The sequence below is a fragment of the Mesorhizobium sp. M0243 genome (assembly GCF_040321775.1).
Classification (GTDB): Bacteria; Pseudomonadota; Alphaproteobacteria; order Rhizobiales; family Rhizobiaceae; genus Mesorhizobium.
Genome location: NZ_JAMYSF010000003.1, coordinates 277,679 through 335,216, shown reverse-complemented (window position 1 = coordinate 335,216; position 57,538 = coordinate 277,679). Strand labels below are relative to the sequence as shown.

At 62.2% G+C, this 57,538-nt stretch carries 53 protein-coding genes (1 of these 53 only partly in view); 18 read left to right on the top strand and 35 right to left on the bottom strand.

Features of this window, described 5'->3' with window-relative positions; translation table 11 throughout:
* Positions 1-43: 43 nt before the first annotated feature.
* Positions 44-901 (top strand): LysR substrate-binding domain-containing protein, encoded by an 858-nt coding sequence (locus tag NKJ11_RS05830; protein WP_352609781.1) that lies wholly within the window; start codon positions 44-46, stop codon positions 899-901.
* 164 nt (positions 902-1,065) lie between these two features.
* Here NKJ11_RS05830 and NKJ11_RS05825 read toward each other — a convergent pair whose 3' ends face one another.
* The 3 genes from NKJ11_RS05825 to NKJ11_RS05815 all read right to left on the bottom strand — a co-directional run bounded on the left by NKJ11_RS05825 (position 1,066) and on the right by NKJ11_RS05815 (position 4,618).
* Complete coding sequence (locus NKJ11_RS05825) at positions 1,066-1,974, bottom strand: DMT family transporter (RefSeq protein WP_128303057.1); 909 nt, start codon at positions 1,972-1,974, stop codon at positions 1,066-1,068.
* Positions 1,975-2,034: 60 nt separating this feature from the next.
* Positions 2,035-2,922 (bottom strand): DMT family transporter, encoded by an 888-nt coding sequence (locus NKJ11_RS05820; RefSeq protein ID WP_352792886.1) that lies wholly within the window; start codon positions 2,920-2,922, stop codon positions 2,035-2,037.
* A 178-nt stretch (positions 2,923-3,100) separates the two neighbouring features.
* The gene (locus tag NKJ11_RS05815; protein WP_352792884.1) at positions 3,101-4,618 is read right to left on the bottom strand and encodes a S10 family peptidase; all 1,518 of its coding nucleotides are present in this window, start codon (positions 4,616-4,618) and stop codon (positions 3,101-3,103) included.
* Positions 4,619-4,771: 153 nt separating this feature from the next.
* On the opposite strand from NKJ11_RS05815, the gene NKJ11_RS05810 reads away from it, so the two are divergent.
* Complete coding sequence (locus tag NKJ11_RS05810) at positions 4,772-5,479, top strand: helix-turn-helix transcriptional regulator (protein ID WP_352442163.1); 708 nt, start codon at positions 4,772-4,774, stop codon at positions 5,477-5,479.
* 74 nt (positions 5,480-5,553) lie between these two features.
* On the opposite strand, the gene NKJ11_RS05805 is transcribed toward NKJ11_RS05810, so the two are convergent.
* Both NKJ11_RS05805 and aguA read right to left on the bottom strand, forming a co-directional pair.
* Complete coding sequence (locus NKJ11_RS05805; RefSeq protein WP_352792883.1) at positions 5,554-6,648, bottom strand: polyamine ABC transporter substrate-binding protein; 1,095 nt, start codon at positions 6,646-6,648, stop codon at positions 5,554-5,556.
* A gap of 44 nt (positions 6,649-6,692) precedes the next feature.
* A complete protein-coding gene (gene aguA, locus NKJ11_RS05800; protein ID WP_352792881.1) occupies positions 6,693-7,799 on the bottom strand; it encodes an agmatine deiminase in 1,107 nt (368 codons plus the stop codon).
* 202 nt (positions 7,800-8,001) lie between these two features.
* Here aguA and NKJ11_RS05795 point away from each other — a divergent pair, with 202 nt between their 5' ends.
* Positions 8,002-8,508, top strand: coding sequence for an OsmC family protein (locus NKJ11_RS05795; RefSeq protein WP_183453887.1), 507 nt, complete (start codon positions 8,002-8,004; stop codon positions 8,506-8,508).
* 3 nt (positions 8,509-8,511) lie between these two features.
* Here NKJ11_RS05795 and NKJ11_RS05790 read toward each other — a convergent pair whose 3' ends face one another.
* The 16 genes from NKJ11_RS05790 to rpsF all read right to left on the bottom strand — a co-directional run bounded on the left by NKJ11_RS05790 (position 8,512) and on the right by rpsF (position 23,068).
* Positions 8,512-8,733, bottom strand: coding sequence for a hypothetical protein (locus NKJ11_RS05790; protein WP_013532531.1), 222 nt, complete (start codon positions 8,731-8,733; stop codon positions 8,512-8,514).
* 167 nt (positions 8,734-8,900) lie between these two features.
* The gene (locus NKJ11_RS05785) at positions 8,901-9,542 is read right to left on the bottom strand and encodes a hypothetical protein (protein WP_352550556.1); all 642 of its coding nucleotides are present in this window, start codon (positions 9,540-9,542) and stop codon (positions 8,901-8,903) included.
* Between the two features lie 77 nt (positions 9,543-9,619).
* Positions 9,620-10,360 (bottom strand): SDR family NAD(P)-dependent oxidoreductase, encoded by a 741-nt coding sequence (locus tag NKJ11_RS05780; RefSeq protein ID WP_352550555.1) that lies wholly within the window; start codon positions 10,358-10,360, stop codon positions 9,620-9,622.
* 44 nt (positions 10,361-10,404) lie between these two features.
* Positions 10,405-11,874 (bottom strand): amidophosphoribosyltransferase, encoded by a 1,470-nt coding sequence (purF, locus tag NKJ11_RS05775; RefSeq protein WP_013532528.1) that lies wholly within the window; start codon positions 11,872-11,874, stop codon positions 10,405-10,407.
* 105 nt (positions 11,875-11,979) lie between these two features.
* Entirely contained in the window at positions 11,980-12,639 is a 660-nt protein-coding gene (locus tag NKJ11_RS05770) for a CvpA family protein (protein WP_127289277.1), read from the bottom strand.
* 63 nt (positions 12,640-12,702) lie between these two features.
* Positions 12,703-14,106 (bottom strand): DNA repair protein RadA, encoded by a 1,404-nt coding sequence (gene radA, locus NKJ11_RS05765; RefSeq protein WP_023813748.1) that lies wholly within the window; start codon positions 14,104-14,106, stop codon positions 12,703-12,705.
* Positions 14,107-14,337: 231 nt separating this feature from the next.
* Positions 14,338-15,828: a replicative DNA helicase gene (locus NKJ11_RS05760; protein WP_127261333.1), complete on the bottom strand. Its 1,491-nt coding sequence runs from the start codon at positions 15,826-15,828 to the stop codon at positions 14,338-14,340.
* 226 nt (positions 15,829-16,054) lie between these two features.
* Complete coding sequence (locus tag NKJ11_RS05755) at positions 16,055-17,284, bottom strand: RNA polymerase sigma factor (RefSeq protein ID WP_352792880.1); 1,230 nt, start codon at positions 17,282-17,284, stop codon at positions 16,055-16,057.
* The gene (locus NKJ11_RS05750) at positions 17,281-17,646 is read right to left on the bottom strand and encodes a YciI family protein (RefSeq protein WP_128303068.1); all 366 of its coding nucleotides are present in this window, start codon (positions 17,644-17,646) and stop codon (positions 17,281-17,283) included. Before NKJ11_RS05750 ends, NKJ11_RS05755 begins: the two co-directional genes overlap by 4 nt.
* Before the next feature lie 45 nt (positions 17,647-17,691).
* Positions 17,692-18,321, bottom strand: coding sequence for a DUF1428 domain-containing protein (locus tag NKJ11_RS05745; protein ID WP_352792879.1), 630 nt, complete (start codon positions 18,319-18,321; stop codon positions 17,692-17,694).
* A gap of 223 nt (positions 18,322-18,544) precedes the next feature.
* Complete coding sequence (locus NKJ11_RS05735) at positions 18,545-19,516, bottom strand: small ribosomal subunit Rsm22 family protein (protein WP_352792875.1); 972 nt, start codon at positions 19,514-19,516, stop codon at positions 18,545-18,547.
* 1 nt (position 19,517) lies between these two features.
* Positions 19,518-19,841 (bottom strand): YnfA family protein, encoded by a 324-nt coding sequence (locus NKJ11_RS05730; RefSeq protein WP_023813755.1) that lies wholly within the window; start codon positions 19,839-19,841, stop codon positions 19,518-19,520.
* A gap of 67 nt (positions 19,842-19,908) precedes the next feature.
* Positions 19,909-21,213, bottom strand: coding sequence for a cyclopropane fatty acid synthase (locus NKJ11_RS05725; RefSeq protein WP_128305695.1), 1,305 nt, complete (start codon positions 21,211-21,213; stop codon positions 19,909-19,911).
* Positions 21,214-21,514: 301 nt separating this feature from the next.
* Complete coding sequence (gene rplI / locus NKJ11_RS05720) at positions 21,515-22,099, bottom strand: 50S ribosomal protein L9 (RefSeq protein WP_127289263.1); 585 nt, start codon at positions 22,097-22,099, stop codon at positions 21,515-21,517.
* A gap of 220 nt (positions 22,100-22,319) precedes the next feature.
* The gene (gene rpsR / locus NKJ11_RS05715) at positions 22,320-22,568 is read right to left on the bottom strand and encodes a 30S ribosomal protein S18 (protein ID WP_006203718.1); all 249 of its coding nucleotides are present in this window, start codon (positions 22,566-22,568) and stop codon (positions 22,320-22,322) included.
* Positions 22,568-23,068: a 30S ribosomal protein S6 gene (rpsF, locus tag NKJ11_RS05710; protein ID WP_352792874.1), complete on the bottom strand. Its 501-nt coding sequence runs from the start codon at positions 23,066-23,068 to the stop codon at positions 22,568-22,570. Before rpsF ends, rpsR begins: the two co-directional genes overlap by 1 nt.
* 455 nt (positions 23,069-23,523) lie before the next feature.
* Between rpsF and NKJ11_RS05705 the strand changes: the two genes are divergently transcribed.
* Positions 23,524-25,182, top strand: a complete 1,659-nt coding sequence (locus NKJ11_RS05705; protein ID WP_352631900.1) for a pilus assembly protein TadG-related protein — start codon at positions 23,524-23,526, stop codon at positions 25,180-25,182.
* A gap of 47 nt (positions 25,183-25,229) precedes the next feature.
* Here the strand turns inward: NKJ11_RS05705 and NKJ11_RS05700 are convergent, their stop codons facing one another.
* Positions 25,230-27,161, bottom strand: coding sequence for an LTA synthase family protein (locus NKJ11_RS05700; protein WP_352773955.1), 1,932 nt, complete (start codon positions 27,159-27,161; stop codon positions 25,230-25,232).
* A 277-nt stretch (positions 27,162-27,438) separates the two neighbouring features.
* On the opposite strand from NKJ11_RS05700, the gene fabD reads away from it, so the two are divergent.
* The 8 genes from fabD to gmk all read left to right on the top strand — a co-directional run bounded on the left by fabD (position 27,439) and on the right by gmk (position 34,201).
* Positions 27,439-28,380 carry an ACP S-malonyltransferase gene (gene fabD, locus NKJ11_RS05695; RefSeq protein ID WP_352792872.1) on the top strand — a complete coding sequence of 314 codons (942 nt, stop codon included), beginning with the start codon at positions 27,439-27,441 and terminating at the stop codon, positions 28,378-28,380.
* 65 nt (positions 28,381-28,445) lie between these two features.
* Positions 28,446-28,670, top strand: coding sequence for a type II toxin-antitoxin system RelB family antitoxin (relB, locus tag NKJ11_RS05690; protein WP_352792870.1), 225 nt, complete (start codon positions 28,446-28,448; stop codon positions 28,668-28,670).
* Between the two features lie 30 nt (positions 28,671-28,700).
* On the top strand, positions 28,701-29,438 hold the full coding sequence (gene fabG / locus NKJ11_RS05685; RefSeq protein ID WP_023813762.1) for a 3-oxoacyl-[acyl-carrier-protein] reductase: 738 nt from the start codon (positions 28,701-28,703) through the stop codon (positions 29,436-29,438).
* 210 nt (positions 29,439-29,648) lie between these two features.
* Positions 29,649-29,885 carry an acyl carrier protein gene (locus tag NKJ11_RS05680; RefSeq protein ID WP_006203723.1) on the top strand — a complete coding sequence of 79 codons (237 nt, stop codon included), beginning with the start codon at positions 29,649-29,651 and terminating at the stop codon, positions 29,883-29,885.
* Positions 29,886-29,919: 34 nt separating this feature from the next.
* A complete protein-coding gene (gene fabF / locus NKJ11_RS05675; protein WP_127273339.1) occupies positions 29,920-31,182 on the top strand; it encodes a beta-ketoacyl-ACP synthase II in 1,263 nt (420 codons plus the stop codon).
* A 102-nt stretch (positions 31,183-31,284) separates the two neighbouring features.
* Positions 31,285-32,493 (top strand): endolytic transglycosylase MltG, encoded by a 1,209-nt coding sequence (mltG, locus tag NKJ11_RS05670; protein ID WP_023813764.1) that lies wholly within the window; start codon positions 31,285-31,287, stop codon positions 32,491-32,493.
* A gap of 157 nt (positions 32,494-32,650) precedes the next feature.
* Positions 32,651-33,541, top strand: a complete 891-nt coding sequence (locus tag NKJ11_RS05665) for a YicC/YloC family endoribonuclease (protein ID WP_352442178.1) — start codon at positions 32,651-32,653, stop codon at positions 33,539-33,541.
* A gap of 3 nt (positions 33,542-33,544) precedes the next feature.
* Positions 33,545-34,201 (top strand): guanylate kinase, encoded by a 657-nt coding sequence (gene gmk / locus NKJ11_RS05660; protein WP_013532512.1) that lies wholly within the window; start codon positions 33,545-33,547, stop codon positions 34,199-34,201.
* A gap of 47 nt (positions 34,202-34,248) precedes the next feature.
* Here gmk and rsmA read toward each other — a convergent pair whose 3' ends face one another.
* The 7 genes from rsmA to NKJ11_RS05625 form a co-directional block, all read right to left on the bottom strand.
* Positions 34,249-35,082, bottom strand: a complete 834-nt coding sequence (rsmA, locus tag NKJ11_RS05655; protein ID WP_352550536.1) for a 16S rRNA (adenine(1518)-N(6)/adenine(1519)-N(6))-dimethyltransferase RsmA — start codon at positions 35,080-35,082, stop codon at positions 34,249-34,251.
* Between the two features lie 10 nt (positions 35,083-35,092).
* Positions 35,093-36,109, bottom strand: coding sequence for a 4-hydroxythreonine-4-phosphate dehydrogenase PdxA (pdxA, locus tag NKJ11_RS05650; RefSeq protein ID WP_502905784.1), 1,017 nt, complete (start codon positions 36,107-36,109; stop codon positions 35,093-35,095).
* Between the two features lie 13 nt (positions 36,110-36,122).
* Positions 36,123-37,052, bottom strand: a complete 930-nt coding sequence (locus tag NKJ11_RS05645) for a peptidylprolyl isomerase (RefSeq protein WP_352792866.1) — start codon at positions 37,050-37,052, stop codon at positions 36,123-36,125.
* A 99-nt stretch (positions 37,053-37,151) separates the two neighbouring features.
* A complete protein-coding gene (locus NKJ11_RS05640) occupies positions 37,152-39,590 on the bottom strand; it encodes an LPS-assembly protein LptD (protein ID WP_352792864.1) in 2,439 nt (812 codons plus the stop codon).
* Complete coding sequence (gene lptG / locus NKJ11_RS05635) at positions 39,590-40,675, bottom strand: LPS export ABC transporter permease LptG (protein WP_352792902.1); 1,086 nt, start codon at positions 40,673-40,675, stop codon at positions 39,590-39,592. The genes NKJ11_RS05640 and lptG overlap by 1 nt, the downstream gene beginning before the upstream one ends.
* Positions 40,672-41,874, bottom strand: coding sequence for an LPS export ABC transporter permease LptF (lptF, locus tag NKJ11_RS05630; protein WP_128305684.1), 1,203 nt, complete (start codon positions 41,872-41,874; stop codon positions 40,672-40,674). The genes lptG and lptF overlap by 4 nt, the downstream gene beginning before the upstream one ends.
* A gap of 111 nt (positions 41,875-41,985) precedes the next feature.
* On the bottom strand, positions 41,986-42,174 hold the full coding sequence (locus NKJ11_RS05625) for a hypothetical protein (protein WP_127289235.1): 189 nt from the start codon (positions 42,172-42,174) through the stop codon (positions 41,986-41,988).
* A 51-nt stretch (positions 42,175-42,225) separates the two neighbouring features.
* Between NKJ11_RS05625 and NKJ11_RS05620 the strand changes: the two genes are divergently transcribed.
* Both NKJ11_RS05620 and NKJ11_RS05615 read left to right on the top strand, forming a co-directional pair.
* Positions 42,226-43,737, top strand: coding sequence for a leucyl aminopeptidase (locus NKJ11_RS05620; RefSeq protein ID WP_352792901.1), 1,512 nt, complete (start codon positions 42,226-42,228; stop codon positions 43,735-43,737).
* Positions 43,738-43,765: 28 nt separating this feature from the next.
* Positions 43,766-44,215 (top strand): DNA polymerase III subunit chi, encoded by a 450-nt coding sequence (locus NKJ11_RS05615; RefSeq protein ID WP_352792862.1) that lies wholly within the window; start codon positions 43,766-43,768, stop codon positions 44,213-44,215.
* An 89-nt stretch (positions 44,216-44,304) separates the two neighbouring features.
* On the opposite strand, the gene NKJ11_RS05610 is transcribed toward NKJ11_RS05615, so the two are convergent.
* Both NKJ11_RS05610 and NKJ11_RS05605 read right to left on the bottom strand, forming a co-directional pair.
* Entirely contained in the window at positions 44,305-44,826 is a 522-nt protein-coding gene (locus tag NKJ11_RS05610) for a DUF995 domain-containing protein (protein ID WP_352792860.1), read from the bottom strand.
* 177 nt (positions 44,827-45,003) lie between these two features.
* Positions 45,004-45,927 (bottom strand): glycoside hydrolase family 26 protein, encoded by a 924-nt coding sequence (locus NKJ11_RS05605; RefSeq protein ID WP_352792900.1) that lies wholly within the window; start codon positions 45,925-45,927, stop codon positions 45,004-45,006.
* Between the two features lie 623 nt (positions 45,928-46,550).
* Between NKJ11_RS05605 and NKJ11_RS05600 the strand changes: the two genes are divergently transcribed.
* From NKJ11_RS05600 to NKJ11_RS05590, 3 genes are all read left to right on the top strand, one after another.
* Positions 46,551-48,437 (top strand): glycosyltransferase family 2 protein, encoded by a 1,887-nt coding sequence (locus NKJ11_RS05600; protein ID WP_352722763.1) that lies wholly within the window; start codon positions 46,551-46,553, stop codon positions 48,435-48,437.
* Between the two features lie 227 nt (positions 48,438-48,664).
* Positions 48,665-51,106: a sulfatase-like hydrolase/transferase gene (locus NKJ11_RS05595; protein WP_352722762.1), complete on the top strand. Its 2,442-nt coding sequence runs from the start codon at positions 48,665-48,667 to the stop codon at positions 51,104-51,106.
* Positions 51,107-51,552: 446 nt separating this feature from the next.
* Complete coding sequence (locus tag NKJ11_RS05590) at positions 51,553-51,963, top strand: hypothetical protein (RefSeq protein WP_352753436.1); 411 nt, start codon at positions 51,553-51,555, stop codon at positions 51,961-51,963.
* A 158-nt stretch (positions 51,964-52,121) separates the two neighbouring features.
* Here NKJ11_RS05590 and NKJ11_RS05585 read toward each other — a convergent pair whose 3' ends face one another.
* Positions 52,122-53,123, bottom strand: a complete 1,002-nt coding sequence (locus NKJ11_RS05585; protein WP_352676946.1) for a glycosyltransferase family 2 protein — start codon at positions 53,121-53,123, stop codon at positions 52,122-52,124.
* A 44-nt stretch (positions 53,124-53,167) separates the two neighbouring features.
* Positions 53,168-54,094, bottom strand: a complete 927-nt coding sequence (locus tag NKJ11_RS05580) for a lysylphosphatidylglycerol synthase domain-containing protein (RefSeq protein ID WP_502905783.1) — start codon at positions 54,092-54,094, stop codon at positions 53,168-53,170.
* Positions 54,095-54,526: 432 nt separating this feature from the next.
* Here NKJ11_RS05580 and NKJ11_RS05575 point away from each other — a divergent pair, with 432 nt between their 5' ends.
* Positions 54,527-55,120: a DUF995 domain-containing protein gene (locus tag NKJ11_RS05575; RefSeq protein WP_352792856.1), complete on the top strand. Its 594-nt coding sequence runs from the start codon at positions 54,527-54,529 to the stop codon at positions 55,118-55,120.
* 689 nt (positions 55,121-55,809) lie between these two features.
* On the opposite strand, the gene galE is transcribed toward NKJ11_RS05575, so the two are convergent.
* Both galE and NKJ11_RS05565 read right to left on the bottom strand, forming a co-directional pair.
* Positions 55,810-56,889, bottom strand: a complete 1,080-nt coding sequence (gene galE / locus NKJ11_RS05570; protein ID WP_352792854.1) for a UDP-glucose 4-epimerase GalE — start codon at positions 56,887-56,889, stop codon at positions 55,810-55,812.
* Positions 56,886-57,538, bottom strand: partial view of a UDP-glucuronic acid decarboxylase family protein gene (locus NKJ11_RS05565; protein ID WP_352792853.1) — the 3' portion only. The gene runs 385 nt beyond the window's last position; only the last 653 of its 1,038 coding nucleotides appear in the window; its start codon lies off the right edge, out of view — the gene reads right to left on this strand; the stop codon is at positions 56,886-56,888. Before NKJ11_RS05565 ends, galE begins: the two co-directional genes overlap by 4 nt.

The window sequence follows — 57,538 nt, the reverse complement described above, 5'->3', positions numbered from 1 at the left end:
AAAATCGAATTGTTTTTAACTGAAGATTCGATAAGATCGAAGTATGGAAACACTGGATCCCGATCTGCTCCGAACCTTCCTTGCTTTCGTCGACAGCGGCTCGCTGGCCCAGGCGGCTGCAAGCGTTGGCCGCTCGCCCTCGGCGGTGACCGCCCAGATGCAGCGGCTGGAGGAAATCGTCGGTGAGCCGCTGCTGGCGCCGCAAGGGCGAGGACGCGGCTTGACCCCTGCAGGCGAAGACCTCGTCGGCCATGCTAGGCGGATCCTTGCCGCCCATCGCGAGGCATGGCTGGCGCTTAAGGGCGCCCGCGCTGCCGGACGCGTCGCCATCGGCACGACACAGGATTTCGCCGACAGCGGCCTGCCGGATCTGCTGCGTGCCTTCGCCGGCAGCCATCGGCGCGTCAGGATCGAACTGCGGGTCGGCCGCTCCGCCGAACTGGCGCAGGCGCTGCAGTCTGGCGGCCTCGATCTGGCGATCGTCATGCGCCAGGCGGCAGCGCCGGACGAAGTCGGTGTGCTGCGCGAGCCGATGATATGGCTATGCTCACAAAAGGGGCTGGCCACGCGGCAGGAGGAACTGCCGCTGGCGCTGCTCGACCCATATTGCGGTTTTCGCGAAGCAGCACTTGCCGCACTCGATGCTGCCGGCCGCCGCTATCATATTGCTGCCGGCAGCGCCAGCCTGGCCGGCCTGCGCACGGCGGTGAACGCCGGTGTCGCGCTGACGCTGCGAACGGCCCGCTTTGCCCATTCCGGCATTGTCGAGGCACCGCGCGAGCTTGGCCTGCCACAGGTTCCAATGGCTGAGTTCGCCATCCGGCTGCGCGCTGGCGCCGATGGTCCGGCGGGCGATCTGGCGGCCCTGCTCGGCGGTAACCTTGCCCTGTCGGGCGGTTGAATGAAGAAAAAGCCGACCTTACGGTCGGCTTGGGGGCAAAGAAAAAGCCGACCTTACGGTCGGCTTGGAGTAGGACGGGCCGAGGGGTTTGGGGGGACTTGGGGATGGCCCGTCGCAGCAATAATGCCTGACCCGGATGATGGTTCCGTGACCGCGTCACTTTTTTAAGAAATATTTGATGCTAAGCGTTGCGAGCGGGCCATCAGCCAATCCCGCCCCGCATGGGCAAACACCGCACACAACACGATGACGCCGCCGATCATGCTGGCGGCTGGGGCAATCTCGCCCAGGAACAGGAAGGCAAACAGGATCGCGAACGGCACTTCGGCCGAGCCGAGCAGCCCGGATTCGGCCGGCGGGATGAGCCGCGCGCCCTCCGTCCACAGGATCGAGGAGAGTGCGAAGGACGCGCCGAAAGTGGCGAGCAGAACGGCGTCCCTTGGCGAAACCGCCAGCGGATCGGCGACGAACCAGCCGAGCACGAACAACAGGAAAGCCGAAACCGCACCGGCCCACACCACGGGCGTGTCGCGGAAGGCGCGCACCATGATCATGTAGAGGCCGCTGCCGATGGTCATCAGCAGTGCCAGTCCGTCGCCGAACAGATTGCCGGTGCCGAAGCCGGACCAGACCATGATCGCCACGCCGCACAGTGACACGGCGGCGGCGACCATCGTCTGCAACCGGAAGGGTTCGCGCGTCAGAACCCAGGCCAGCAGCGCGGTGACGAAAGGTGCTGTGGCATAGATGACGGCGACATTGGCAACGAAGGTGAACTTGAATGCCGATATGAAAGCGATGCTGGCGAGAGCCCCTTCCACCGCCAGCAGCCAGCCGCGCCAGCCAAGCCGCAGGCTATCACGCCCGCCGGAGCGGTGGCGCCGCCACAGCACATAGAGGCTGACCAGGATCGAGCCGACGAAGCCGCGCCAGCAGATGATGGTCAGCGGGTCGGCATGGATCGACTTGGTCAGAACGCCGGTCAGGCCAAACACAGCCGCCGAGGACGACACCAGGATGATGCCGAGCGTACGCTCCGCGGCGGTGTCGATGGTAGCTGCAATCTCAGTCATGCGGCCAGCCTACGCCGCTTGGTCCTGACATCGTAATGTCAGCAATGATGGTGATCCACATCATAGGCGTTTGCGAAAATGCTCGGTGCCGACGATCAGCAGGCCGGCGGCGACGATCAGGGCGGCACCCAGGAAGACTTCGCGGCGCGGCACGTCGCCCCAGATCGCAAAGCCGAGCGCGAACGCCCACAACAGCGAGGTGTATTCCAGCGTTGCCAGCACCGAGGCCGGTGTGCGCTTCATGCCCTCGAAGAGAAGATACTGCGCCAGGCCGCCGAGTGCGCCGACGCTGGCAAGGAGCAGCAACTGAGCCCCGTCCGGTGTCCGCCACCACAACAACGCCGGTACCGCCGAAAACAGCAGGAAATAGAAATTGTTGAGCAGGAGTTGGATCATCGAGCGCTCGGCAAGGGCGGTTTTGCGCAAGAGTACGATGGCGATGCCCCACAAGAAGGCGGCCGCCAGCACCAGCAGCACCGGCACGGACAGGCCGAGATGAGTCGGATCGCAAGCGATGAACACGCCGGCAAAGCCGATCAGCACCGCCAGCCAGCGCAGCATCGGCACTTTTTCGCCGAGCAGGAACACCGAAAGCACGGTGACAATGATTGGGGCCGCGTAATAGACGGTGGTCAGTTCGGCGAGCTGCAGGCTGCGCGCCGCGTTGTAGTAGCAGAGCCACGCAGCAAGCGTGAAGGCACTGCGCACCAGCATCGGCCGCACGATCGGCGAGCGCATCGTGTCAGCAAACAACTGTCGTCCGCCGATCGCCGCGCACGCACCCAGAATGGTGATGCTGCGGAAGAACATGATCTGCCAGACGCTCATGCCGACGACCAACAGCTTGATCGAAGCATCCTGTGTCGAAAACAGCAGATAGGCCGCACCGGTCAGCAGGATGCCTGCAAGAACCCGCTCGCGTGTTTCGAGAATGGCGATATCGGCCATAAGGCGCGTGGGACCAAAATTGCCGGAGCGGCAGAAATGCTGTGAGGAGCGACACAAGGGAACTGTGAATTCAGCTCCCTTGGCACCAAGCTATACGGGCGAAAACCGCTGCGGCGCTACGCCAGCCCGGTGCTTATGTTGGGGCAGGGGTCCATGGCGAGTTGCACTGTCGCCAAGCCTATTGCGTCGCCTGGTAAAGCTCCGAAGCGGCCTCTTTCAGGGCGCGCCGACCATCGGATCGGAAATACATCATGTGCCCGCCCTCGACGACATCGAGACGGATAGGCTTGGCATTGGCGAGCGACGGGATCTGGTTCACCAGGTAGCGCGAGGCGAGGTAAGGCGTGACCAGGTCGGTGTAGCCGTTGACGATCACGACGCCGAGCGAGGGGTTCAGCGAGCGTGCTCGCTGCAGATCGTCCATTACCCCGGCATAGCCTTGCCGTGACGCGCTGGTCCCGTAGTCCCAATTATGGCTGATTTCGCCATTGAGCAGCCGATAGCTGACATCGGTGCGGAAATGCAGTTCGTCGCTGATATAGCCGACGAACGCCGACGTCAGCGCCGGCACGCTGCGGTCGAGCACCGGATCCGGGCCGGCGATGCGGGCGCTCTCGGGCGCGATGTCGGCCGTGCCGATCGTGGCGTCATAGGGGCTGAGCACCTTGCCGCTGGCGCGGGCGAACTCCCTTGCGAACAGGCCGGTGGGAATGCGGGCGGAGTTCCGCTGCACCAGGTCGAGCGGCAGGCCGGTGATGTCAGCCACGCGTTGGCTGGCCAGCCGCCTGCCTTGCTCCAGTCCGCTGGTGATTGCCGTGAGGTAATCGCCCATCGCATAATGTTCGACGTCTGCCAGCTTCTCCCGCAATGCATCGCCGCTGACGCCTTCGGCGCGTAGCCGCACCGCCGCCAGTGAAGGCAGTTCGAGCGCCCAATGCAGCGGCTCGAATTCGTCGGGCTGCACCAGCGTGAACTCCAGCGCCGGGGAGATCAGCACGATGCCGTCCGGACTGATGCCGATATCTTCCTGCAATGTCCTGGCGAGCAGCGCCGCGCGGAACCCGCCATAGCTTTCGCCGGCGAGGAACAGCGGCGACCCGGTGCGGCCGTTCTGCGCGAGATAGAGCCGGATGAAGGCGCCAATCGAGCTGGCATCCTGGTTGACGCCCCAGAAATCGCGCGTGTCCTGCCCCGGTGCCTCGCGGCTATAGCCGGTTCCCACCGGATCGACGAAGACGAGATCGGTCATGTCGAGCCAGCTGTCGGGATTGTCGATCAGTCTTTGCGGTGACGGCAGGAATTCGCCGTCGGCTCCCGTCGCGATTATCCGTGGACCGAGTGCGCCGATATGCAGATAGGCGGACGCTGCTCCAGGGCCGCCGTTGAACACGAAGGTGATCGGCCGCTGCGGGTCTTTGGCCCCGCTTGCCGGCGGCTCCAGCGTGTAGGCGACATAGAAGATCTCCGCCGTGACGTCGCCCTTGCCGGAAAGCAGCGACAGTGTCGCCGCCTTTGCCTGGTAATCCAGCTTGCTTCCGGCCAGCGTGATCGAATGGTCGGTTGTCTGTGGCGGCGGCAGCAGGGACAGAACGCCGCCCGAGGGCGCCGGCCGCTCCGCTGTTTCAGCCAGGACGGGCTGCGCCAGGACGGCAAGCATCGGCAGGATAAGGCAGATCAGTTTCAGCTTGACCGGCATGATGGCTCCGCGACAACGACTCCCGCATAGGTATGGCCGAGAGGGTCGAAGTCAAAGGAAATGGCTGTTTTGAACTTGCAACGGCTTGCGCTAGTGTGAGCCGGAATGCAGTCGAATGTTTCCCTCGATCAGTTTGGACGCTGGAGCGGCGGTGTGGCCGCTGCGGCCGTTGCCGCGACTCCCGAAGAATTGTCGGCTCGCTTCACGGCAGCGGCGAGCGAGTTGCTTGGCTCCGACCGCGCCTATGTCGGCTTTTACCGTCGCGATATCACGTCCCTGACCATCGACGATGCCGGCCCCGATCGCTGGAACCGCGACTACGATGCACGACTGTATCGCCAGGATCCCTTCTTCCAGAGGTTCGCCAGCACAAGGCAGGATTTCCTGTTGCCGCTGTCGGCACTCCGCAATGGCGACTTCCAGCGCACCCCCTACTATCGCGAATTCTTCGGCCCTTCCGACAGTTTCGACGAGATCACCGGTGTGTTCAATCTCGACGGGCTGACCGCTGGCTATGTCACTTTTCTCAGGCGAAACGGGGCAGAACCGTTTGGCGAGCAGGATCTGGCAACGGCTTGCGCGGCAAGCAGCGCGACAAGGCTCATTTTGGAAAGATTGCTTCATCTGTGCCGCTTCCGGCACAAGGGCGCCGCAATCGGTGACGCTCGCTCGCGGCTGAGCAGGCGCGAGGCCGAAATTGCGCGGCACCTGGTCGATGGTGGCAACGCCAAGACCATTTCGCGAAGTCTCGCCGTCTCGCCCGGCACCGTCCGCAACCACATCAAACAGATCTACCGCAAGCTCGGCGTGCACTCCCAGGTCGAGCTGCTGGCGACCCTCCGCGACGTCGCTCGGGATTGACGGCTTCCGAGCGGCGCTAAAAGCGCTACGCGCTTTCCCGGAAAAACCCGCTGCGCACTTTTCCCGGAATTGCTCTATTGCCCCGTCACGATGCGCGTCCACATGCGGTTTTGTGATCGCAGCAGCTTTGGGTCGTTGTTGTCCACCACAAACAGCTTGGCCTTCACGGCATCAGACGGAAAGACGCCGGGATCGCTGGCTATCGCCTTGTCCATCAGCGGCAGAGATTCCGGTATCGCATTGGCGTAGGAGACATAGCTGGAATTGGCCGCGGCGATATCGGGCCGCAGATTGAAGTCGATCCAGGCCTGGGCGTTGCCGGGATGCGGCGCATCTTTCGGCACCGCCATCGTATCGAAGTTGATGAGCGTGCCTTCCCTGGGGATGGAATAGGCGATCTCCAGCTTCTTCACGGATTCCGCCGCACGGGTCCTTGCCTGGAGTATGTCGCCCGACCAGCCCAACACCACGCAGATGTCGCCGTTGGCGAGGTCGTTGATGTATTTGGACGAATGGAAATAGCGGATGTAGGGCCGCACCTTGCCCAGCAGGTCCTCGACCTTGGCGAGGTCGTCGGGACTGGTCGATCTGGGGTCGATGTGAAGATAGTTCATCGCCATCGGGATGACTTCCGCCGGCGCATCGATCATGGCCACGCCACAGTCGGAGAGCTTCTTGACCATTTCGACGTCGAACACCATGGCGAAGGAATCCGTCGGCGCGTCCGGTAGCCTCTGCTTCACCGCGGCGACGTTGTAGCCAATACCGTCGGTGACGGCCATATAGGGCACGGCATGCAGGTTCTGTGGGTCGGCGCCCGCGATCAGCGCCAGGGCCTGCGGATCGATCTTCGAATGGTTCGCAAGCTTCGCTTTGTCGAGTTCCAGGAAAGCCCCTGCTTTCACCTGGTTCTTCAGGAACGGATAGGCTGAAGGGTAGACCACATCATACCCGGAGCCACCGGTGAGCAGCTTGGTTTCAAGCACCTCGTTGCCGTCATAGACGTCGTAACGAACCTTGATTCCCGTCTCCTTCTCGAATTTCTCGGCCGTGTCCGGCGCGATGTAGTCGGACCAATTGTAGACGTTGACGATCTTTTCCTCGTCAGCCGAAGCCGCATTTGCGCAGATGCCGCAGGCAAGCAGGGTTGAGAAGATCAGAGCGCGCATAAATGTCCTCCGTTTTCGCTATCTGTTTTTGGCATGCCCGTCCCTCAACGCCGTTGCGGGGCATAGACCGGCAAGGTGATGCAGGCGACATTGCCGCCGCCCAGCAGGATCTCGCGCGAGTTTTCGATGCCGACTATTCGGTGATCGGGAAACAACTCGGCCAACGTCTGCTTGGCCTTCACATCGAGATCGCAGCCGAATTGCGGTACCACCACGACGCTGTTGCCCGGATAGTAGTTGATATAGCTTGCCGCGATCCGGTTTCCGGCCGGTCGCGCCCAGGTCGAATCCAGCCGGTCCACGCTGTCGCTTTCTTCCGGCGTCATCTCGATCGGCAAGGGGTGGGGCAGCCGGTGAACTTCCAGCGCGCGGCCGCGCGCGTCGCGGGCCGAACGCAACACCTCTTCGGCTTCTCGCACAATCTCGTATTGCGGATCCTCCCGATTGTCGGTCCAGCTCAGCACGACGACGCCGGGGCGCACGAAACAGCAGACGTCGTCGACATGACCGTCGGTCTCGTCGAAAGCGAGGCCACGTGGCAGCCAGATGACGGTGCCGACACTGAGATAGTCGCCAAGCTGGCGTTCCACCTCGGCCTTGCCGAGATGAGCGTTGCGATTTCGGTTGAGCAGGCATTGCTCCGTCGTGATGAGGGTGCCCTGGCCATCACATTGCAACCCGCCGCCCTCGGCGATCAGAGGTGCGCGGTAGCGATCCATGTTCTCGATTTCGAGCACTTTTTGCGCGGCCAGATCATCGAGGTCCCATGGCGCGTAGAGGCCGCCGTCAAAACCGCCATATGCGTTGAAGATCCAATCGACGCCACGCACGTCGCCTTGATCGTTGACGACGAAATTGGGGCCGCTGTCGCGCAGCCAGGAATCGTTGGTGGACATTTCCACGACGCGCACATGGCCGGGCAATCGCGCTCGGGCATTCTGCCACTGGCGAGCAGAGGCCGCCACCGTCACCGGCTCGCTTTGCGCGATCGCCGCGGCGACATCCGCGAACAGCTTTTGCGCGGGCTTGGCGCCGAGGCGCCAGGTGTCCGGTCGCTCCGGCCAGATCATCCAGCAGCCTGATTTGGGTTCGAATTCGCCGGGCGCGCGAAACCCATCCTGTTTCGGCCTTGTCGAGAGGGTACGGGGCATCTGGGGACCGCCGGGAAATGGAGTGATGACTTGCCCGGATCAGACGTTTTTGTGACCTTGTCCGTCAATGTCCCATTTGGGATATCGGTGTTGGCGGCTGTTTCCTGTTGCGGAACGGCATTGCCTTCCCACGGTGATCGGCGCAAATCTCGACCGGACGGCGTATGCCGGTGACGCAAGCAGTCGACGAAGGGGAAAGCGGATGGATGCGACCGAACTGAAGGCCATGCAGGCGCCGCTGAAGCAGGCCTATCGTGACGATGCTTCGCAGGCTCTGATCACGCTTCGCGCCAAGGGCTCGATCGATGACCAGTCGGTTGCCTGCAAGGTGGAGACGGGCAGGGCGCTCGCCATCGCCGGTTTGCATCCGGCAACAGGCGGCTCAGGCCTTGAACTCTGCTCGGGCGACATGCTGCTGGAGGCCTTGGTGGCTTGCGCCGGGGTGACGCTGAAGGCGGTGGCGACGGCGCTCGAGTTCAAGCTCGGCGCCGCCACGGTGGAAGCCGAAGGCGATCTCGATTTTCGCGGCACGCTCGGTGTCGCCAAGGATGCGCCGGTCGGCTTTCGCGCCATCCGGCTCAATTTCAAGCTCGACACCGATGAGCCGCAGGAGCGGATAGACTCGCTGCTGAAGCTGACCGAGCGCTATTGCGTGGTCTTCCAGACCATCAGCCAGAAGCCGGAGCTGACGGTGAGCGCACGGCGCTGACGCTTACTGTGCTGACGGTTCTTCGGCGTCGCCCTCGTCGGTGAAGGGCGAGGCGCTCGGCACGCATTGGACCGACCAGCCGGCTGGTGTCGGCTGCTTCTGATATTCGGTGATGGCGGCGGTGCACTGTTCGCGCTTGTCGAAGGTGCTGGGCAGCACGACCATGCCGCCTTGCGGACCGGCGATTACCAGATACCAGACCAACGCTGCTGCGGTCGTAGCCATGGGGATTTCCTCATTCTGCCAGTGGGCGCTTGTTGTGGGAGTCGCTGTGATCCTTACCAACTCCACGGAAATGACGAAAGCATGACGGCGGCGCAGCCTTCCATCGTCACATCACAGCCGCGTGATGTGACGATGGGTTCCAGCCCAAATTTCGAAGCCCAATCGGCTCAGTTGGTGGCAAAACAATAGAACAGGCCATCGCCCCCGGTGCCCTTCAGCGCCTCCTGGCTGCAGCCGCCGCGCGAGGCGTGCGAGGAATTCCAGGATTTGGCGGCTACCGAATCGTCGAGGCCCGTGCGGTCATGATGGCCCATCATAGCGGCGCCTTCCGCCCCGCTCATCGTCCAGTCGCCGCAGGTCTGGTCGGCGATCCTGGTGCCGTCGGGCTTGGAGCCGGTCAGCACGTCGTGGCGGTTCGGCGTGTCACCGCGGCCGTTGACCACTTCGCCTTTCTCGCTGAGCGCCGTCTGCTTGGTGATGCCGTTGGCATCGCTGTGCAACGAGGCGACGTCGTCAGCGATCTTGACGCCCTTGGCGTTCACCCACGGCCCCTTGCCGATGCGGTCGCGGGCGTCAGTATCGCTGGTCGACAGATAGGCGGCCCAACTCTTGCCGGTGACGCCGGCGGCTTCCGCCAGCGATGCGCAATGCGCGTCGGCGCCCTTGAGGCCGCCGAGGTCGGCACCCTTGCCGGAACCGACACTGGTGACGAAGAAGCTCATCTTGGCATCTTGCGAGAGGGCTGCGCCGACTGTGGCGGCGAGGGCGGCCGCGATGGCCGTGGTGGCAACGAGAACAAGTCTGCGCATGTCGATCCTCCAGTTCGAATGGTTACGTCAGAGGAAACGTTGCCGGAGGCCTATTTAATCCATCTCGCAGTCAAGTTTTATTCCGGCTGGCGATAGGCGACGAAGCGATTGTGCTTGGCCTGGAAGATCAATCCGGTCTCTTTCAGCTCCGGCCTGGCCAGCGGTACGATGCGTTTGGCGATCTCGGCGGGGTGCGGCAACGTCTCGGGATCTTCGCCCGGCACTGCCTGGGCACGCATGGCGGTACGGGTGGCGCCGGGGTCGGCGGCGTTGACCCGGAGCGGCAGGCTCTGCGTCTCATGCGCCCAGGAGCGCATCATCGTCTCCACCGCGGCCTTGGAGGCCGCGTAGGGCGCCCAGAAGGCACGCGCCGAGTGCGCTGCGTTGGAAGACAGGATGATCGCTCGTCCAGCATCGGAGAGCCGTAGCAGGGGGTCGACCGAGCGGATCAGCCGCCAGGTCGAGGTGACGTTGATGGTCATCACCTTCTCGAAGGTTTTTGCTTCGACATGACCGATCGGCGAAATGACGCCGAGCACGCCGGCATTGGCGACGAGAATGTCGAGCTTGCCCCAGCGTTCGTGGATGGCGCCGCCCAGGCGGTCGATACCGGCCATGTCGGCGAGGTCGAGCGGCACCAGTGTCGCCTGGCCGCCGGCCGCCTTGATCTGGTCGTCGAGCTCTTCCAGTCCTCCGACAGTGCGCGCCACCGCAATGACATGCGCGCCGGCGGCAGCCAATTCCTTGGCAATGAAATAGCCGATACCGCGCGAGGCGCCGGTGACGACCGCAACGCGGCCGGAAAGATCGAGGGTCATGCGATGGATTCCGGGAATTTGACTAACGCTGATGACGGTCCGGCCTACGTCCCGCTCGTCGCCAGCAGCGACAGCGTTCGCACATTGTCGTGGCCTTCGAAGTCGAGCAGGCGGGTCGGATACTGGCCGGTGAAGCAGGCGTCGCAGAATTGCGGCTGGTCGTTGTCGCGGCTGGCCTCGCCGACCGCGCGGTAGAGCCCGTCAATGGTGAGGAAGCCAAGCGAATCGACACGGATGAACTCGGCCATTTCCTCGATCGACATGCGCGATGCCAGGAGCTTCGATTTCTCCGGCGTGTCGACACCGTAGAAGCAGGACGCGCGTGTCGGCGGTGAAGCGATGCGCATATGCACCTCCTTGGCGCCGGCGTCGCGCACCATCTGCACGATCTTCTGGCTGGTGGTGCCGCGCACGATACTGTCGTCGACCAGCACCACGCGCTTGCCCTCGATCATGCGGCGGTTGGCATTGTGCTTCAGCTTGACGCCCATGTGGCGGATCGAATCGCCCGGCTGGATAAAGGTGCGGCCGACATAATGATTGCGGATGATGCCGAGCTCGAAGGGAATGCCTGCGGCCTGGCTGAAGCCGATCGCCGCCGGCGTGCCCGAATCCGGCACCGGCACGACGATGTCGGCCTCGACCGGGCTTTCGACCGCCAGCTCGGCGCCGATGCGCTTACGCACCTCATAGACGTTACGGCCTTCGACCGAGGAATCCGGCCGCGCGAAATAGACATATTCGAAGATGCAGAAGCGGGTCTTCTGCGGTTCGAAGGGGAACAGGCTCTCGATGCCCTTGGACGTGACGACAACCATCTCGCCGGGCTTCAGGTCGCGAACGAAACGCGCGCCGATGATGTCGAGCGCGCAGGTTTCGGAGGCCAGGATCCAGGCGCCGTCGAGATCGCCGAGCACCAGCGGCCGGATGCCGAGCGGATCGCGGCAGCCGATCATCTTCTTGGCCGTCATCGCCACCAGCGAGAAGGCGCCCTCGACCTGCCGCACCGCATCGATGAAACGCGAGTTCAAGTCGCGTTCCTTGCTGGTGGCGACGAGGTGCAAAAGCGTCTCGGTATCGGAGGTGGAGGAGAAGATCGCGCCTTGCTTCTGCAGCGCGCGCTGCACGGTCATGGCGTTGGTCAGATTGCCGTTGTGGGCGACGGCGAAGCCGCCATCGGCCAATTCGGCGAAAAAGGGCTGGATGTTGCGCATGCCGGCGCCGCCCGTGGTGGCGTAGCGCGTATGGCCAATGGCGCGGTTGCCTTGCAGGCTGTCGATGACGCGCTGCTTGGTGAAGGTGTCGCCAATCAGGCCGACATGGCGTTCGACATGGAACTGGCTGCCGTCATAGGAAACGATGCCGGCCGCTTCCTGGCCGCGATGCTGCAGCGCATGCAGGCCCAGTGTAACGATGGCCGCAGCGTCCTGCCGGCCGAAAATGCCGAACACACCGCATTCGTCGTGGAAATGGTCGTCGGCCTCGGCGGAAAGCACGTCGTCTGCGTCTGCCATCTTAAGCTCCGCTAAAATCGCCATATAATGCGGGTTCGCGCCGAAAGCAACGCGGGCCGTGCGGTCGTTCACACCATCGTCAGATCCTGACGCCGTTTTCGGGCGTCAGTTTGCCGGTGCCGCCGGTGCCGGAGCGTTGTTGGCCGGTGGTGTTGCGTCATTGTCGTCAGGCGCCGGCGTGTTGGCATCGTCGCCGCCCGCCGGAGCATCCGCGGCCGGTGCGTCCGGAGCCGCTGGCGTCTCGGCGGCCGGCTGATTCGGATTGAGCTTCTTGAGGATCGCGTTTTCCGGATCCTCGGGCAGCAGGCTTTCGAGCTTGGCGCCGATCTGTTCGAGCAGCGGCCGCGACTTGGCCTCCGTGACCCAGGCTGGTGCCTTGGCACCGGCCAGCCAGTTGAAGAACAGCAGGGCGACGGCAACGACCAGGATGCCGCGCGCGGCGCCGTAAAGGAAACCGAGCGTACGATCGAGTGCGCCGATCCTGGAATCGATGATCCAGTCGGCTAGCTTCATGGTGATGACCGAGACGACGATCAACGCGATGATGAAAACCACGCCGGCGGCCGCCGCCATGGCGACCTTTTCATTCTCGATGTAGGGCGCGAGGTAAGGCACAACCGGCTTGTAGAAGAAGAACGCCGCCGCTGCCGCCGCTGCCCAGGAGACGACGGACAGGACTTCGCGCGAGAAGCCGCGAACCATGGCGAGCATCGCCGAGACCAGAGTGAAGCCGACGAGAATTCCGTCAAGCAGCGTAATCGGCATGTCTTTCGCCCCACTCCATGAGCCGCATTATAGCGCGGAGCATCGGGTTCTGGGTCCGATGCTCTAATCTTCTTCGTCCACGCGGCTTCGGCGTGAGCCGGCTATGCGTGCCACGAGGTCGGCAAGCTCGGTCGGCTGGAAAGAACCGGCCCCGATCCCCCCGGCCAGTTCCCCGCTGCCCGAGGGCAGAACCGCGCTTCCAAAACCCAGCTTTTCGGCTTCCTTGAGGCGCTGTTGCGCATGCGCAACCGGCCTCACGGCGCCCGAAAGGCTGATTTCGCCGAAATAGACGCAATCGGCGGGAAGGGCAAGACCGGTGAGCGAGGAAACCAGGGCGGCCGCCACTGCCAGATCGGCCGCGGGCTCCGAAATCCGGTAGCCTCCGGCGACATTGAGATAGACATCGTGAGTGCCGAAGCGCACGCCGCAATGGGCTTCGAGAACCGCCAGGATCATCGACAGCCGGGCGCCGTCCCAGCCGACGACGGCGCGGCGCGGCGTGCCGAGCGAGGAGGGTGCGACCAGTGCCTGGATCTCGACCAGCACCGGCCTTGTCCCCTCCATGCCGGCGAAAACCGCCGCCCCCGGCGATTTGGCATGGCGTTCGCCAAGGAAAAGCTCGGACGGATTGGCGACCTCGCGCAGGCCCTTGTCCGACATTTCGAAGACGCCGATCTCGTCGGTCGGTCCAAAACGGTTCTTCACCGTGCGCAGGATGCGATAGTGATGGCCGCCTTCGCCTTCGAAGTAGAGCACGGCGTCGACCATGTGCTCGACGACGCGCGGCCCGGCGATCTGGCCTTCCTTGGTGACATGGCCGACCAGCACGATCGCCGCCCCCGTGGATTTCGCATAACGGATCATCGCCTGGGCGGCGGCTCGCACCTGTGTGACGGTCCCAGGCGCCGAATCGGCAAGGTCGGTCCACAGCGTCTGGATCGAATCCAGGATGACGAGATCAGGCCGCTTGCCGTCGGCGATCGTCGCCAGGATGTCCTCGACATTGGTCTCGGCGGCAAGTTCCACCGGAGAAGAGGCGACGCCAAGCCGCTGCGCCCGCAGCCTGATCTGCGCGACCGCCTCTTCGCCGGAAACATAGACGATGCGATGGCCTTTTGATGCCAGCGCCGCGGCCGCCTGGGTGAGCAGCGTCGACTTGCCGATGCCGGGGTCGCCGCCGACCAGCAACGCCGAGCCGCGCACGAAACCGCCGCCGGTGGCGCGGTCGAGTTCGCCAATGCCCGAGATGATGCGCGGCGCGTCCTCGATATCGCCGGACAGCGTGGTCAGCACCACCGCGCGGCCCTTGCGGGCGTTGCGCGTGTTGGCTGGTCCCGAGCCGATGCCGCCGGACGTGCCTTCCTCGACCAGCGTGTTCCACTCGCCACAGGCATCGCATTTGCCGGCCCAGCGCTGATGCACCGATCCGCAACTCTGGCAGATGAATTGGACGCGTGACTTTGCCATTACGTCGCCGCAGGCTGAAAATTGGGAAAGCGGGGCGTTCCTTCACACCCCCCTCTGTCCTGCCGGACATCTCCCCCGCAAGGGGGGAGATTGGCAGTTTTGACTACAGCACCATCTCTGCCACGTCGGCGATTGGCGAAATCGGTAACGACATCCAATCTCCCCCCTTGCGGGGGAGATGTCCGGCAGGACAGAGGGGGGTGTGACAGAGCGCGACGGTAGGTCAAAAAGCTACTCGAACCTTTCCGGCAGATGATGCTCCTCGGCGAGGTCGGAGAAGCGGGTGAACTCGCCCTGGAAGGCAAGGCTGACGGTGCCGGTCGGGCCATGGCGCTGCTTGGCGATGATCACTTCGGCCTTGCCCTGGACCTCGATCATCTTCGTTTCCCAGGCGAGGTGCTCGGGCGTGCCTTTCTCCGGTTCCTTGTTCTTGATGTAATATTCCTCACGGTACACGAACAGCACGACGTCGGCGTCCTGCTCGATCGAGCCCGATTCGCGCAGATCGGACAGCTGCGGATGCTTGTCGTCGCGGCTTTCGACCTGACGCGAGAGCTGTGAGAGGGCGATGATCGGCACGCCCAACTCTTTGCCGAGTGCCTTCAGTCCGGTGGTGATCTCGGTGATTTCCTGGACGCGGTTCTGCGACGCCTTGGCGGACGAACCCTGCATCAGCTGGATATAGTCGATGACCATCAGGTCCAGCCCGCGCTGCCGCTTGAGGCGGCGGGCGCGCGCCGCGAGCTGGGCGATCGAGATACCACCCGTCTGGTCGATGTAGAGCGGGCGCTTGTGGTTCTCCTGCGTGTAGGCGACAAGCTTGCCGAAATCGGCTTCCGTCAAATCGCCGCGCCGGATTTTCGACGATGGAATCTCGGTCTGCTCGGAGATGATGCGGGTGGCCAGCTGCTCCGACGACATTTCAAGCGAGAAGAAGCCGACGACGCCGCCATTGGCCGCCTTGACCGAACCGTCGGCCTGCTGGGCAGGCTCATAGGCGGCAGCGATGTTATAGGCGATGTTGGTGGCCAGCGACGTCTTGCCCATGCCTGGGCGGCCGGCGATGATGATCAAATCGGATGGCTGCAGGCCGCCCATGCGGTGGTCGAGATCGCGCAGGCCGGTGGCAATGCCGGATAGGTGGCCGTCGCGCATGTAAGCCGCACTGGCCATGTCGACGGCGTTCTTCAACGCATCGGAAAAACTCTCGAAGCCGCCATCGTAGCGGCCGTTTTCGGCCAGCTCGAACAGGCGGCGTTCGGCGTCCTCGATCTGTTCGCCGGGCGCCATGTCGACCGGCGCGTCATAGGCGATGTTGACCATGTCCTCGCCGACGGTGATCAGCGCGCGGCGTGTGGCAAGGTCATAGATGGCGCGGCCATAGTCGGTGGCGTTGACGACGGTGACGGCCTCGACCGCCAGCCGCACGACATATTGCGCCATCGTCATGTCGCCGACCTTCTCGTCGGCGGGCAGGAAGGTTTTCAGCGTGATCGGCGTCGCCACCTTGCCCATACGGATGAACTCGGACGCCACCTCGAAGATCTTGCGGTGCAGCGGTTCGTAGAAATGGCTGGCCTTGAGGAAGTCCGAGACGCGATAGAAGGCGTCGTTGTTGACGAGGATGGCGCCGAGCAGCGCCTGCTCGGCCTCGATGTTGTTGGGCGCTTCACGATAAAGCGGTGTTTCCGCCACGCCGAATTTTCGCGCTGCTTCTGCCATGATGTCCCCGATTTCGATCCCGGCTTCTCGATATCAGAACGTGACAAGTCCATGCTGACTTATCTGCACCAGTGCCTGTCCAATCAGCTTTGATACCCGCGATTCACAGCCGAGTTTTTTCGGTGGAAAGAATCACAATTGACTCGAATCGAAAGAACGATTGTAGCGCATCTACAGGGAGAACAAAACGGGAAAACAAGAATGGTGCCCTGTGCAGCCATCCCGCTCAAAGCTGACCGAGTCGCCCCTCGATGAACCGGCGTTCCGCCGGTTGCCGGGTCAACTCGATCGCCCGCCGGTAGGAGGTCCTTGCCGCTTCGGTCAAGCCAAGCCTGCGCTGCATGTCTGCTCGCGCCGCGTGCGCCAGATGGTAGCCGTCCAGCCCGCCTTGTCCCATGACCGCCTCGATTGCCGCCAGTCCGGCCTGCGGGCCGTCGCGCATGCCTATGGCCGCGGCGCGGTTAAGTGCCACGACGGGTGAAGGATCGACGCGGCCGAGCACATCGTAAAGCGCGACGATTTGTACCCAGTCGGTCTCCGCCGTGCCTGCCGCCTCGGCGTGGACGGAAGCAATGGCCGCCTGCAGGATGTAAGGTCCGATGCGGCGCGAGGCGATCGCCCGACCGATCAGGCCGTCGGCCTCGGCGATCAGCGCACGGTCCCACAGCGCGCGGTCCTGGTCCTCCAGCAGCACAAGATCGCCGCTGACATCGACCCGTGTTGCGCGCCGCGCCTCGTGCAGCAGCATCAGGGCAAGCAGCCCTTGCGCCTCCGGCTGGTCGAGCAGCTCAACCATCAGCCGGCCGAGCCGGATCGCCTCGGCGCACAGATCGGCCCGCGTCAGGTTCGGCCCCTCGGTTGCCGCGTAACCCTCGTTGAAGATCAGGTAGATCACCTGCAGCGCACTCTCGAGACGCGCCGGCAGGTCGTCGCGGTCGGGCACTTCGTAAGGGATGGCCTCGTCCCGGATCTTCGCCTTGGCCCGCACGATGCGTTGCGCAATGGTCGGTGCCGGCGTCAGATAGGCGCGGGCGGTCTCTTCGGTGGTCAAACCACCCACTTCGCGCAGGGTCAGGGCGATGCGTGCATCCGGCGCCAGCGCCGGATGGCAGCAGACGAAGATGAGCCGCAATTCATCGTCCTGGATGTCTTCCGGCATGGCCGGCTCCGGTGTCGGCTCGGCCAGAGCCGTGAGCTCGGGCAGAGCCCCGGCCAGCCGCGCTTCCCGGCGCCAGCGGTCGATGGTCCTGAAGCGGCCGGCCGAGACCAGCCAGGAATAGGGATTGGCCGGCACACCCTGGCGCGGCCATTGCTCGGCGGCAGCGGTGAAGGCCTCGTGCAAGGCCTCCTCCGCCGCGTCGAAACCGCCGAGCAGGCGGATCAAGGTCGCCAGCACGCGCCGCGCCTCGGTGCGGTAGGCCGCCTCCAGGGCGTCGCGCGGGCCGGCGGTGCTCACAGGACCGGCGGCGGCTGGCTGAAGTCGACGACCGGACGGACTTCGATAAAGCCGATCGTTGCCAGCGGATGGCCGCTCGCCACCCGCACCGCTTCATTGAGATCACGGGCTTCGATGACGATGATGCCGCCCAGGATTTCCTTGGTCTCCATGAACGGGCCGTCGACCGAAGACATCTTGCCGTCGCGGACCTGCACGGTCATCGCCTCTTCCGGCAACACCAGGGCTTCGGCGGTTACGAAGTGGCCGCTGGCCCTGAGCACCTCGTCATATCCGGCGCATTCGGCCAGCACGGCGTTGGCTTGCGGGCTGCCGCCGAACAGCGTCTTGGGGTGGTAGTAGATGAGACAGGCATAACGCATGGTGGGTTTCCTTTTCCAGGATTGTCGAAACTAGGGTTCTTGGGATCAGGCGTCGAGGATCGGTGCGAAGCCGCCATGGACCCGGCGCTGGTTGTCGTAGGGCATGGTGTCGGCATACATGCGCGGATCGGCAATCACCTTCTTCCAGGCGTCGTCACGCACCTGCTTCGACGGCCATTCGACCCAGGCATAGACGACAACCTCATCGCCCGTCGCTTTCACGGCGCTGCGGTAATCGGTGATCTCGCCGTCGGGAACATCGTCGCCCCACGCCTCGACGACGCGGGTTGCGCCATGTTCCTTGATCACCGCGGCCTGCTTCGCCGCCACGGCAAGGTAGGCTTGCTTGTTGGCGGCCGGCACCGGCACCAGCGAGCCATCGATATAGCCGGTCTTGCCGGTCGTGTTCAGGTCGATGAACGGCGTGAAACCGCCGATGATCATGTGCTTGCCGTCAAAGGGCATGGACGCGCCGATCTCCGCCATGCGCGGGTCGCTCATCATCGTCTGATAGGCAGCGTCCGCCGCCGCCTTGTCCGCGTATTCGTGCCACGAAAAGGTGATGACCTCATCCGGCTTTGCCTTCACGGCTCCCTTGAAGTCGGTGATCTTGCCGCCGGGCACGTCGTCGCCCCATCCCTCGACCATCCGGGTGGTGCCGAACTCCTTCAGCACCGATGCCGTCTGGCGACATGCTTGCGATAGGCTTCCTTGTTGGCGGCGGGCACCGCGGCGACAAATCCTGCGATATAGCTCATTGCGTCTCTCCTGTTGGCTGATGCCGTTTGACACTCTTGGCGTCTCGAAAGATCCGAGAACGCCAATGGTCGAACGGCACGGCCTGGATTCGACATCGCTCCGAATTTTTCTTCGGAGCGGTTCGAAACGCCACTGCCGCCTATTCGGAACCCAGCCTGTCGCCCCAGTCCAGGCGCCGAGCCAGCTTGAAGTCGGCGCCGTCGCGCTTGGTGAACAAGCGCTCGGCGGCGGTGCCGTCGTCCTGGCAAAGCTTAAGCAGAACCTTGCCGGAGCCGGACTTCGGCGGCGCAAGAACCCGCGCTTGGTGTGATGTGGGTCCGTCGCGAGAAGCCGCGACATAGATGAACTTCTCGTCTTCCCACGGCACGTCGGCATCCTTGGCCAGCCGATGCAGGCGCGAGCGGGCGACGCGGCGGGAAAAATGGCACCAGTCGGGCTGGACCAGCGGGCAGGGCGCCTGATGCGCGCAAGGCGCTAGCACATGCGCGCCCGCCTCGATCAGCTGCCGGCGCACGGCAAGGATGCGCTGCCAGCCGGCGGGGGTGCCCGGCTCGACCACAAGCAGCGTGTCGGCGGTGAGTTGCCAGAGCCGGTCGATGAGCTTCGGCAGTGATGCGGGAGCGATTTCATCGAGCACATAGGCGCAAGTGACCAGATCGGCCGACTGGAGGTCGGCAAGGTCGATGGTGGCATCACCCGCCAGCCACCTCGTCTGTGCGGCAATCGCACCGGCGGCAAGTGTCTCGCCGACCTTGCGTACCGCCGCACTGGCTTCGAACAACACAGCCTGTTCGAGATCGGGCCACAGCTCAGTCGTGGCCCAAAGCGCAGTACCAGGACCCGCGCCGACATCGAGCAGGCTCTTGGGTTGGAAGGCGGGCTTGGCATCGCTCAGCGCATCGAGACTGGCGCGGATCGCGGCATAGGTCGCCGGCAGCCGCGTCGCCAGATAGGCTTTCACCGCCAGATCCTCGGCCATGTGCAGACGGCCGTCGCGCAATTCGGCACGATAACGGTCGGACAGCGTTTTTGCCGCTTGTTTGAGTACCGCCAGCGGAACGTTTTCGAGCAAGCGCTCGACACCTTGGCGGAGGGATGCCGGCAACTCCATCTCACGCGCCCCGCGGGACGAGAAGGATCACGGAAGCGCCGGCAATGCAGAGCGCCGCGCCGGCAAAATCCCAGCGGTCGGGGCGCACGTCCTCCACCAGCCACAGCCAGCCAAGCGATGCCGCAATGTAGATGCCGCCATAGGCGGCGTAGGCGCGGCCGGCGGCTGACGTGTCGACCAGCGCCAGCAGGAGGCCGAACAGGGCAAGCGAGCCGAGGCCGGGAAGAAGCCAAAGCGGCGACTTATCCAGCCGCCACCAGGCCCAGAACGAAAAGCAGCCGGCGATCTCGGCCAGAGCGGCGGCGGCATAGAGGACGTAGGTCATGAAAAAGGTCCCGCGACGGTCACGGGACCTTTTTCAGTGCAGGCGCCGGCAATGGCAAGCGGCAATGCTATTCCTGGTCCGCAACCTTGCGGCGACGAGCTGGCTTGGCGGTCGGACTCTTTTTGACGGGAGCCGTTTCACGATGCCCCATATCGCGTATCTCGAGCGCCTTTTCGCATTTGGCCATGTAGTCGCGCGACATCGGCAGCGTATCGTTCTTCTTGGTGATCTGGATCTGGAAGATGACCAGGTCCTGCCAGCGGAAGGCGGCTTCCGAGGCCGCCAGATAGAATTCCCACATGCGGCAGAAGCGCTCGTCATAGATCGCCTTGGCCTTGTCGCGGTTGGCAGCGAAGCGCTCGCCCCAGTGCTTCAGCGTATCGGCATAGTGGAGCCGCAGGATCTCGACGTCGGTGACGACCAGGCCCGACTTTTCGATCGCCGGCATGACTTCTGAGAGCGAAGGGATATAGCCGCCCGGGAAGATGTATTTGCGGATGAAGGCGCTGGTCGCCCAAGGCACGCCGGAACGGCCGATCGTGTGCAACAGCATCACGCCATCCGGCTTGAGCAGCGTCGCGCTCTTGTCGAAGAAGGTGCGGTAGTGGTTGACGCCGACATGTTCGAACATGCCGACCGAGACGATGCGGTCGAAACGCTCGTTGAGCTCGCGGTAGTCCTTGAGCTCGAAATGCACGCGGCTTTCCAGCCCTTGCGCGTGCGCCCGGTCGGTGGCGACGCCATGCTGCTCGGTCGACAGCGTCACGCCCTGCACGTCGACGTCGAACGCTTTGGCGAGGTAGAGGCCAAGCCCGCCCCAGCCGGAGCCGATGTCGAGCACCGTCTGGCCGGCTTTCAGCCGGAGCTTGGCGGCGATGTGGCGCTTCTTGGCGGCCTGCGCTTCGTCCAGCGTCATGTCCGGCTGCTCGAAATAGGCGCAGGAATACTGCATGTCCTGGTCAAGGAAGAGCCGGTAGAGGTCGCCCGACAAATCGTAGTGGCGCTGCACGTTGCGGCGCGAGCGCGAGGCGGTGTTGATCTGCTGCAGGCGGCGGAAGGCGTGGCGCAGCCCTTCGATGGCCTTCGACCAGGTGGCGTCGATGCCGCCGCTGCCCATATTCTGGAAGGCGATGCGCATCACGCCCAGCACGCCGCCTTCGAGGATGTCGAGTTCGCCGTCCATGTAGGACTCTGGCACTGCCAGCATCGGATCGAAGGTGATGGCGCGCTCGGCATGCGCCGTCTTGATATGCATGTGCACCGGTTCGCCGCTGCCGTCGCCGAAAACCACAGCCGAGCCCTTGGGGCCGGTCACCTTGAGATTGCCGGTGCGCACCAGGCGGTCGAGAACGCGCTTCAACAGAATATTCATGACCAAATGTCCCCTCTCGGCCAAACAGGCTGCCTTGGCGCGTGACCGCGAAAATCGGGATCGATTTCGCCGGGGGTCTTGCGCCGAACCAAAGTTGCACAGCGTGCTTTGCGCGGCCAAAGGACGCGCTACGCCATAGTCTGCAACAATATATAGGGGTTCGAAAAGTTCCATTTGGCACAAAAATGCCCGGGCGAGAGACCCGGGCATTGGTCCAGCATGGCTGGATGACGGCAAAGTGATCGGAGCTTGGCTTTAAGTCGTGATCAGCCCATGGCTCCAATCGTCTTGCGAAGTGTGATCAGGCGTTGTCTTCGCCGCCCTCGAACTCGGTGTTCGGATCGAAGAAGTTCTCCGGCCGGGCGTTGTCGTTGATGTCGTCGCCATAGATGGCTTCGGCGGTGGTCAGTGTCTCGCCCTTGGCCTGGCGCTCGGCTTCGTCGGCCGTGCGGGCGATGTTGAGCGTGACGGTGACCTCGACTTCCGGATGCAGCGCGATCGCCACATTGGTGACACCGATGGTCTTGATCGGCTGGTTGAGCAGGATCTGGTTGCGGTTGATCGAGAAACCTTCCGCCGTCAGCAGATCGGCGATGTCGCGGGTCGAAACGGAACCGTAAAGCTGCCCGGTTTCGCCGGCGGAGCGGACGGCGATGAAGCTCTTGCCGTCGAGCTTTTCGGCGATCTGGGCCGCTTCCGACTTGCGCTCGAGGTTACGGGCTTCGAGTTGGGCGCGCTGGCCTTCGAACTTCTTCTTGTTGGCTTCGTTGGCGCGCAGCGCCTTGCCCTGCGGCAGCAGGAAGTTACGGGCAAAGCCGTCCTTGACCTTGACGGTGTCGCCCATCTGGCCGAGGCGGGAAACGCGTTCGAGAAGAATGACGTCCATGGTTTTGTTCCTTCGGTTGGGCGCCAATCGATCGATGAGATCGGCGCCGAATGTCTCTGGAACAGGTCAGGAAGCTTGAGCGCCGGGGGCGCTGGTGACGCTGTCCTGCCTGTCGCGGCAGTTAGAGGTTTTTGACCTCAACCCGGGATTTGATGTCCAACCCTGCGGCGCCCGTCGCCGTGGGAGAAGAGCGGGCGGCGAGCCGCCCGCATTGACGCTATTAGCGAACCACGTAGGGCAGCAGGCCGAGGAAGCGGGCGCGCTTGATTGCCTTGGCGAGTTCGCGCTGCTTCTTCTGGCTGACGGCGGTGATGCGCGACGGCACGATCTTGCCGCGCTCGGAAATGTAGCGCTGCAGGAGACGCACGTCCTTGTAGTCGATCTTGGGCGCGTTGGCGCCTGAGAACGGGCAGGTCTTGCGGCGGCGATGGAACGGGCGCCGGGTCGGGATCTGATTGATGTCGACCATTATTCTGCACCCCCTTCAAAGCCTTCGCGCGGACGGCGCGGACCACGATCGGCACCGGCGTCGCCGAACGAGCGCGGCGGACGATCGCCACGGTCGCCGCGATCACGGTCGCCGAACGAGCGCGGGCCACGATCGCCACGGTCGCGGTCGCCGAAGCCGCCGCGTTCCGAGCGCTCTTCGCGCTTCTGCATCATGGCCGACGGGCCTTCCTCATGCGCCTCGACCTTGATGGTCAGGAAGCGCAGCACGTCTTCGGACAGGCCCATCTGGCGCTCCATCTCGTTGAGCGCGGCCGCTGGGCAATTCAGGTCCATCAGCGTGTAGTAAGCCTTCCGGTTCTTGTTGACCCGGTAGGTGAGGGACTTCAGTCCCCAATTCTCGACCCGGCCGACGGCCCCGCCATTCGCGGAGATGACACCCTTGTACTGTTCGACAAGAGCATCGACCTGCTGCTGCGAGAGGTCCTGCCGGGCAAGAAACACATGTTCGTAAAGAGCCATTATGTCTTATGCCTTTCTTCGTTTCTCTCCCGGTTCCCGGCGGCAAAAGCCTCTGCAACTTCTCTGACCCGCAAACCCTCGAAGGGGCAGGGGGAAGAAAGGAGCATAACGAGACGGTCGAGAGCGGAGACACGGGAGGCGGAAGCACTTCCGGCTTCACACGAAGGTTTTCGAAAAGACCTCCGGCCCTCCGTTCAGCCCCCAGCAAGGACCGGCAGATTGCGGGCGTCTATACAGCAATCCGACCGTAAAGCAAGGGCAAGCGGCATTCCCGTGTGTCCCACGCGACGATCGGGGAGCAGCAACGGCTGGAGTTGTGGTTTCCGGCAACCACGTCTTAACCACACCAGCAGGTTGTGTGGAGTTGAAGCCTGGCCGTCAACGGTCGATTCATCATGGAAGGCGCAAAAGCCCGGACGACCGCACAAAAGCGGCAAGCATTTCCGGGGGTAAGGATGCTTCTCGACAAATTCTGGCGCTCGACGGGCGGCAATTTCACGCTTGTGCTGGGACTGGGTTTGCCGGTCATCCTGACGGCTGTCGCTTTCGCAACCGATGTCTCGACCCTTATGCGGGCCAAGAGCAATTTGCAGAACGCTCTCGATTCGGCAAACCTTGCTTCCTCGCACCTTGGCGATCTCGACATCACCCGCAATGACGCTTTCAACCGCTATTTCCAGGCCAACATCGTCGGTCATGGCGAGCTCGGCAATGCGCAGGCGACGTTGACTGTCGACAAGGGCGTCAACTTCGTCAAGACAAAGGCGGTTGCCTCGGCGGACGTCAATCTCAACTTCGCCTTCCTGTTCGGCGACAGCAAGCACATCGTCGTCGATGCCTCGGCGGTCGAATCGAACAACCAGCTCGAAGTCGTGCTGGTGCTGGACAACACCGGCTCGATGGCCGGCGTGCGTATGACGGCGTTGAGGACGGCGACAAAATCGTTGCTCGACACGCTCGAAGCGGCGAAATCGCCGACGCGCAAGGTCCGCGCCTCGCTGGTTCCTTTCGTAACGGCTGTCAACGTCAATGGCGACGGCTTCGATCCGTCCTGGATCGACATGGACGGCAAGTCCTCGACCAACGGCGTCAATTTTCCCGTCATCGACGGCAAGCGGCCGAACCACATGGCGCTTTTCAAACAGCTCAAGAAGACCGGATGGACCGATGCCGGATGGAATGGCACCGGATGGAAGGGTTGTGTCGAGGCGCGGCCAGGCGCTTACAATATCTCCGACACGCCACCCGACACGGCCAAGCCCGACACGCTGTTCGTGCCGTACTTTGCGCCGGATGATCCCGAAGACGCCCAAAAGCCGTCTGGCTCCTATGGCAATTCGGACAAATACTACAACAACTCCTACCTCAACGATGTCAGCGACAAAACCAGGCTTGCCCAGTCGGGCATCAACATTCTGGGCATCGATCTCAGCAACCTGCTCGGCAACCTCATCGACCTTTTGTCGCCCGATGACAGGGCTGCCAGGGAAAAGATCGCCAAATATGTTGCGCCCGCCAAGGAACTCATCACCGAGACCGGCTCTCCCATCACTATCGGTCCGAACCGTGCGTGTCCGACTCCGGTGGTCCCCCTGACCGACGATTTCGACAAGCTGCGCAAGGCGGCTAGTCGGATGACCGAGTGGAACGGTTCGGGCACAAATGTCTCCGAGGGCCTGTCATGGGGTATGCGGGTGCTGTCGCCCGCCGCGCCCTACACTGATGGAGCGCCGTGGAAGACGCCCGGCATCAGCAAGATCGTGCTGTTGCTCACCGACGGTGAGAACGTCGTCTATGGCGCCAGCCAACAGCCGACGAAGTCGGACTACACATCCTATGGCTATCTGGCCGGCGGTCGTTTCGGATCGGATAACCAGACGACGGCGGCACGCAACGTCGATGGCTGGACCAAAAGCGTCTGCACCCAATTGAAGGACCAGGGCGTACAGATCTACACCATGGTGCTGCAGTCCGACACCGCAGCCAACCGTGCGCTTTACAGCGCCTGCGCCTCTGATCCGAGCGGCTATTACGCAGTCAACGATCCGACCAAATTGCCGGACGTCTTCCAGCAGATTGCCAACAAGTTCTCGAAGCTGCAATTGACGAACTGAACGCGCGATCCGAGACGGACCAGCCGGCTCTGAGGGAATCGCCGGTCTCAACTCGTATGGGCGGCGACAATCTTGTCGACCGTTTCGGGAAAGAAGTCGGGCGCCGCGTGGCGTTTGCCGAACATCATATCGTACTGCAGCAGGCGGAAATCGCGGATCGCCGGGTCGATCTCCTTCTGCCGCGCCCAATCGGGCGTGGCCTCGCCAGCCGGCGTCAGCAGCAAATTGCGGTCGACGACACGGTAGCGTTCGCTCATCTCGCCCAGGAAGCCGGTGTAGTAGGGATGGCTGATGCCGGCCGTCTTCAGGATATGATAAGGCAGGAAGGCTGGGCTGACGGCACCCATGTGCTCAGCCGGTCCGGTGCGGTTCGACCAGATGACCAGCGGCGTCTCGTGGTGTTCGAGGGCGGCCTCGGGCGACGCTTCCTTGCGCGGTGCGACATTGTCCTTCAGGAAGCCGGTTTCGACATAGACCGGCCCCAGCGGCGGCAGATGGTCGCCGAAGAAGGCGATCACGGTGGGGCGGGAGCGTTTCTTCGCCCATTCGACGAGGCGTTCAAGACCGCGATCGGCGTCGGCTGAGCCCTCGGCATAGCTGAGCAGCGATTCGCGCGCCCACTGGCTGATCGGCGCCTGCACCGTATGCGTCGGATTGTAGTAGCGGTTCGGCTCGTAGGGGCCGTGATTTTGCAGGCTGACGGCAAAGAAGAACACCGGCTCGTCGCTTGCGTCGGCCTCGCTGATGATCTCGTCGGTCATCGCCGCATCCGATGCCAGCGGCCCGCGCTTTTGCATGGGTGGCAGCGTCTCTTCCGACTTGAAGTCGTTGAAGCCGAAATCAGCGTAGACCGCGCCCCGGTTCCAGAACCAGTTGGTGCCGGGATGGATGGCGCGCGCCCGGTAACCCTGTCTCTTGAGGAAGGTTGCGAGCGAAGGCGTCGGCGTGCGCACATATTGCTGATAGGGGATGCTGCCGGCCGGCAGGAACGCATTGGAGAAGCCGGTCAGCGCCTCGAACTCGATGTTGGCGGTCATGCCGCCGAATTCCGGCGAGAACATCGAACCCGAGCGCAGCGCGCGCACGTTGGGGATCGGATCGGGCGTGATGGTGACGCCGGGCAGCTTGGTCGGATCCCAGAAGGATTCGCTCATGACGATGATGATATCGGGCTTCTCGGCCGGCACCGAGGCGGTCACATTAGGCCTGGCTATCGCTGCGATCGCCTTGTCGGAATAGCCCGGCGGCGCCGAGACATGCGCCATCGGCACATTGAGCGCAAAAGCCAGCGCAAAGCCGTTGGAGGCATAGTTCTCCTTCTGGTCCCACATGATCGGGATGATCTGCAGCCGGTCCCTGGTCCAGGAGAAGGTGGCGTAGTCCATGATCGAAACGAAAAAGGCGAGCAGCGGCACGGCCAGCGTCAGCCGGGCAAGGCGGCCCTTGCGGCTGAGTGCGGGAACCTTGCGGCGCCACAGCCGCCAGCCATAGACGAGCAGCGACAGGCCGGCAACGATACCGGCGACCATGGCGAGCGCGGTCATCGGACGGTCGCGCACCAAAAGCGGCAGCAGCGCGAAGATCTGGCGGGCATAGAGGAAATCGGTCGGATAGAGCGGATCGCCGAGATAATGCGACTTCTGGTGACCGACGAAGGCAAGCGACAAGGTCAGCGGCGCGACGATCATCAGGCTCTGGTGGCTGCGGCCGAGCACCGCATCGAGACCGATCAGGATCAGCGCGAACACGACAATGGTGGTCCAGCCCGGCTTGAGCGGCTGCAGGAAGAAGGAGACCGTGCCGGCAAAATCGCCGCGCACGATCAGTTCGATCGCAAACACCAGGACGGCCGCGATCGCCAGGCTGACAAGCCCATAGCGCACGACCGGCCATCTCCTGCCCGGCAGATAGCCGGTGGAGGGGTCGTCTTCCAGGAACTGTGGCGCGGGCTTGCCGGCGCGTTTGTAACTCTTTGCCACTTAAACTTCCCCACCCAGCGACAAACACGTCACTCGATTGTCATGGAATTGTCACGCAAAGCTAGCGCCTGTGGCCAAAATAAGAAGAGCCAGCAAACGAATCGTGAGCGGTTTTCATCAGGAGTGATCGCCAAAAAGCCTTTCGGAACAGGCACTCGGCGGATGAGGCGGCCGTCGGGCAGGGTCGAACCGGGCTTGACTTGGCGCCCCGCCATGCCTCACAGGCAAGAAAAACTCGTCTATCAGGCAAGCAAAACCAGCCCTTGGGAGCCCTCGCATGGCCGTCGCATTCACCTTTCCCGGACAAGGCAGCCAGGCGGTCGGCATGGGCAAGGATCTCGCCGACGCCTTCCCCGAAGCGCGCAGGGTCTTCCAGGAAGTCGACGACGCACTTGGTGAGAACTTGTCGAAGCTGATCTGGGAAGGGCCGGAAGAGGCGTTGACGCTGACCGCAAACGCGCAGCCGGCACTGATGGCGGTGTCCCTGGCCGTGATCCGGGCGCTGGAATCGCGCGGCTTCTCGCTGAAAGGCAAGGTCACCTATGTCGCCGGTCATTCGCTGGGCGAATATTCGGCGTTGGCCGCTGCTGGCTTCGTTTCGGTTGCCGATGCCGCCCGGTTGCTGCGCATACGCGGCAATGCCATGCAGGCGGCGGTGCCGGCCGGCGAGGGCGCCATGGCGGCGATCATCGGATTGGAACAGGCCGATGTCGAAGCAGCCTGCACCGAGGCATCCAAAGGGTTGGTCTGTCAGATCGCCAACGACAATGGCGGCGGTCAGCTGGTTATTTCCGGAACCAAGGCTGCGGTCGAACTGGCGGCGAAACTGTGCACGGAAAAGGGCGCCAAGCGAGCGCTGATGCTGCAGGTCTCCGCGCCTTTCCACTCCGCGCTGATGGCGCCCGCGGCCGACGTCATGCGGGAAGCCCTGGCCGGCGTGACAAAGAATTCGCCGGTGGTTCCCGTCCTATCCAATGTCACGGTTAGCCCGACCAGCGATCCGGACGAGATCGCCCGCCGCCTGGTCGAACAGATAACCGGCCGCGTGCGTTGGCGCGAGACGGTGGAGTGGTTCGGCGCGAACGGCATCACCACGCTTTACGAAATCGGCGCCGGCAAGGTGCTTTCAGGATTGGCGCGGCGCATCAACCGCGACATTGCCACCGCGTCGGTCGGCTCCGCGGCTGAGGTCGAGGCGGCGTTGGCGGCGCTTGGTTGAACGGCTTGACTTGAATTCGCTGATGCGCGGCCACATGAATACGTGCATCGCAACTAAGGTGCGGCATGTCCACATCGATCCGTCTTTCTCCTGAGATCAGGCTGCGCCTGGATGTTCTCGCGTCCAAGACTGGGCGCAGCAAAGCCTATCATATGCGTGAGTTCATTGAGCGCGGCCTTGAGGACGTAGAAGACTCCTACCTTGCCGCCGAGGTGCTGGCACGGATCAGGAGCGGCGAGGAAGGTATTATGAAAGGCGACGACTTCTGGGGCTGTGATGTCTACAGATAACCGTTATCCGGTTTGAGAGAAGGAAAAGACATGTTCGAATTGACTGGCCGCAAGGCGCTCGTCACCGGCGCATCGGGAGGCATCGGTGAGGCGATCGCCAGGATGCTGCATGCGCAGGGCGCGATCGTCGGCCTGCATGGCACCCGCGTCGAGAAACTGGAAGCGCTGGCCAGCGAGCTTGGCGACCGGGTCAAGCTGTTCCCGGCCAACCTGTCGAACCGTGACGAGGTCAAGGCGCTCGGCCAGAAAGCCGAGGCCGATCTCGAAGGCGTCGACATCCTGGTCAACAATGCCGGCATCACCAAGGACGGGCTGTTCGTGCGCATGTCGGATGCCGACTGGGACACCGTGCTCGAAGTCAACCTGACCGCCGTGTTCAGGCTGACCCGCGAACTCACCCATCCGATGATGCGCCGCCGCCATGGCCGCATCATCAACATCACCTCGGTGGTCGGCGTCACCGGCAATCCCGGCCAGACCAATTATTGCGCCTCAAAGGCCGGCATGATCGGCTTTTCCAAATCGCTGGCACAGGAGATCGCCACCCGCAACATCACCGTCAACTGCGTCGCCCCGGGCTTCATCGAATCGGCGATGACCGACAAGCTCAACGACAAGCAGAAAGAGGCGATCATGGCGGCGATCCCCACGCGGCGCATGGGCACCAGCGTTGAAGTCGCGTCCGCCGTCGCTTATCTCGCCTCCAACGAAGCCGCCTACGTCACCGGCCAGACCATCCACGTGAATGGCGGCATGGCGATGATCTAACGAGGTTCGGCAGCAACGCCGGCGGGTTGTGAAAAGAGACCATTTCGGCTTGGACCTCAGCTATTTTTCGTGTAATGCGGCCCGCAACCCGGCGGTTCGGGCAAAAACCGGTCCGTAGTCGTTGCGTTTCCGGCAGGACCATCTTTCAGCTTGATTAGCGGCATTCTGCCCGCTAACGAAGACAGACAAACAAAAGACGAGGATGCCCAAATGAGTGACACCGCAGAGCGCGTTAAGAAGATCGTCATCGAGCACCTTGGCGTCGATGCCGACAAAGTGACGGAGCAGGCGAGCTTCATCGATGATCTGGGCGCCGACAGCCTCGACACGGTCGAACTCGTCATGGCGTTCGAAGAAGAATTCGGCGTCGAGATTCCCGACGATGCGGCTGAGACCATCCTGACCGTTGGCGATGCCGTGAAGTACATCGACAAGGCTTCGGCCTGACGCTTTCCGCAGTCATCACCGGGGAGGACCTGCGATGAGGCGTGTCGTCGTCACGGGCCTTGGGTTGCTGTCGCCGTTCGGCATGGGCTTCGAGCACAGCTGGAAGGAACTTCTGACCGGCCGCAGCGCTGCCAAGCGCATCACTGAGTTCGAGGTGGAGGATCTTGCCTGCAAGATCGCCCACGTCATTCCGCGTGGTGACGGCAGCAATGCCACCTTCAATCCGGAGGCCGTGCTCGAGCCGAAGGAACTGCGCAAGATCGGCGACTTCATCCTGTATGGGATTGCCGCCGCCGACGAGGCGCTGAAGGATTCCGGCTGGGAACCCAAGACGCATGAAGAGCGGTGTGCCACCGGCGTCCTGATCGGCTCCGGCATCGGCGGCATCGAGGGCATCGCCGAGAACGCGATGATCCTCAAGGAGCGCGGCCCGCGCCGCATCAGCCCTTTCTTCATCCCGGGCCAGATCATCAATCTCGTCTCCGGGCAGGTTTCGATCCGGCACGGGCTGAAAGGCCCGAACCATGCCGTCGTCACGGCCTGTTCGACCGGCGCGCACGCCATTGGCGATGCTGCCCGGTTGATCATGTGGGGCGATGCCGACGTGATGGTCGCCGGTGGCGCCGAAGCGCCGGTGACGCGGCTGTCGATCGCCGGTTTTGCCGCATGCCGGGCACTGTCGACGGAACGCAATGATTCGCCGCAAACGGCGTCGCGACCCTATGATCGCGACCGCGACGGCTTCGTCATGGGCGAGGGCGCCGGCGTTGTCGTGCTCGAGGAGCTCGAACATGCCAGGGCGCGCGGCGCCAAGATCTATGCCGAGGTGACGGGTTATGGTCTCACTGGCGATGCGCATCACATCACCGCGCCCGCCGAGGATGGCGATGGCGCCTTCCGTTGCATGACGGCGGCACTGAACCGGGCCAAGTTGACGCCGGCCGATGTCGACTACATCAACGCGCACGGCACCTCGACCATGGCCGACACGATTGAGCTCGGTGCCGTCGAGCGGCTTGTCGGCAATGCCGCATCGAAGATTTCGATGTCGTCAACCAAGTCGTCGATCGGCCATCTGCTTGGAGCGGCGGGTGCCGCCGAAGCGATCTTCTCTATCCTTGCCATCAGAGACAATGTCGCGCCGCCGACCATCAACCTCGATAACCCGGAACGCGAAACCGCGATCGATCTGGTGCCGAACAAGCCGCGTGCCCGCCAGATCGACGTGGCGCTGTCCAATTCCTTCGGCTTTGGCGGGACCAACGCGTCGCTGGTCTTCCAGCGATACAATGGCTGATCGTCCGGCTGCCGGGCGGCGCTTTGGCGTGCCGTCAATTTTGCCATATTCGCCCCTACTCTGCCGCTGGGGATTCGTTGGGCGATCAAACGGTAGGGCGAAATGAACACAAATCCGGCAGGCAACGGAGAATTCGGGCAACGGCCGCCGACATCCGGCCCGATCGTGCCGAAAACGGCCAGCGAGGCGTTGCGGCCGGAGGCTGGCACGCCGCCGCCGAAGCGCTCGCGTGCGTCACGCAGCCAGGTCGTCGTGTTCATGAACTTCGTCATCTCCTCGGTGATGCTGGTGGTCCTGGCGGCCGGCGTCGCGGTCTATTTCGGCAAGCAGGAATTCACCGAACCCGGACCTTCGGCTAATGGCGACACCTTCCTGGTCAAGCCGAACACCGGCGTCCAGGATATCGCCGACCAGCTCGAACGCCGGGGGCTGATCAGCGACGCCCGGGTATTCCGTCTTGGCGTGCGGGCCTTCGGCAATGATTCCGCGCTGAAAGCCGGCGAGTACGAGATCAAGCCCAGGGCTTCCATGCGCGATATCATGGAGCTTTTGAAGAGCGGCAAGTCGGTGATGTATTCGCTGACCATTCCTGAGGGACTGACGGTCGACCAGGCATTGCAGCGCATCGCCGAGGAGACTGCCTTGAGCGGCGACATGCCGGCAACCACGCCGCCGGAGGGCAGCCTCGCCACCGACACGCTGCGCTTCACGCGCGGCGCGACACGCCAGCAGATGGTCGACAAGCTGCTGGCGGATCAGAAGAAGCTGGTTGACGATGTCTGGGAGCGGCGCGCGCCTGACCTGCCGCTGGCCAACGTCGAGGAGTTCGTCACGCTGGCCTCGATCGTCGAGAAGGAGACGGGCAAGGGTGACGAGCGTTCGCGAGTTGCCGCCGTCTTCCTGAACCGGCTTGCCAAGGGCATGCGCCTGCAATCCGATCCGACCATCATCTATGGGCTGTTCGGCGGCAAGGGAAAGCCGGCGGACCGGCCGATCTACCAGTCGGACATCCAGAAACAGACTCCCTACAACACCTATGTGATCAATGGCTTGCCGCCGACGCCGATTGCCAATCCGGGTCGTGCAGCGCTGGAGGCGGTGGCCAATCCGTCGAAAACCGCCGACCTCTATTTCGTTGCCGACGGCACCGGCGGGCACGTCTTTGCCGCGACGCTGGACGAGCACAACGAGAATGTCGCCCGCTATCGCGCGTTGCTGAAGAAGCAGGCCGATGATGCCGCCAAAGCCGCCAAGACGACTGGCACCGGCGACAGCAATGCCGGCGGCGGTGACGCGGGCGCTGCCCAGTAAATGAAGAAAGGCGTTGCCCGACAGGCAGCGCCCTGACATTTGGAAGAGCGCCGCGCGTCCGATTTCGACGCCTGCGGCGCAGTCTTTTTTTCAAGCCGCACTCGTTCCTGTCCGGAAAGCCGGTTCAGGGGCGATGTGCCAGGGACGTGTGGGCGATATGAATTTGCAGAGCATGACCGGTTTTGCACGTGCCGTCGCCGAGCACGAAGGCACCTCGATCGCCTGGGAGGTCAAGTCCGTCAACGGCAAGAGCGTCGAGGTACGGCTGCGGCTGCCGCAAGGCTTCGAACGGTTGGAACCTGCTGTCCGGCAGATACTTCAGAAACGTTTTGCACGCGGCAATTTCCAGGCGACGCTGACCATCGGCCGTGCCGTTGGCGCGCAGGCGCAGCCGGTCGTCAACGAAGCCTTCCTGAAGGACCTTGCTGGGCTCGCCAAACGGCTGCAGGAGCAATTCGGCGTTGCTGCGGCGACGTCAGATGGATTGCTTTCGCTGCGCGGCGTGCTCGACATTCCTGAAACCGTCGAAACCGAGGAGGCGAGGGCCGCGCTCGATGCCGCGATCATGGTCGCGCTCGAAGTGGCCTTGAACGGGCTCGAACAGGCACGTCAGGGCGAAGGAGCCGCGCTGGCTTTGCTGTTGTCGGGTCATATCGACACGATCGAGGTGCTGACGCTGCGAGCCGAGGCGGATCCATCCCGCGAGACGACGGTGATTCGCGAACGCATCGCCGAGCAGGTCAGGCTGCTGATGGACGCTTCCGCCAATCTGGATGCCACCCGACTGCACATGGAGGCGGCGTTCCTGGCCACCAAAGCCGATATTCGCGAAGAGATCGACCGGCTGAAAACGCATGTCGCGTCCGGCCGGGCTCTGCTGCTGGGCGGCGGTGCGGTCGGTCGCAAGCTCGATTTTCTGGCACAGGAATTTAACCGCGAATCGAATACGCTGTGTTCCAAATCGAATGCCGCAGCCGTCACCGCGATCGGCCTGGACCTGAAGGCGGTGGTCGACCAGTTTCGTGAACAGATCCAGAATCTGGAGTAGCCGATGGTTGCCAAGGATTTGGGGTCCCGCATTCGCCGCCGGGGCCTGATGCTCGTCCTGTCGTCGCCATCCGGCGCCGGCAAGTCGACGATCGCGCGCAATCTTCTGGAAAGCGATTCCAGCCTCGAACTGTCGGTCTCGGTCACCACCAGGCCGCGCCGCGGAAGCGAGATCGAAGGCGTCCACTATCATTTTCGGACGATGCGCGAATTCGAGCGGCTTCGTGATTCCGACGCACTGCTGGAGTGGGCCGAGGTGCATGGCAATTGCTATGCGACACCGCGCGAACCGGCCGAACTGGCGCTGTCCGAGGGGCGCGACATGCTGTTCGACATCGACTGGCAAGGTGCCCAGCAGCTCAAGGAGAAGATGCGCGCCGACATTGTCTCGATCTTTATCCTGCCGCCATCGATGAAGGAGTTGAAGGCGCGGCTGAAACGTCGCGCTGAAGACCAGGAGGCGGTGATCGAGACGCGGCTGAAAAACGCCCGCAACGAGATCGAGCACTGGAAGGAATATGATTTCGTCATCGTCAATGACGACCTTGACCGCGCCTTCGCCGAAGTTCGCGGTATCGTCGTCGCCGAGCGGCTAAGACGCGACCGCCGGCCAGGCCTGTTCGATTTCGTCTCTGGACTGTTGGACGAGAAGACTGGCTGAGGCGGTGAAGCGCCAATCTCCCCCTCAAGGGGGAGATCGGCAGCTTCTTACACCGCATTGGTCAGCCGCACGAACTCCTCGACGCTGAGCGTCTCGGCGCGGCGTGTCGGATCGATGCCGGCGCGTTCGAGCAGGGCTTCGCCGCCGAGGCTCTTCACGCTTTGCCGCAGCATCTTGCGACGTTGGCCGAAGGCGGCTTCTGTGACGCGGCCGAGTTTTTTCACCTCGGCGGGCAGGGGCGTCGGGCGCGGCACCAGATGCACCACCGAGGAGGTGACCTTTGGCGGCGGCGTGAATGCCTGTGGCGGTACGTCGAAGGCGATCCTCGCCTCCGTCCGCCAGCCGGCAAGAACCCCCAGCCGGCCATAGCTGTCGCTGCCGGCGGGCGCGACGATGCGCTCGGCCACCTCGCGCTGGAACATCAAAGTCATCGAGGTGTAGAAAGGCGGCCAGTCGCTGACCGTCAGCCAGCGCACCAGCAGCTCCGTGCCGATGTTGTAGGGCAGGTTGGCCACGATCTTTACCGAGCCCCCGGTCGCTCGACGGGCAAGGCCTGCGAAATCCGTCTTCAGCGCGTCGCCGGAAACAACCTCCAGCCGGCCGGGATAATGATCGGACACTTCGGCAAGAGCAGCCAGGCAACGTTCGTCGCGCTCTATGGCGATCACATGGCGCGCTCCATTGGCAAGCAAGGCGCGGGTCAGCCCGCCGGGGCCAGGACCGACCTCGATCACTGTTGCATCGGACAAGTCGCCGGCGGTGCGCGCGATCTTGCCGGTGAGGTTGAGGTCGAGCAGAAAATTCTGGCCGAGCGCCTTCTTCGCCTGCAACCCATGACGCTCGATCACCTCGCGAAGCGGCGGCAGCCCGTCGATGCTCATGCCCGAGGTCTCATACGGCGATTGCCTTCGTGTTCGTGTCGGCCAGCCGCCGGGCAAGCTTCAGCGCCGCTATCAAGCTGTCGGGCCGCGCCACACCCTTGCCGGCGATGTCGAAGGCCGTGCCGTGGTCGGGCGAGGTGCGGATGAAGGGCAGGCCGAGCGTGACATTGACCGCCTCGTCGAAAGCCAGCGCCTTGGCCGGGATCAGCGCCTGGTCGTGATACATGCAAAGGGCCGCGTCGTAGCCCACCCGCGCCCGGACATGGAACAACGTGTCGGCCGGCAAAGGGCCGAAAGCGTCGATTCCTTCGGCACGCAGGATGTCGACCGCCGGGCGCACGATCAGCTCGTCCTCGAGGCCCATGGCGCCGCCTTCGCCGGCATGCGGGTTGAGCCCGGCAATCGCCAGCCTCGGCTTGGCGATGCCGAAGCGGCCGGTAAGGTCGGCGGCGGTGATGCGCGCGGTGGCGACGATCAGTTCGGTGGTCAGTGCCTTCGGCACCTCGGCCAGCGCGATGTGGATGGTGACGGGAACGGTGCGCAGGTCGGGTCCTGCCAGCATCATCACAGGCATCGCCTCGACGCCGCTGTGCCGGGCTGCCAGATGCGCCAGATATTCGGTGTGGCCGGGAAAGCGAAAGCCCGCATCGTAGAGCGGCTTCTTGGCGATGGGGCAGGTGACCACGGCCGAGGCTTCGCCGGCAAGGCAATCGGCGACGGCGCGGTCGATGGCCTCGATGGTGGCGGCCGCATTGGCCGGATCCGGCCGGCCGGGGCTGTCGATGCAGCCGGCGGCTAGCGGAACGATCGGCAAGGCGCGGGCAAAGACCTGCGCCGCTTGCGCTGATGTCGTTTCGACGACCGGCAGCGAAATGCCGAGCAGGCGCGCCCGGGAGGCGATCAGCGCCGGATCGGCGAGCAGGTAGAAGGGGGGCAGGGCGGCAGCTTCGCGCGCCATAAAGGCGGCGATGGCGATCTCCGGCCCAATGCCGGACGGATCGCCGGCGCTCAACGCGAGCGCACTCACTGCGTTGCCCACGTCAGCGCTTGACGATGCGGGCTTTTGCCTTCAGCTCGTCGACATATTTCTTGCTGAGCGCGTCGGCATCCTTGTCGCCGCCGGAGCCTTCGGCCTGAAACGCCATCTGGGCGACCTTGTCGTCGGACACTTCGCGCGACGAGCAGATGCCGATGAATTCGACGCCGCGTTCGGTTTCGCGCGTGGCGGTGGCGCCGCCGACTTTAGTCGCCTTGATCTGCTCGGCCCAGTCCGGCGGCAGCTGCGGCGCGAGCACCCGGCCCAGATCCCGAACGGTGACGTCGATCAGGCCCTTGGCGAATTCGCGCGTCGTTTTGCAGCCGTTGAAGCGGGCGCGCATGGCGTCGGCCTCGCGCTTGCGTTTGCCCAGCGTCGCGCTGCGTTCAGCCGCCGGCACCACGAAGATGACCTGCTGCAGCATGTATTCGGTGGCGCTCGGTTTGGCGCCGCCTTTTTCGAGCATCTTCCTTACCAGATCCTGCTCGCTGACGGCACCTGTGCCGTCGCCGGAACGGTAGCGCGCGCTCAAGGCCTGGTTCCAAGCCATCTGGGCGCGGATGAATTCCTTGAAGTGGCTCTTGGTGACGCCTGACTTCTCCATGACGCCGTCAAGCTGGCTGAGCTGCATCTTGTTGCTTGAGGCAAAGCGCTGATACGCCGCCTCGACCTGTGCGTCGCTGATGCGGATGCCAAGCCGCTTGGCCTCGGCCATACGCAGCGTCTGGTCGATCATTTCCTGGCCGGCATCGCCCTTCTTGCGCTGCAGCTTCAGGAAGGCGGCGCGATGGGCGATGTCGCCGCTGGTGACCGGAACGTCGTTGACGACGTATTTGATCTCGCTGGCGAAAGCCGGCGGCGTCATTGCGGTGATCGACACGGACGTCGCCGCCACGAGCAACGCTAAACCTGCTGAAAAGAGGTATTTCCTCATCGTTGGTATCCCAATTCTATCCCGGTCCCGCCCAATTTCATCTTTCCAGGTGCGCGAAATCCGTGCCAGCCCTATGCGGCGAAACGATGTCGCCGATTGTTACTGGATCGTGTCGATGGCACTGGTCGACGAGCCGAATTCGCCGAGGGTGCGGAACGACAGATTGAAGCCGATGGTCTGCGACACCTCCCTGGTGTTCAGATCGCGCGACTGCGAGTAGGTCATCAGATAAGTGAAGCAGGAATCGTTGTAGGCGAAGCCGACGCCGTCCTTGACCAGCAGGCTTTGCTGCAGGTCGTAGGTTCCTGTGCCGAAGACGCGCCAGTTTTCGGCCAGATGCGTGGATGCACCAAGTGTGACTTCGTGACGGTCTTCCGTGAAACCGTACAGCGGCTGGGCCTGGATGAAGGCGTATTTGGCGCTCAGCGACACAGGCAGGCCGGAATAGGCGGCCTTCACCTCGGCACGGCGGACCTCGAAACTCTGTTCGTCGAAACGGCCGCTGACCGAGGCCGCGAAGCCGTTGGGGCTGTTGATGCCGAACAGGCCGACATAGTCGGACTTGGTCGTGTCGAGGCCGGAATTGGCGCCGACATTGACCAGATCCGGCGCGGCAAAGGAGTTCTCGCCGCCGATCTGATAGGACTGGCCGAAAATCGCATTGGTGCCCCAGCCATTGTTGTACGAGCCGGAATAGCGGAAGCCGACATTGGCGCGCGAACCGCCTTCGACGCGGTCGTAACCGGAGAACTTGTCGCGCTCGAACAAGGTGGTCGCGTCGAAGACCATGCTTTGGGCGTCTTCGTTGGGCACTGAGAGGCCGCCGACATATTGCTCGTTCGGACGCATGAAGACCTGCGCCATTGGCTCGATGACATGGCTGGACCCGCTGGCCATGGAAAACAGCACCGGCCAACGCATCTCGAGGCCCGCGGTTGCCATGTAACGGGCAAATGACGAGCGCATATCGTCCTGCTCGCCCAAATGCGTTGCCATTCGGTCGATGGCGTCTAGCGAAGCCGACGATGCGTTGAGGTAGTCCACATCGCCCTGCAGCGCGAGCAACGGCGTTAGCACCAGTCCGTCATCTGTGACGAAACTTCGCTTCCACTCGGCCTCGGCGGTGAGACGGCCCGATTCGCCTTCGATGCCGCGGACGCGCTGCGTCGGAGTGAGGGCATTGTAGGGCTGGACGAAGGTCTCATCGACATCGTCGCGGCGGATGACACGCGCGTTGACATTGAGGGACAGCTGGCCGCCGGCCACCGAGGCATCAGGAATATAGGCGTAATCGAGCGACGGCAGCACCCACGGCTGTTGTCCGCTTCGCGCAGAGATATTATCGTCAGGCGTATCTTCCTGAACATCGAAATGCATGGCGCGCACGTCGAAATAGTTGCGGCCGTTGAGACCCGTCAAGTAGACCGACGACTGGTGGACGCTGCTATTGTACTTGTCGATGCCGTAGGTGTTCGAGAAGTTCTTGTCGGTCTGCAGCAGCACGTCCCAGCCGAAGTTCCAGCGTGAGTTGATGGCGAACTGCCCCTGGGTACCCATCATGCCGCGGAATTTGTTGGGATCGCCGGCGCTGCCCGAATTGACGTTGTGGCCAGAGCTGGATGGGAAGGCAGTGGTGTCGAGGAAGGCGTCGGGATTCTGCTGGTGTATCCCGGCGATCTTCAAGCTGTACTCGCCATTGTCGAAGCGCTGACGCCACTCGGCCTCACCGAGGAAACCCTGCCTGGTATAGCCGGTGCCGGTGACGGTCAGGTCGTAGGTCGGCGCCAATGCGAGATAATAGGGGACTTTCACGCCGACGCCGAGATCGCTCTTGTAGATGATGCTCGGGATCAGGAAGCCGCTCTTGCGCTTCACCGTCGGGTCGGCAATCTCGAATGCAGGCAGATAGGCAAGCGGAAAACCGAAGAACTCGAAATTCGCATTCTCGAAGCGAACCGTCTTCTTCTCGCCGTTCCAGATGATCTTCTTGGCCTTGACGCGCCAGGTCGGCGCTTTGTCCGGCTTATCCTCGCACGGCTCGCAGGCGGTGTAGACGCCATTGTGGAAGGTGGTCAGCACGCCGCCCATGCGTTCTGCGCTTTCGGCGGCGAAATAGGCCTTGTCGATGGTTTCGACCCGCAACGCGTTGACGAAGCCGTCGGCGAAGTCATCGGTGATGTCGATATGCTGCGAATTGATCTTGGTGCCGTCGCTGTTGATGACTTCGACGTTGCCGCTCGCGACCATCCGCTTGGTGTTGCGGTTGTATTCGACCCGCTGGGCGACAAGGCGATTGCCACCATAGTCGATCTGCACACCGCCGACGGCGGTCACGGTCTGGTTGTCGTTGTTGTAGACCAGCGTATCGGCCGCCAGCAGCATTTGCGAGCCGGCCGGAACCGATGTCGCCATGTCGCCGACGTCCTGCGCAAGCGCCGGTGCCGGAACGGCGTAGGCAAGCACGCACGCCAAGGCGGTCGCCGCATAGAGGCGCGCCAAACCGGCCTGCCTGTTGCTGGGCAAAAACGCCTCCCTCACTAGCCGTCTTCCTTGTATAGCAGGAAAGTCACCCCGAAGAACATAGCCACCATGACCGGTACCCAGGCGGCTACGACAGTCGGCACGAATCCCGCCACGCCGAATGCCTTCACCAACACCGAAACGACATAAAGCAGAAAGCCAGCGATGATGCCACCCAGAATCATCGTCGCCGACTGTCCCATCCTAGCAAATCGCATTGAAACCGTTGCCGCGATCAGCGTCATGGCGACGAGAAGGAACGGCAACGCCACGAGCGAATCAAACTGCATGGCAAAGGCATTTGCCTTGAGGCCAAAGGAGCGGGCAACCTCGACCTTTCCGGGCAGGTCGTAGAAGGGGATGGTTTCGGGGCGCGCCAGCCGCTCTTGCACGAATTCGGGCTTCAGATTGGTCGGTACGCGATCGGTTGCCGATGCCTGGATCGTGCCGTTCTGGAACGTCTTGACGTCCTGCAATTCCCAATAGCCGTCGCGCAGGAAGGCACGGGCGGCGTCCTTGCGCTCGACGATGTTGCCTTGCGGGTCGAGAATGAAAAATACGACATCGGCCATTTCCAGGCCCTGGTTCAGGATGGCCCGCGCACCGATGATGGTGTCCCCCGAACTGGTTTTCTGCCGGATCCAGGGCGCGGCATCGGCCGAGACCGTATTCGATTTGCCGGAACGCAGCTGGGTTTCGATCTGCTCGGACCAGGAGAATGCGTGCGCGGCGAGCGGATTGATGACGCCAACCGACAGGACGCCGAACAGCAAGGCTCCGACACAGCAGGGCAAGAGGAACTGCCAGGCGGAAACACCGGCGGAACGCGCGATGACCAGCTCGTAGCGCCGGTTCAGCGATACCAGCGTCGCCATCGCCGAGAAGAGACCGACGAACGGCACCGTCTGCAGCATGATCATCGGCATACGGAGGCCTGAAATGGCTACCGCCGTGCCGTAGGTGAAGCCGGGCAGGCCGGTGGTGCGTCCGGACAGCTCGGTGAAATCGATCAGGAACACCAGCGCCAGGAGGCCGATGAAGAACCAGATGGTGATCGTCACATAGCGGAAAAAGAAATAGCGGCCCAGTGTCCAGCCCATCAGCCGACCCCTTGGCCTGATGCGCCGCGCCTGGACAAACGCAATTTGAAAGCATTCCAGCTGTCAGCGATGCGCGTGGCGAAGTTTGTCATCCAGTCCGCCCAGGTCACAGGCAGTTCCAGTGTCCGGTTGGAGACGATGAACCAGATCGCCACCGCAGAAGCCACGATCGGCACGCCATAGACCATATACGCATATTGCGGGACCTCATCCGCCTTGCTGGCGGCAAAAAAGCCCAGCCAACGCACGAACAGCGATATCGTGATCGCCGTGATCAGCGGATTGACGCGCGCCTCGCGGTGCGAGCGCGCATCGCCGGCGACTGCAAGCGCGATCAGCGCGAAAACCATGGAATAGGTCCATTCCGAGAACCGCTGGTTGACTTCGGCCCGGTATTCGTAGGGGTTCTGCTGATAATACTTGTCGTTGGCGCCCGGGTTGAGCAGGTACTGCGTCGTCTGGTCCTTGGGCAGGAGCGTCACCGCCGAAGCCGCCGCCATGAAGGCCGACATGTCGAAGGCATAGGAGGTGAAGCGGATGACGGAGAGATCGCCGGTCAGCGTTTTGCGATGGATGACGCCGTCATTCATCATCAGCACCTTTTCACCGCCGCGTTCGATGATGCTTCCGGTCTTGGCGTAGTAGACGAGGTTGACGCCTTCTTCGCGCGAATCGGCGACGAAAATGCCACCCAGCCGATTGTTGGGAAGGCGCTCGCCGATCTGCAGGAACAACCCGTCGTCAATCTTGCGGAAGGTGCCTTCCTGGATGATCAGCGACAACAGATCCGCGCGCGACGACGCCACCAGGGCCCGGTTCTTCTGCCGTGCGTAAGGGTCGATGCCGTTGTCGACGGCAAAGGAAAAAACGGCGGCGGCGAGCGCCAGCAACATGATCGGCCGCACGATCGTCCAGCGCGAGGCCCCCGCGGCGTTGACGACGGCGAGTTCGGAATCCGAATTCATGACACTGAGTGTCTGTGCGACCGCTACCACCAGGGCAAAAGGCACCACGATCGGGATGATGGACGGAAGGATGAGGGCGGCGACTTCGAAGAAGGTCAGCGCCGACTGGCCGCTGTCGGTGACCAGATCGATCTTTGCCAGCACCTGCGTCGTCCATACGATCGCCAGCGTCCACACAAGAGCGGCCATGAAGACCACGAAAGCGCGGCGCATGATGTAGCGTTCAACGACCTTCATGAAGGCTTTTCTCGATTTTTTCGAACGGCATCATGCCACCGAACAAGGTAGCTGTCCGGCAGCGCCTGCACAACTGGCTCATCAGATGGTCTATCCGGGTTCTGTCCCACATCACGCCCCCCGGCTGGGCGGAGTGTCGGCGGGAATGGATAAGAAAGGGCGAACATCGATGGTTAACAACAGGTTGCGGCAAAAAGCGGGGCCGTGCCGCGACGAATCGTCATCGATTCCATAGGTCATATGGGATGCCAATTCGGCAAAGTCTTGCCAAATGCCGGAAAACGACCAAATGTCGCGCATCGTTTCGAACCGCTTCCCCAAAAGTCGCGCATTCCCTGAAAGCAGGACATGATGAATCAAAGACCGTCGATCGCCTTCGCCAAATTTTCCGGGTCCCAGAGCGCGGAGAACAAGAAGGGCACGGTCTTCGTGCTCGCGGCGGATGAGGGCGGCCTGAGCGACGTCGCCAAGGCCGGTGATCCCGGCAAGACATTGGAGCGGGCCTTTCCCGTGGCTGAGTTCACGGGCAAGTTCGCCAGCACGGTGGAAGTTCTGGCGCCGCAGGGAGCATCGCTCGACAGACTGGTGGCGATAGGCGCCGGCAAGGTATCGGGACTGGACGAATATGCGTGGCTGAAGCTTGGCGGCACCGTTGCCGCGTCGCTGCGCAAGGCGACCGAAGTAGCGGTGGTCCTCGATGTGGTCGGCGCCTCGCCGAGCGCGAAAGACGCGGCAAGCCTTGCCGCGGGCATTCTCCTGCGCAGCTATTCCTTCGACAAGTACAAGACCAGGAAGGACAAGGACGACGGCAAGGCAGAGCCGAAGAAGCCGGTCAAGGTGACCATCCACACCGCCGATCCGGCCGCTGCGAAGAAGGCCTTCGCCGATGCCGAGGCGGTGATAGACGGCGTCCTACTGGCGCGCGACCTCGTCAACGAACCGGCAAACGTGCTTGGGCCGGTCGAGTTCGCTGCCCGCGCCAAGGAACTCGAGGCACTAGGCGTCAAGGTCGAGATATTGGCTGAGAAGGAAATGAAGAAGCTCGGCATGGGCTCGCTGCTCGGTGTCGCGCAAGGATCGCCGCGCGGCGCCCGCATGGCGATCATGCAGTGGAACGGCGGCAAGCCGAAGGACAGCCCGATCGCCTTCGTCGGCAAGGGCGTCACTTTCGACACTGGCGGCAATTCCATAAAGCCGGCCTCGGGCATGGAGGATATGAAGGGCGACATGGGCGGTGCCGCCGCCGTTACCGGCCTGATGCATGCGCTGGCGGCCCGCAAGGCGAAAGCCAATGTCGTCGGTATCATCGGACTGGTCGAAAATGCCGTCGACGGTCATGCCCAGCGTCCCGGTGATATCGTCACTTCGATGTCGGGCCAGACCATCGAGGTGCTCAATACCGACGCCGAGGGCCGCCTCGTGCTGGCCGATGCGTTGTGGTACTGCAACGACCGCTTCCAGCCGAAATTCATGGTCAATCTGGCGACGCTGACCGGCGCCATCATGGTGGCGCTCGGCCAACATTATGCCGGCCTGTTTTCCAACAATGACGAACTGGCCGAAAAGTTGGCGGCGGCGGGGCAGGCGACGCAGGAACGGCTGTGGCGCATGCCGCTGGGGGCCGAATACGACAAGCTGATCGATTCCAAGAACGCCGACATGAAGAACATCGGCGGCCGTTTTGGCGGCGCCACCATCGCGGCGCAGTTTCTGCAGCGGTTCGTCAAGGACACGCCATGGGCCCATCTCGACATTGCCGGCACGGCGATGGGGGCGCCGTCGAACGAGATCAACCAGTCCTGGGGTTCCGGTTTCGGCGTCAGGCTGCTCGACCGGCTGGTGCGCGACAATTATGAGCAGTGAACGGGTTCAATCACTATAGGCTGAAGCGATGGCCGACGTGCTGTTCTACCACCTGACCGAATCGACGCTGGAGGATGCGCTGCCAGGCCTCCTGGAGCGCAGCATCGACCGTGGCTGGCGCGCCGTGGTGCAGACAGGCACCGAGGAACGCCGCGATGCGCTCGACCAGCATCTTTGGACCTTCCGCGACGATTCGTTCCTGGCGCACGCGACCGATCGTGAGGCTCATCCCGGCGAACAGCCGGTTCTGTTGACCACCGGCGACGGCAATCCCAACGACGCCAAGATAAGGTTCCTGGTCGACGGCGCGGTGCCGCCTGACCTTGGCGGCTACGAGCGCGCCGTGTTCCTGTTCGATGGCCACGATGCCGCGCAGCTCGAGGCGGCGCGAGGGCACTGGAAGGTGATGAAGAGCGCTGGCCACGCCGTCACCTATTGGCAACAGACGCCAGATCGCCGCTGGGAGCGCAAGGCTTAAGGCAGGTCGCCTGAACGTGACTGAGGCAGGTCGCCTGACCGTTCAGTCGACCTGCTTTTGGACCAGTGACCTGTCGCAGATGAAAATCTCTACTGCTTTGCCTTGATCCGGCTCTGTTTGCGGCTGACGTAGTCGCCGTGTTTCAATTTCATGAACGCGTCCGCAAGGTTGCGGTGCGAACTCCTGAATACGTACCATTCTCCATCCGGAACCCGGCGCTGGTAGAGAATCCTGCCTGCCTGGCGATGTTCGAAACAGGAAAGAGCGTTGGAGTCGCCGCCGGCTCCGTGCCATTTTGCGCGGAAGCACAGCTTGCCTCCTCCGGGAATGAACCAGATGCCGTCACCGTAGCCCAGCTTGCGCGCCTTGTCCGAGGTCCAGGCACTGAACTGACGGCGCTGGACGGCAAAATATCCAGCACCCTCCCGACCCCAGAGCCACGAGCGGTTCTGGTACATCTGGTAGATGCCTTCGTCCGGCACCACCTCTGCCCGCATGGCCTGTTCGGCGATTTTCATCGCCGTCTTGGCCGTTGCGGGAAGCTGGAAAGCAAACAGACCAATGGAACAGGCAAGTGCCGTTCCGATACAATTGCCCAGTACTCGTTTCACAACCCCTACCCCTACTGTTACGCCACGCCCAGTTTATTGGAACGCCTGGAACCGGATGATTTCAGGTGGAATCCTGAAATGTGATCCGCCACTAAATCAAAGAAATGGAGCATGATGCCTGGACAAACGGTGCCCCGTTTGTCCGAAAAGCCGCTTCTCACTTTTGAGTCTCATGCTCTAGGGCAAGACATGCTGGGTCACCCTCCAGTCGGGCAGACCATAGCCACCCAGCCACGGCCACACTTCCTTCTGGTTGAAGTAGACGACCGAAGTCAGCGCCGGAAACTCCGCGTAGGATTTGCGGGAATCTTCCTGCCATTTCGAGACATAGTCCTGCTTTCCGACATAGCCGAGTTCCGCAACGACGATCGGCTTGTTGAACACTGCAACGCGGTCATAGCCGGGCTTCAGCATCTCAGCGAAGGTGCGGTCACGACCGGTCTCGTCATCATCTTTTTTCTGCAGGCCGAATACCGACAGGCCGATGACGTCGACATAGTCGTCGCCGGGGTAGTATTTTTCCAAACCCTCTTCGCCTTTAGGCGACCACATGTACTTGGCGGCGGGAGCAGCCTTGCGGCAGATATTGACCTCGCGCTTGTAAGCGGAGATCCAGTCCTTGGGAGCCCAGTTGGCCCAAGTGAAGCGGCCGTTCTTGTCTTCCATTTCCTGAGCCCAGCGAATGGTCACCGGGCTCTTCATCTGTCCCACCAGGTCGCAGATCGCCTGCATGTTGGCGTCATATTTGCCGCTCAAGATGCCGTCACGCAATTCGGGCGGGGTGATGCGCCAGTCCTTGGACCATGTCCACGGCTCAATCGTGATCAGAAGCGAGCGGCCGCGCTGCAGCGCATAAGCGTCGGCAAGCGGCAGCGTCGACAGATCGACGTCTTCCCAGGGCAGGAACAGCTCTTCGATGCTGGCGCTCTTGTCGGTGCTGAAGTCCCCGTAGGGATCATAGGAACCGAACGCCGACGCAGCGCTGCTCGTCTGAACGGGGTCGGTCGCGGTTACGGAGCCGGCCCCTCCTGCAGTAGGGAAGGCGGCGCTTCCGCCCAATACCAGTGCGATTGCAAGTGCCTTTGCCGCGGAGTGTGTCATCATAGATTCTCCCATGGCCTCGACTTCTCGCGGAAGTTAAGGCTTCGCCCGTGCGCATCGATGCCTGATCGATACGGCTACCCAAAAACCTATCGGCTCCATTGGCGGAATCTGCGGGATTTCGGAGCGATTATTGGCGGTTGTGCGAACCTTCGCACGAAGCCCACCCAAAATACTTCTCAAAGCGCCAACACAGAAGGAGCCGTCGAGAGAGTTTCGCCGCGATACTCACAAATTCGCGTCAATATTCCGATATATCATCCCTGTCTAATTTAAGAGCCGGGCGGACCAAAGAGTCAAGCGCAATTAATGGTTGCTTAACCATGATGTTCGCAACATGGTTAACGCTGCCTTGGGCGCTTCTTCCTGCGGACAGCCTCGGCCCCTTCGACGGATTCTCCGACGCTGAAACTTTTGCCGGCTGTGATTGCAGTGCTGGTCGGGGGAGGCGTCCACGGAATTACCCTCCCGATTCAAGATGTTAAGTTAACCAATTCGCAAGAAGTATAGTTAACCAACACTTAATTTAGTTGACTCTAAGACACCCAAGTGGATTCTAAGGGCGGGTTTTCAAGGCGCGTCTGCCGTCGTTCGGCTGATGCTCGGGTGGCGGCGGTACGTGTATGAGTGTTTCCGCGGACGTGGGGATCATCAGCGGCAAGACCATGCCGAAACGGGGGCGTGGGGCGGCTCCGGGGAAGGCGGCGGAGAAGCCTCCTTTTCTGGTGCCGGTGCTGTCGGCCACCCAGCGGCGGATCTGGAGGCTGGGACTTGCCTGCTGGTCGGTAACGTTCGGATTTTTCTGGTTCTGGTGGCTGCAGCCCGGGCACATCGAACATGTCATTCCATACATGCTGGCGACATTGACGCTCGTATGGCTGACGTTCATGCCGATGTATTTTCTCTTGAACGTGCATGCGATGAAAAAGCCGTCCAGTCTTCACACGATCCCGGAACGTTCGCGGGTCGCGATGGTGGTGACCAAGGCTCCGTCCGAACCGTTTTCGGTGGTTGCGCGAACGCTCGAAGCGATGCTGGCGCAGGACTGTCCGCATGATACCTGGCTGGCCGACGAGGACCCGTCAGAGGAAACGATTGCCTGGTGCGATGCCCATAACGTCATGATCTCGACGCGGCGCGGGCGGGAAGATTATCACCGCAAGGTGTGGCCCCGCCGGACGCGCTGCAAAGAGGGAAACCTGGCGTTCTTCTACGACCACTATGGTTATGAGCGCTACCACTTCGTCGCTCAGATGGATGCGGACCACGTCCCGACACCAACCTATCTCAGGGAAATCCTGGTCGCCTTTGCCGACCCGGCGGTTGGCTATGTATCGGCGCCGAGCATATGCGACAACAATGCCGCTGAAAGCTGGTCGGCACGCGGCCGACTGTTCCCGGAAGGGATGTTCCACGGACCCTTGCAGTCCGGCCATACGGGCGACGGAACGCCGCTCTGCATCGGCTCGCACTATGCCGTGAGAACCGCAGCGCTCAAGCAGGTCGGCGGCCTTGGCCCGGAACTGGCCGAAGATCACTCGACGTCCATGCTGTTCATTGCGGCTGGTTGGCGCGGTGTGCATGCCATAGACGCCATTGCCCATGGCGATGGCCCGCAGACCTTTGCCGATCTTGTCACGCAGGAGTTCCAGTGGTCGCGGAGCCTGATGACGATCATGCTCGAATACTCGCCCATATACCTTTCCAAGCTATCGCCACGGCTGAAATTCCAGTTCCTGTTTCGCCAGCTCTGGTATCCGCTTTTCGCCGTGTTTTCGCTTGTCATGTACGTCATGCCTATGTACGCGCTTCTGACGGGGAAGAGCTTCGCCAATGTGACATATGTTGATTTCCTTTTATACTATGCTCCGAACTCTATTTCCCTGATTATGCTGGTGATGTTGCTGAAGGCATTCGACCTGTCGCGCCCGCTCACTGCCAGGACGATCAGTTGGGAGGGAATGTTGTTCTCATTCTTCGCGCGTTGGCCGTGGGTGCTGGCGGGCACGCTGTCGTCGATCCGTGATTATGTGACCAAGTCGTTCGTGGATTTTCGTGTTACCCCCAAGGGCAGTGGCCCGAAAAATCTGCTGCCTGCCCGCGTCATCGTTCCGTATGTGGCACTTGCAATCGGAGCTTCGCTGCCGGTCCTTCTGGTGGACCGCGCGTCGGATGCCACCGGCTTCTACTGGTTCGCTGCCTTCAATGCGTTCGTCTACGGGTTGCTTGTGGTCGTAATCATCACCAGGCACCTGGCGGAGAACAGAATTTCGTTGCGGCGCAACGTCGCGAAACTCGCCTTGCAGGCCTCGCTCGCTGGCGTTGCGCTCTTCGTCCCGGGCGCTGCGTTTTATGACCGCGGCCTGGAAGGCATATATGGGCTCCAGCAGGGAGCAGGCGGTGTGCGCATCGTCAGCGTGGCCTACCCGGTTTCCGGAGCCGGGCGTGGTGGGAGCGGAACCCGCACATTCCATCTTGACCCCGCCTGGGATCGGCCAATCGTCAGATAGTCTGGAAGAGCCTGGCGCCCGCCAACTCAGGAATTGCCATGACAAAACACCCAAGGCACGGGGATTTCTCGACCCCAGGGGTGGAAGCGGTGGCTAATTCGAGATCTGTCGGTTCGCCGGGCGAGTGAACCTGGCACTTGGAAAATGGCAGCGGCTTTGAGATTGCAACGTAGCATCAGGCCCTTTGCTCTTTCGGTTGTCATCGCGGTTATGCACGGAACGGTCAGATGGAATTGAAGACACAGCCCGGTTCACAAGGTTCCAAGCGCTTCCTCCGCGCAGGCCTGCTGATCGCTTGCACCGGGTTTTTCTCCTGGGTGCTTCTGGGTGTCTACCGCGGCTTCATCATCGATCCCCAATCGACGCTCCAGGGTCGCTTGGCCTCTATCCCCAGCGGGATAGCGTCAAGCTACCACGATCTGATTTTCATTTCGTCGCTGACGGCAGCAGCCCTGCTCCTGCTTTTCCTGGCAAAGGCCAGCCGCCTCTTCGGCGTCGTCGTGGTCATCACTTTCTATCTCGCCATCCTGATTTCGCTATGTTGGGGGTTTGCCAACATCAATCTCGTCAAAATGCTGAGCGAGCCGTTTACTTTCCAGTGGTTGATCTATGGCGACTTCCTGCAGAATGCCGACGCCAAGAACGCCATAGGTGACGCGCTCAACCCAAGGGATTTCGCATTCTCGTCGTTGTCCATAGTTCTGGCGCTGGTCTTGGGTTATGCGACAGCAGGGCTGTGCGTGCGGCTGGCGGGAACTGCTCGAGCGGTATTGCTGGGGACGCTTTTCCTGTGCGTCGGTGCTGGACTGGTCGGCACCGGGTACCATGTTCGGGCGACGGCCTTGCCAGAGGCAAAGGTTGCCAACCCTATCGTGTACTTTGTTGAATCGGCTCTGTTCAGTCCGACCCCCGTCGTTTTCGCCGTGAATACCGGGGTGGACGTTGACGTCGCCAGCGTTGGGGAACGTCCGGCGGAGACGTCCAGCTTCAAGGTGCAATCACCAAATCCGATAAAGAACGTGCTGGTTTTCATGATGGAATCGGTGCCATCCCGATACGTCGAGACGTTTGGTGGAAAGTATACTGTTACACCAAACATAAAGAGCTACTCAAGTGACTCGATACGCTTCGACAATATATATGCGCACACTCCCTCTACAAACTATTCGATATTTTCGTTGTTCAGCTCGATGTACAATGACATATCTTACTATGGAATGACCGCGAGCCATCCGGATCTGCCGCTGAGTTCAATATCCAACACTCTGACCGCAAGCGGCTTTCGCACCGGATTTTTCTGGAGTGCGGATTCACGGTTCCAGCGCGTGGATGAGTTTCTGCTCAACAAGGGGCTTGATGTCATTCAGGACTACCGTGGGCAGAAATGCGATATTCCCACATTCAAGCTCAGTTCCAAGGAATGGAAGAATTTCGACTACAACAGCGATCTCTGTACCGCTCAATCCGTCATCAACTGGGTGAATGAGGATGCCGAAAATCCCTTCTTCGCGGTGATGTTTACGGCGATGACCCATTACCCGTATCTCATCGACAGCCCGCTGTTTACGGCGATGAAAGAGATCCCCGACCTCTCTGACGGCTCGAAAGTTCACTATTCCGATGACGAGAAGTTCAACGCCTACCTCAACGCGCTGAAGGTCGGCGACCAGGCGCTGGGACAGATACTCGATTCACTCAAGCAGTCCGGCAAACTCGATTCGACGCTTGTGGTCATACTCGGCGACCACGGTGAAGCGTTTGGAGAGCATGGGAACTACGTTCATGCCAGTGCTCTCTACGAAGAAAATATCCATATCCCGCTTATCATGATCAACAAGCAGCTTTTCCATGATGACGTCGCACATGCTGTCGGTGGGATTATCGACATAGCCCCGACCATCCTCGATATACTCGGCCTTCCGCTTCCAAGATCCTGGCAGGGTCACAGCTTGTTCAGCGAGCAGCGGCCGAACAAGACATTCTTCTTCATTCCCTGGAGCGGTTTCCAATTCGGCTACCGCGAAGATGATCGAAAGGTCACCTTCAACGCGACCACCGGCAGCATCGAGGCGTATGACCTCAAGACGGATCCTACGGAAAAGGTCAACCTCATCAAGGCCGGCACCGGCGATCGCACCGCCATCCTGCAGCCGATCGCGGGATGGGTACAGTCGCAGAAGCGCCGCGTTGCCGATATGATCGCCGATGCGACGAAAGACGCGGCGCGTTGCAGCATTGCCAGCCTCGAGATCGACGCGGCCGGTACCAGCTTCGAGGGTTCCCCTCGGCTCGACGTGCTTGTCGACGGAAAGCCGGTTGGACAGGCGGACGTCCTGGGGACGGAAAGCACGGCGATCACAGCAGAATCGATCGTCGCGGAGTTGAAGGCAGCGTCCGCTCATACCGTACCATTTCGCTTCAATCTAAGCGCCGTGCCCAATCCGCGGAAAATCGAACTCCGCTATGCCAACGACTTGTGGGCGGGGCAGGGCAAGGCTGGCGATCGCAACCTGTTCGTCAAGAATATCAAGATAGACGGCCGAGTGGTGCCGAAGAGCAAGCTGCATGTCGACAACAAGACTGTAGGGTTCATCGATGACAGCGGGACCAGCATGTTCAACAGCGGCTCGCTGTGGGTCAGCGGTCCATTTGTCGAGGGGTGCATATAGCGGCATAGGCACTCTGGAGCGGGCCGCCACATCCAGCCACTTCCGGCGATAAGGATCGCCAGCCCTTTTTGTCGGCTGGAGAGAGCCTGGGGCAGTCGGCCCTGCCGGCGCCGGTTGCGGCGCTGAGCGTTTTATACATCGCAACATCCCTGACAGCCCGAGCGCCGGCTTCTGTTTGCCGCGGGCGCGAGTCCGTCGCGTATGCCGGTGTGCCGTTTGGCAAGGCTCCGTCTGCCAGCCGATCCGACAATCGAATTTCCTTCAAATTCGAGCGAAGAGTGAAAGGCTGCGTTCATTATGACGTTTGCACGAATTTTAATAAGTCTCTTCTAATATGACGGAACGATGTGAGTGGAAAACGACCACTCACGAGCGATTAGAAACGACGGATTCGAAGTATATTCTTCGCTTTCAATCACGTTGCATTACAGGGCAGGGAGCAGATGATGAGACAGTTTATGGAAAATCTGACCGGCAGAAAATATGCCTATGCTGTTGCTGCAATCGCATTGGCCTCGATGTTGTCAGGCTGCCAGACGATGGACACGACCAAGACCAGCTCAATCAACGGACGGATCGTTGATCAAGGTTTTGGCAAGAAGGTCCAGCACGTCAGGAAGCTCGATCGCGTCGGAAAGAAGGTTCTCTACCGCAAGCCGCTCACACAGACGACCATGGTGACGCGTACGAGGCAGGAGACCTATGCGGCCTTCGTGCGGCCGCAGCGGGTCGGCAGGCCGGCGACGGTGAAGGTCTCCTACAGCCCGGGCAATGGCGGCCCCTTCCTGGGTCATTCGCCCTGGATTTGCGGCCCGAGCGGTTTCGGCCAGCGCGCCAGCTGCCGTTCGCGCTACTAGACCATCGGACCTAAAAGTGGCGGCGCGATTTGACTGAAGAGTCCGCCGCTCTTGTCTTCGCTGGGGGCGCGAGTCGAGGGCGAGAGGTTGCCGCAGACGTTGCGTTTACCTCTTGCCCTCCGACCGCTATTCGGAAGCCGCTGGCAGACGTGGTCAGATCATGATGGCCGGCCCGGGCGGAGCCAGCCGTCATTGTCACCGGGCGCCGGGCGCGGCCGCGCGACATAGGCCGATGCTCCATTCGCTTCGTGATAGACCCGTGCCAGCATTTCAGCCAGCACGCCCGATGTCACCATCTGCACCCCGGCGATGAGCAGGAAGAAGCCGGTGAACAGCATCGGGCGTGTTCCGATGTCTTCCGCGAAAAACAGCTTCAGGCAAAGCAGGTAGGCAAGGATCAGCGAACCCAGCGCGCCAAGCACGATGCCGATGCCGCCGAAGAAGTGCCCAGGTCGTGTGCGATAGCGCATGAAGAAATACATGAACACCAGATCGAGCACGACCCTGAAGGTGCGCGAAATGCCGTATTTGGACTGGCCGTGGATGCGGGCATGGTGCGTCACCACCTCCTGCGCGATGCGTCTGGGGGTCGTCACCGTGGCCAGCCATGCCGGGATGAAGCGGTGCATCTCGCCATAGAGCTTGACGCTGCGGATGACGTTGCCGCGATAGACCTTGAGGCTGCAGCCATAGTCCTTGAGGCGCACCCCGGTGACGCGCGCGATCAGCGCGTTGGCAATGCGCGAGGGCAGCCTGCGCATGAAAAACCCTTCCTGGCGATCCTTGCGCCAGCCGACCACCAGGTCGAGATCCTCGCTCAACAGGCGGTAGACCATACGCGGAATGTCGTAGGGATCATTTTGCAGGTCGCCGTCGATCGTGGCGATGACGTCGCCGCGCGCTGCGTCGATACCAGCCTGCATCGCGGCGGTTTGCTTGTAGTTGCGCACCAGCTCGACCGCATGCACATGCGGGCCGTAATGCGCCGCCAGGCGCCTGATCTCGCTCACCGTCGCGTCGGTACTGCCGTCATCGACCAGCACGACCTCCCACGGCTGGCCGTAGCGTTCCATCGCCTGATGAACCCGTGCCAGCAGCGGTTCGACGTTTTCAGCCTCGTTGTACATGGGCACGACGATGGACAATGTATGCTCCGGCATCACCGCGCCGTCAGGCAGTCCCGAAGCAGGGATGGGCAATACGCTCATAGGGATGGTTTCCTTGCACGGCCGACGGCCGGGTTCCCCGGCAGCGTCGATTTCGAGGGAAACAGCCAGGCGATCGCACCCGTGGCGATTGCCGAGCAGAAGATGAACAGATGCAGTGCCAGCGCTGCCTGAAGGCCGCTCTTCATGGCAATGCCGGAGGTGAGCAGCGCCGCCGCTGCACCCGCTTCGTAGGTGCCGAAGCCGGCGATGCCTTGCACCGGCAGTATGGCGGCGCCTTCGGCCCCGACGACGCCTGGAAAGGCGGTCGAAAAGGATGTCCCCAGCAGCATTGCCAGCAACCATCCCTGTACGGTGAGCTTCAGCGACCAATTGGCGATCGTCCACCACCAGCCATAGCGCGATCGGCCGGTCGCCTCGGTGAAGACATCGCGCAGCCTGCCGAGTTTCGCCACGATCTTGCCGCGGCCTGCCCAGTCATGCGGCGCACGCGCCCAGCGCGGCAGACACCAGGCGGCAGCGATCACCGCGGCCACGCCCGCGATCCTTGTCGCCGGATGCAGGCCCGGCCACACAGCCAGGGCCAGCACGCCGACGACGAAGGCATCCTGCAGTCTGAACCACAGCAGCGAGGCGCTGGCGCGCATGATCGGTATGCCGAAGACCTGGCGCAGGAGCAGGGGAAAGGCCGTCTCGCCGCCGCGAAAGGGCACGACGTTGATCATTGCATTGTGGATCAGAATGATCCGCAGGCAGGCACCGAAACGGCCATGCACCTCGTCGCGGAACTCGTCGCAGACGCGCAGCGCGCGCAGCACGTAGGTGACGAACAACGCAAGCGCCACGGCCGCGAAAGCGCCGGGCGTGATGCTCGCGAAAGCATCGCCCACCATCTTCCAGCGCGAGTCGCTGACGACCCACGCCAGCAGGGCCAGGCTCACGATTATTGAGGCAGCTCGTTTCAACAATTCAACAATTCCTGCGCAGGCTTGCGCTATCGGATTCCGTCGGCCGCGGCGTGCTGTATCTCAAAATCCACGCCATTGGTAGCGGCCCAAGCCTTTCCGATCGACCGCATTGCCTGGCTTGCGAGCGCGCATCCGCGCAACTTCAGGCGGCCGCTGAACCTCCGGCATTGGCCTGCTTTCCGACCCGACAACGGCCCGGTTTTATCGATGGCTGCTGATTTATAGGTCGGCTGGCTGTCCGGATCCACAAGCCCGATGCGCAATCGAGGTGTTGCCGTCTTGATGGACAATGCGCGTGTCGCGAATAGTTGTTGCCCGCATGCTTTGCGACAGTTGACACCGCCGTTCTCACGACTGTTAAATGGCTCGCGTGGCCGTCAAAGCGCTGACGACGCCACCCTGGACTGAATATACATGCGAGTGCCAACTATGCCGACAGCTTTGATCAGATCGCTGCCGCTTGATGTCGGCCGTCGGTATCGCAAGGGGCCTCGCCGGGGTGCCAGTGTCAAGCAACTTGTGCTGCTCCTGGCTCTCTGCGGTCAGGTGGCTGTTTCGGGAGCGGCGCAAGCGGCCGCCGCCAACGACAAAAGCACCGCGGAACCCGTTACCGCCGCTGTTCCGACTGCTTACGAACTACAGCTTCTGTATGCCGGCCGCACATGGATATGGAAGGACGGAGCAGCTTATTTCGCGCGGGACAATCGACACCTCAGGGCCTGGACGTCCGGGCAGGACACGGCAACCGTCGCGGAGGGCAGATGGCTGGTGACCAAGGACGGCAAGATGTGCATGGAGCTCGCCTGGCGATCGAAGAGCTACACCGGCGAACCCCACCGCACCTGCTACAGCCATCGCATTCAGGGCCGCAACATCGAGCAACGCAAGGATCCGGACGGGGAATGGTATGGTTTCAAGCGATCTCCCGAGGATCCTTCCGACGAATACAAGAAATTCGAAGCAGGCGACACCAAGGGCGCGCAGTTCGAAGAGACCCGCAAGCTGGTCGATGCCAAGAAGTAGGCCTTCTTCCAGCAGCGCTGAGATAGTGGTCTGGCTGTTCTTGCCGTGCGCCTGTCGCGGAACCCGCGAATCGCCTATGGTGAACCCTTGAGCGGCTCGGCAGGCGCGGTCGGCGCGCCGACCGCATCTAGTCGCATTCAATTGCATCAGCCAGACGACAAGACGATGGCCTGCCATACGGTTTTGATGAAATTTAATAATTAGTGATATCTAATATAACGTGTGATGTGCGAGTGGTCACTCATGCGGCGTGAAAGCGGCCCAAGTATAGTATGTCGCAACGCGCCCTTGGCTTATACTTGATAGCAAGGGACAGAGGATGAGAAATTCCGCGAGGGTATTTCGCTCAAGCAAAAATGTCGTATCTATTGCCGCGGCTGTGGCGCTGGGTTCTGTGGTTGCAGGTTGTCAAAGTATGGACGCAACTGAAACCGGTTCGGTCCTTATCAGGCCCATAGTCCACCCGGTCCGCAGTCAGCCCGCGGTCCAGCCCGTGCAGGCCACATTTCTCGTGCGCTCGCTGCGGGCCGACCTTCCGATCCAGATGACAAGCACGATAGGAACCGAAAGTGCCTACGCTTTTGCACCGCCGCAACGGATCAAAGCCAGCACGTCGGCGCCAGTGAAAATCTCGTTCAATCCGGGCGATGGCAGCACGTTCTCGGGCGGCTCGCCTTATATCTGCAGCCCTAGCGGATTCGGCCAGCGCGCGAGCTGTCACCCCCGCTATCTCTGACTCGTCGAGCGACGACCGACGCTGCCACCCTGGCTGGCGGCAGTTTCATTGGCTTGGTCTTCAGTCCGAAAAAGGGAGCGGCCGTCCTGACAATGGTGTCGATGTCTGAAAGCTCCGGCACAAAGCCAAGATGTTCGCGTGCGCTTCCCGGATCGGCGTAGAGCTCCGCCGGATCCCCAGGGCGTCGGCTCCTGAGCACTGCCGGAACCGGCCTCGACGTCATTCGGCCGACCGCCTTGACGATCTCCTTGATGGAGATGCCCCGCCCGGTGCCGAGATTGACCGCAAGACTTCGCCCGCCACCCTCGAGATAGATGAGCGCTTTCAGGTGAGCGCGGGCCAGATCGGTGACGTGGATATAATCCCTTACGCAGGTGCCGTCCGACGTGTCGTAGTCGGTGCCGAAAACCTCGATCGCGTCGATGATGCCCGATGCGGCCATGAGCACTCTGGGAACCAGATGGGTTTCCGGCGAATGCCACTCACCGAGCTCGCCGTCGGGATCGGCGCCACAAGCGTTGAAATAGCGCAGGATCGCAAATTTCATTCCATACGCGGATGCATAGTCGCCGATGATCTGTTCACCCATCAGCTTGGAGCGCCCGTAGGGGCTGATCGGATTTTGCGAGGAGGTCTCGCGAACGGGCAACGCTTCCGGCACGCCGTAGGTCGCACAACTGCTGGAGAAGATGATGTTTTCGATCGAACTCGCGCGTGCGGCATCGAGCACCGCGATGGTGCCTGTCACATTGGTCGAATAATATTCGGCCGGCTCGCGAACGGACTCTCCGACATAGGCCAGCGCCGCAAAATGGATCACGGCCGTCGGCCGGTACGTTTCCATAGCCCGCCGCAGTGCATCCTGATCCCGGATATCGCCGACGACAAGCGGACCCCAGCCGACGGATCTCTCATTGCCGCGGCTCAGATTGTCGAAAACCACCGGCATGTAGCCGGCGGCGGCCAGCTGCTTGCAGGTGTGACTGCCGATGAAACCGGCTCCACCCGTCACCAGGACTGCCGGCCGGCTCATGAAGCGGCAGCTCCTCTGGCGATGTGGCTTCCGTAAAGCAGGGCATCAAAATACTCGACGGAACGCGCGAGCCCCTGGCTCAAGCTGATTTTCGGCTCCCAGCCGAGATTGGCCTTGGCAAAGGAGATGTCCGGCTTGCGCTGCCTGGGATCGTCGACGGGCAGCGGCCGATGCACGATCTTCGATCGGGCGTTGGTGTAATCGACGACCAGCGTCGCCAGTTCCATGATGGTGAATTCGGCAGGGTTGCCGAGATTGACCGGGTGGGCGGGCGCGCTCGGCGCGTTCATCAGTCGGATAAAGCCCTCGATCAGATCGTCGGCATAGCAGAAAGAGCGCGTCTGTTGGCCGCTGCCATAGACGGTCAGGTCCTCGCCGCGCAGCGCCTGGACGATGAAGTTCGAAACCACACGCCCATCGTCGGGCTGCATGCGGCGACCATAGGTGTTGAAAATGCGGGCGACACGGATATCGAGGCCATAGGTCCTCGAATAATCGAAGAACAGGGTTTCGGCCGAGCGCTTGCCTTCATCGTAGCAGGAACGCGGTCCGTGCGTGTTGACGTTGCCGAAGTAGCTCTCGGGCTGTGGGTGCACGAAGGGATCGCCATAGACTTCGGATGTAGAGGCCTGGAATATCTTGGCCTTGT

Coding starts and splice junctions, on each gene's coding strand:
- NKJ11_RS05575 (WP_352792856.1), top strand. CDS start 54,527: ATGCCGACAGCTTTGATCAGATCGCTGCCGCTTGATGTCGGCCGTCGG.
- NKJ11_RS05625 (WP_127289235.1), bottom strand. CDS start 42,174: ATGCGCGACATTTGGTCGTTTTCCGGCATTTGGCAAGACTTTGCCGAA.
- NKJ11_RS05805 (WP_352792883.1), bottom strand. CDS start 6,648: ATGCGCGCTCTGATCTTCTCAACCCTGCTTGCCTGCGGCATCTGCGCA.
- radA (WP_023813748.1), bottom strand. CDS start 14,106: ATGGCAAAGTCACGCGTCCAATTCATCTGCCAGAGTTGCGGATCGGTG.
- NKJ11_RS05605 (WP_352792900.1), bottom strand. CDS start 45,927: ATGACACACTCCGCGGCAAAGGCACTTGCAATCGCACTGGTATTGGGC.
- NKJ11_RS05600 (WP_352722763.1), top strand. CDS start 46,551: ATGAGTGTTTCCGCGGACGTGGGGATCATCAGCGGCAAGACCATGCCG.
- rpsR (WP_006203718.1), bottom strand. CDS start 22,568: ATGGTCGACATCAATCAGATCCCGACCCGGCGCCCGTTCCATCGCCGC.
- rsmA (WP_352550536.1), bottom strand. CDS start 35,082: ATGAGCATCGACGGGCTGCCGCCGCTTCGCGAGGTGATCGAGCGTCAT.
- purF (WP_013532528.1), bottom strand. CDS start 11,874: ATGGCAGACGCAGACGACGTGCTTTCCGCCGAGGCCGACGACCATTTC.
- gmk (WP_013532512.1), top strand. CDS start 33,545: ATGGTTGCCAAGGATTTGGGGTCCCGCATTCGCCGCCGGGGCCTGATG.
- lptF (WP_128305684.1), bottom strand. CDS start 41,874: ATGAAGGTCGTTGAACGCTACATCATGCGCCGCGCTTTCGTGGTCTTC.
- NKJ11_RS05590 (WP_352753436.1), top strand. CDS start 51,553: ATGAGACAGTTTATGGAAAATCTGACCGGCAGAAAATATGCCTATGCT.
- NKJ11_RS05790 (WP_013532531.1), bottom strand. CDS start 8,733: ATGGCTACGACCGCAGCAGCGTTGGTCTGGTATCTGGTAATCGCCGGT.
- NKJ11_RS05820 (WP_352792886.1), bottom strand. CDS start 2,922: ATGGCCGATATCGCCATTCTCGAAACACGCGAGCGGGTTCTTGCAGGC.
- NKJ11_RS05785 (WP_352550556.1), bottom strand. CDS start 9,542: ATGCGCAGACTTGTTCTCGTTGCCACCACGGCCATCGCGGCCGCCCTC.
- NKJ11_RS05750 (WP_128303068.1), bottom strand. CDS start 17,646: ATGCGTTATGCCTGTCTCATCTACTACCACCCCAAGACGCTGTTCGGC.
- NKJ11_RS05705 (WP_352631900.1), top strand. CDS start 23,524: ATGCTTCTCGACAAATTCTGGCGCTCGACGGGCGGCAATTTCACGCTT.
- NKJ11_RS05725 (WP_128305695.1), bottom strand. CDS start 21,213: ATGAATATTCTGTTGAAGCGCGTTCTCGACCGCCTGGTGCGCACCGGC.
- NKJ11_RS05730 (WP_023813755.1), bottom strand. CDS start 19,841: ATGACCTACGTCCTCTATGCCGCCGCCGCTCTGGCCGAGATCGCCGGC.
- NKJ11_RS05645 (WP_352792866.1), bottom strand. CDS start 37,052: ATGAGGAAATACCTCTTTTCAGCAGGTTTAGCGTTGCTCGTGGCGGCG.
- NKJ11_RS05735 (WP_352792875.1), bottom strand. CDS start 19,516: ATGGAGTTGCCGGCATCCCTCCGCCAAGGTGTCGAGCGCTTGCTCGAA.
- fabF (WP_127273339.1), top strand. CDS start 29,920: ATGAGGCGTGTCGTCGTCACGGGCCTTGGGTTGCTGTCGCCGTTCGGC.
- fabG (WP_023813762.1), top strand. CDS start 28,701: ATGTTCGAATTGACTGGCCGCAAGGCGCTCGTCACCGGCGCATCGGGA.
- NKJ11_RS05770 (WP_127289277.1), bottom strand. CDS start 12,639: ATGCCGATTACGCTGCTTGACGGAATTCTCGTCGGCTTCACTCTGGTC.
- rpsF (WP_352792874.1), bottom strand. CDS start 23,068: ATGGCTCTTTACGAACATGTGTTTCTTGCCCGGCAGGACCTCTCGCAG.
- NKJ11_RS05795 (WP_183453887.1), top strand. CDS start 8,002: ATGGATGCGACCGAACTGAAGGCCATGCAGGCGCCGCTGAAGCAGGCC.
- rplI (WP_127289263.1), bottom strand. CDS start 22,099: ATGGACGTCATTCTTCTCGAACGCGTTTCCCGCCTCGGCCAGATGGGC.
- NKJ11_RS05780 (WP_352550555.1), bottom strand. CDS start 10,360: ATGACCCTCGATCTTTCCGGCCGCGTTGCGGTCGTCACCGGCGCCTCG.
- NKJ11_RS05615 (WP_352792862.1), top strand. CDS start 43,766: ATGGCCGACGTGCTGTTCTACCACCTGACCGAATCGACGCTGGAGGAT.
- galE (WP_352792854.1), bottom strand. CDS start 56,889: ATGAGCCGGCCGGCAGTCCTGGTGACGGGTGGAGCCGGTTTCATCGGC.
- NKJ11_RS05680 (WP_006203723.1), top strand. CDS start 29,649: ATGAGTGACACCGCAGAGCGCGTTAAGAAGATCGTCATCGAGCACCTT.
- NKJ11_RS05665 (WP_352442178.1), top strand. CDS start 32,651: ATGAATTTGCAGAGCATGACCGGTTTTGCACGTGCCGTCGCCGAGCAC.
- NKJ11_RS05830 (WP_352609781.1), top strand. CDS start 44: ATGGAAACACTGGATCCCGATCTGCTCCGAACCTTCCTTGCTTTCGTC.
- aguA (WP_352792881.1), bottom strand. CDS start 7,799: ATGCCCCGTACCCTCTCGACAAGGCCGAAACAGGATGGGTTTCGCGCG.
- NKJ11_RS05825 (WP_128303057.1), bottom strand. CDS start 1,974: ATGACTGAGATTGCAGCTACCATCGACACCGCCGCGGAGCGTACGCTC.
- mltG (WP_023813764.1), top strand. CDS start 31,285: ATGAACACAAATCCGGCAGGCAACGGAGAATTCGGGCAACGGCCGCCG.
- NKJ11_RS05585 (WP_352676946.1), bottom strand. CDS start 53,123: ATGCCGGAGCATACATTGTCCATCGTCGTGCCCATGTACAACGAGGCT.
- fabD (WP_352792872.1), top strand. CDS start 27,439: ATGGCCGTCGCATTCACCTTTCCCGGACAAGGCAGCCAGGCGGTCGGC.
- NKJ11_RS05620 (WP_352792901.1), top strand. CDS start 42,226: ATGAATCAAAGACCGTCGATCGCCTTCGCCAAATTTTCCGGGTCCCAG.
- NKJ11_RS05760 (WP_127261333.1), bottom strand. CDS start 15,828: ATGGCAGAAGCAGCGCGAAAATTCGGCGTGGCGGAAACACCGCTTTAT.
- NKJ11_RS05595 (WP_352722762.1), top strand. CDS start 48,665: ATGGAATTGAAGACACAGCCCGGTTCACAAGGTTCCAAGCGCTTCCTC.
- relB (WP_352792870.1), top strand. CDS start 28,446: ATGTCCACATCGATCCGTCTTTCTCCTGAGATCAGGCTGCGCCTGGAT.
- NKJ11_RS05815 (WP_352792884.1), bottom strand. CDS start 4,618: ATGCCGGTCAAGCTGAAACTGATCTGCCTTATCCTGCCGATGCTTGCC.